At 65.4% G+C, this 57462-nt stretch carries 41 protein-coding genes; 19 read left to right on the top strand and 22 right to left on the bottom strand.

The features are described 5' to 3' along the window. A partial coding sequence (locus K8I61_10790) for a hypothetical protein (protein ID MBZ0272515.1) occupies positions 1 to 228 on the top strand: 228 nt, incomplete at its 5' end. A 33-nt stretch (positions 229 to 261) separates the two neighbouring features. Further along, complete coding sequence (gene treZ, locus K8I61_10785) at positions 262 to 2202, top strand: malto-oligosyltrehalose trehalohydrolase (GenBank protein MBZ0272514.1); 1941 nt, start codon at positions 262 to 264, stop codon at positions 2200 to 2202. 67 nt (positions 2203 to 2269) lie between these two features. Here treZ and K8I61_10780 read toward each other — a convergent pair whose 3' ends face one another. After that, positions 2270 to 3454, bottom strand: coding sequence for a hypothetical protein (locus K8I61_10780; protein ID MBZ0272513.1), 1185 nt, complete (start codon positions 3452 to 3454; stop codon positions 2270 to 2272). Between the two features lie 327 nt (positions 3455 to 3781). On the opposite strand from K8I61_10780, the gene K8I61_10775 reads away from it, so the two are divergent. Further along, positions 3782 to 4621 carry a sterol desaturase family protein gene (locus K8I61_10775; protein MBZ0272512.1) on the top strand — a complete coding sequence of 280 codons (840 nt, stop codon included), beginning with the start codon at positions 3782 to 3784 and terminating at the stop codon, positions 4619 to 4621. A gap of 46 nt (positions 4622 to 4667) precedes the next feature. Here K8I61_10775 and K8I61_10770 read toward each other — a convergent pair whose 3' ends face one another. Next, entirely contained in the window at positions 4668 to 6044 is a 1377-nt protein-coding gene (locus K8I61_10770; GenBank protein ID MBZ0272511.1) for a HAMP domain-containing histidine kinase, read from the bottom strand. Positions 6045 to 6291: 247 nt separating this feature from the next. On the opposite strand from K8I61_10770, the gene pepF reads away from it, so the two are divergent. Next, complete coding sequence (gene pepF, locus K8I61_10765; protein ID MBZ0272510.1) at positions 6292 to 8160, top strand: oligoendopeptidase F; 1869 nt, start codon at positions 6292 to 6294, stop codon at positions 8158 to 8160. Between the two features lie 54 nt (positions 8161 to 8214). Further along, positions 8215 to 9786 carry a hypothetical protein gene (locus tag K8I61_10760; GenBank protein ID MBZ0272509.1) on the top strand — a complete coding sequence of 524 codons (1572 nt, stop codon included), beginning with the start codon at positions 8215 to 8217 and terminating at the stop codon, positions 9784 to 9786. On the opposite strand, the gene K8I61_10755 is transcribed toward K8I61_10760, so the two are convergent. The 5 genes from K8I61_10755 to K8I61_10735 form a co-directional block, all read right to left on the bottom strand. Continuing rightward, a complete protein-coding gene (locus K8I61_10755) occupies positions 9724 to 11217 on the bottom strand; it encodes a hypothetical protein (protein MBZ0272508.1) in 1494 nt (497 codons plus the stop codon). The genes K8I61_10760 and K8I61_10755 overlap by 63 nt on opposite strands. Next, a complete protein-coding gene (locus tag K8I61_10750; protein MBZ0272507.1) occupies positions 11208 to 12800 on the bottom strand; it encodes a hypothetical protein in 1593 nt (530 codons plus the stop codon). The genes K8I61_10755 and K8I61_10750 overlap by 10 nt, the downstream gene beginning before the upstream one ends. Continuing rightward, on the bottom strand, positions 12781 to 13641 hold the full coding sequence (locus tag K8I61_10745; GenBank protein MBZ0272506.1) for a class I SAM-dependent methyltransferase: 861 nt from the start codon (positions 13639 to 13641) through the stop codon (positions 12781 to 12783). Before K8I61_10745 ends, K8I61_10750 begins: the two co-directional genes overlap by 20 nt. Continuing rightward, positions 13638 to 14834 (bottom strand): glycosyltransferase family 9 protein, encoded by a 1197-nt coding sequence (locus K8I61_10740; protein MBZ0272505.1) that lies wholly within the window; start codon positions 14832 to 14834, stop codon positions 13638 to 13640. The genes K8I61_10745 and K8I61_10740 overlap by 4 nt, the downstream gene beginning before the upstream one ends. 125 nt (positions 14835 to 14959) lie before the next feature. Next, entirely contained in the window at positions 14960 to 15895 is a 936-nt protein-coding gene (locus tag K8I61_10735) for a polyhydroxybutyrate depolymerase (protein MBZ0272504.1), read from the bottom strand. Between the two features lie 338 nt (positions 15896 to 16233). Between K8I61_10735 and K8I61_10730 the strand changes: the two genes are divergently transcribed. From K8I61_10730 to K8I61_10720, 3 genes are all read left to right on the top strand, one after another. Then, on the top strand, positions 16234 to 17301 hold the full coding sequence (locus K8I61_10730; protein ID MBZ0272503.1) for a dipeptidase: 1068 nt from the start codon (positions 16234 to 16236) through the stop codon (positions 17299 to 17301). A gap of 110 nt (positions 17302 to 17411) precedes the next feature. Continuing rightward, entirely contained in the window at positions 17412 to 17870 is a 459-nt protein-coding gene (nrfH, locus tag K8I61_10725) for a cytochrome c nitrite reductase small subunit (protein ID MBZ0272502.1), read from the top strand. Positions 17871 to 18160: 290 nt separating this feature from the next. Then, a complete protein-coding gene (locus tag K8I61_10720) occupies positions 18161 to 19618 on the top strand; it encodes an ammonia-forming cytochrome c nitrite reductase subunit c552 (protein MBZ0272501.1) in 1458 nt (485 codons plus the stop codon). A gap of 84 nt (positions 19619 to 19702) precedes the next feature. On the opposite strand, the gene K8I61_10715 is transcribed toward K8I61_10720, so the two are convergent. From K8I61_10715 to K8I61_10690, 6 genes are all read right to left on the bottom strand, one after another. Next, a complete protein-coding gene (locus K8I61_10715; GenBank protein MBZ0272500.1) occupies positions 19703 to 20851 on the bottom strand; it encodes an ABC transporter permease in 1149 nt (382 codons plus the stop codon). After that, positions 20848 to 23241 carry an ABC transporter permease gene (locus K8I61_10710; GenBank protein MBZ0272499.1) on the bottom strand — a complete coding sequence of 798 codons (2394 nt, stop codon included), beginning with the start codon at positions 23239 to 23241 and terminating at the stop codon, positions 20848 to 20850. The genes K8I61_10715 and K8I61_10710 overlap by 4 nt, the downstream gene beginning before the upstream one ends. Next, a complete protein-coding gene (locus K8I61_10705; GenBank protein MBZ0272498.1) occupies positions 23238 to 24101 on the bottom strand; it encodes an ABC transporter ATP-binding protein in 864 nt (287 codons plus the stop codon). Before K8I61_10705 ends, K8I61_10710 begins: the two co-directional genes overlap by 4 nt. A 136-nt stretch (positions 24102 to 24237) precedes the next feature. Further along, positions 24238 to 25098, bottom strand: a complete 861-nt coding sequence (locus tag K8I61_10700; protein MBZ0272497.1) for an efflux RND transporter periplasmic adaptor subunit — start codon at positions 25096 to 25098, stop codon at positions 24238 to 24240. Further along, a complete protein-coding gene (locus K8I61_10695; protein ID MBZ0272496.1) occupies positions 25095 to 26456 on the bottom strand; it encodes a TolC family protein in 1362 nt (453 codons plus the stop codon). The genes K8I61_10700 and K8I61_10695 overlap by 4 nt, the downstream gene beginning before the upstream one ends. Next, entirely contained in the window at positions 26453 to 27142 is a 690-nt protein-coding gene (locus tag K8I61_10690) for a TetR/AcrR family transcriptional regulator (protein MBZ0272495.1), read from the bottom strand. Before K8I61_10690 ends, K8I61_10695 begins: the two co-directional genes overlap by 4 nt. A 137-nt stretch (positions 27143 to 27279) precedes the next feature. Between K8I61_10690 and queF the strand changes: the two genes are divergently transcribed. Then, positions 27280 to 27717 (top strand): preQ(1) synthase, encoded by a 438-nt coding sequence (queF, locus tag K8I61_10685; GenBank protein MBZ0272494.1) that lies wholly within the window; start codon positions 27280 to 27282, stop codon positions 27715 to 27717. Between the two features lie 307 nt (positions 27718 to 28024). Here queF and K8I61_10680 read toward each other — a convergent pair whose 3' ends face one another. Both K8I61_10680 and K8I61_10675 read right to left on the bottom strand, forming a co-directional pair. Further along, positions 28025 to 28789, bottom strand: a complete 765-nt coding sequence (locus K8I61_10680) for a dienelactone hydrolase family protein (GenBank protein MBZ0272493.1) — start codon at positions 28787 to 28789, stop codon at positions 28025 to 28027. 103 nt (positions 28790 to 28892) lie between these two features. Further along, positions 28893 to 30605, bottom strand: a complete 1713-nt coding sequence (locus K8I61_10675) for a M23 family metallopeptidase (protein ID MBZ0272492.1) — start codon at positions 30603 to 30605, stop codon at positions 28893 to 28895. 212 nt (positions 30606 to 30817) lie between these two features. Here K8I61_10675 and K8I61_10670 point away from each other — a divergent pair, with 212 nt between their 5' ends. Together K8I61_10670 and K8I61_10665 are read left to right on the top strand one after the other, a co-directional pair. After that, positions 30818 to 34180, top strand: coding sequence for a response regulator (locus K8I61_10670; protein ID MBZ0272491.1), 3363 nt, complete (start codon positions 30818 to 30820; stop codon positions 34178 to 34180). A 179-nt stretch (positions 34181 to 34359) separates the two neighbouring features. Continuing rightward, positions 34360 to 35247 (top strand): ATP-binding protein, encoded by an 888-nt coding sequence (locus K8I61_10665; protein ID MBZ0272490.1) that lies wholly within the window; start codon positions 34360 to 34362, stop codon positions 35245 to 35247. 114 nt (positions 35248 to 35361) lie between these two features. Here K8I61_10665 and K8I61_10660 read toward each other — a convergent pair whose 3' ends face one another. From K8I61_10660 to K8I61_10645, 4 genes are all read right to left on the bottom strand, one after another. Continuing rightward, the gene (locus K8I61_10660; protein ID MBZ0272489.1) at positions 35362 to 35886 is read right to left on the bottom strand and encodes a gamma carbonic anhydrase family protein; all 525 of its coding nucleotides are present in this window, start codon (positions 35884 to 35886) and stop codon (positions 35362 to 35364) included. Between the two features lie 112 nt (positions 35887 to 35998). Next, positions 35999 to 38959: a S8 family serine peptidase gene (locus tag K8I61_10655; protein MBZ0272488.1), complete on the bottom strand. Its 2961-nt coding sequence runs from the start codon at positions 38957 to 38959 to the stop codon at positions 35999 to 36001. 149 nt (positions 38960 to 39108) lie between these two features. Then, the gene (locus K8I61_10650; GenBank protein ID MBZ0272487.1) at positions 39109 to 40908 is read right to left on the bottom strand and encodes a VCBS repeat-containing protein; all 1800 of its coding nucleotides are present in this window, start codon (positions 40906 to 40908) and stop codon (positions 39109 to 39111) included. A 228-nt stretch (positions 40909 to 41136) separates the two neighbouring features. Beyond that, positions 41137 to 44052 (bottom strand): zinc dependent phospholipase C family protein, encoded by a 2916-nt coding sequence (locus K8I61_10645; protein ID MBZ0272486.1) that lies wholly within the window; start codon positions 44050 to 44052, stop codon positions 41137 to 41139. Between the two features lie 156 nt (positions 44053 to 44208). On the opposite strand from K8I61_10645, the gene K8I61_10640 reads away from it, so the two are divergent. Both K8I61_10640 and K8I61_10635 read left to right on the top strand, forming a co-directional pair. Next, positions 44209 to 45840: a hypothetical protein gene (locus K8I61_10640; GenBank protein ID MBZ0272485.1), complete on the top strand. Its 1632-nt coding sequence runs from the start codon at positions 44209 to 44211 to the stop codon at positions 45838 to 45840. Between the two features lie 41 nt (positions 45841 to 45881). Then, positions 45882 to 47132, top strand: coding sequence for a sulfatase-like hydrolase/transferase (locus tag K8I61_10635; GenBank protein MBZ0272484.1), 1251 nt, complete (start codon positions 45882 to 45884; stop codon positions 47130 to 47132). A gap of 218 nt (positions 47133 to 47350) precedes the next feature. On the opposite strand, the gene K8I61_10630 is transcribed toward K8I61_10635, so the two are convergent. Both K8I61_10630 and K8I61_10625 read right to left on the bottom strand, forming a co-directional pair. Next, positions 47351 to 48376 (bottom strand): 2-oxoacid:ferredoxin oxidoreductase subunit beta, encoded by a 1026-nt coding sequence (locus K8I61_10630; protein ID MBZ0272483.1) that lies wholly within the window; start codon positions 48374 to 48376, stop codon positions 47351 to 47353. Further along, positions 48376 to 50244: a 2-oxoacid:acceptor oxidoreductase subunit alpha gene (locus K8I61_10625; GenBank protein ID MBZ0272482.1), complete on the bottom strand. Its 1869-nt coding sequence runs from the start codon at positions 50242 to 50244 to the stop codon at positions 48376 to 48378. Before K8I61_10625 ends, K8I61_10630 begins: the two co-directional genes overlap by 1 nt. 315 nt (positions 50245 to 50559) lie before the next feature. Between K8I61_10625 and K8I61_10620 the strand changes: the two genes are divergently transcribed. Both K8I61_10620 and K8I61_10615 read left to right on the top strand, forming a co-directional pair. Further along, positions 50560 to 51528 carry a hypothetical protein gene (locus tag K8I61_10620; protein MBZ0272481.1) on the top strand — a complete coding sequence of 323 codons (969 nt, stop codon included), beginning with the start codon at positions 50560 to 50562 and terminating at the stop codon, positions 51526 to 51528. After that, positions 51525 to 52481 (top strand): hypothetical protein, encoded by a 957-nt coding sequence (locus tag K8I61_10615; protein ID MBZ0272480.1) that lies wholly within the window; start codon positions 51525 to 51527, stop codon positions 52479 to 52481. Before K8I61_10620 ends, K8I61_10615 begins: the two co-directional genes overlap by 4 nt. 6 nt (positions 52482 to 52487) lie before the next feature. Here K8I61_10615 and K8I61_10610 read toward each other — a convergent pair whose 3' ends face one another. Next, positions 52488 to 53006, bottom strand: coding sequence for a DUF192 domain-containing protein (locus tag K8I61_10610; GenBank protein MBZ0272479.1), 519 nt, complete (start codon positions 53004 to 53006; stop codon positions 52488 to 52490). Between the two features lie 114 nt (positions 53007 to 53120). Between K8I61_10610 and K8I61_10605 the strand changes: the two genes are divergently transcribed. The 4 genes from K8I61_10605 (at position 53121) to K8I61_10590 (ending at position 57398) form a co-directional block, all read left to right on the top strand. After that, positions 53121 to 54854 (top strand): tetratricopeptide repeat protein, encoded by a 1734-nt coding sequence (locus K8I61_10605; protein MBZ0272478.1) that lies wholly within the window; start codon positions 53121 to 53123, stop codon positions 54852 to 54854. Next, positions 54847 to 55617 carry a hypothetical protein gene (locus K8I61_10600; GenBank protein MBZ0272477.1) on the top strand — a complete coding sequence of 257 codons (771 nt, stop codon included), beginning with the start codon at positions 54847 to 54849 and terminating at the stop codon, positions 55615 to 55617. The genes K8I61_10605 and K8I61_10600 overlap by 8 nt, the downstream gene beginning before the upstream one ends. Positions 55618 to 55657: 40 nt before the next feature. Next, positions 55658 to 56335, top strand: a complete 678-nt coding sequence (locus K8I61_10595; GenBank protein ID MBZ0272476.1) for a hypothetical protein — start codon at positions 55658 to 55660, stop codon at positions 56333 to 56335. Between the two features lie 100 nt (positions 56336 to 56435). Then, on the top strand, positions 56436 to 57398 hold the full coding sequence (locus K8I61_10590; protein MBZ0272475.1) for an ABC transporter ATP-binding protein: 963 nt from the start codon (positions 56436 to 56438) through the stop codon (positions 57396 to 57398). Positions 57399 to 57462: the final 64 nt, after the last annotated feature.

Below are 57462 nucleotides of genomic sequence, written 5' to 3'. Positions count from 1 at the left end.
CCGCGGCCCGATCCGCCGGCCATCGCGTTCGTACGCGCCGGACGCGTCGCGACGATCGTTCCGCGCCTGCCGCACACGCGAAAAGGCGAGTGGGACAAAACCCTTTTGCGCCTGCCGCCCGGCGCGTGGCGTGACGTTTTCGCGAATGGAGAGCTCGCCGGCGAACGCGACGTGTCGCTTGCCGAAATCTGGAGCGAATTTCCCGTCGCGCTTCTGGTGCGATTGTAGGGGCGCGACGCGCCCCTTCCGGAGGACCCCATGATTCGGCGTGTCTCCCTTTGGGCGCCGCACGCGAAAAAGGTCGAGGTCGAAATCGACGGAACGCGCGCGTCGATGGCGCGCATTGCGCGCGGCATGACGGCGCACGGGATCGACGGCTGGTGGGCGTACGAGGACGAGCGCATCCGCGACGGCAGCGAATACGTCGTTTTCGTCGATGGCGACGGCCCAATCGCCGATCCGCGCTCGCGCGACCAGCCGCGCGGTGTGTTCGGTCCCTCGCGCGTGCGCGACATCCCGGCGATCGCGCGCGTCGACGCCGGGTTTCGTCCCGCCGCGCTCGCCGACGCGTTGATATACGAAATGCACATCGGGACCTTCACGCCCGAGGGCACGTTCGACGCCGCCATCGCGCGCCTCGATCACCTTGTCGATCTCGGCGCAACGCACGCCGAGCTCATGCCGGTCAATCAGTTCTCCGGCCCGCGCGGATGGGGATACGACGGCGTGTTTCTTTTCGCGCCGCACGATCGCTACGGCGGCCCGGACGGACTGGCGCGATTCGTCGCCGCCTGCCACGAGCGGAACATCGGCGTCATTCTCGACGTCGTTTACAACCACCTCGGCCCGGAAGGAAACGTGCTCCACCGGGTCGGCCCGTATTTCACGCACAAATACAAATCGCCCTGGGGAGACGGCATCAACTTCGACGGCCCCGGCTCGGACGAAGTGCGCCGGTTTGTCATCGACAACGCGCTGATGTGGCTTGGCGAGTACGGCATCGACGCGCTGCGCATCGACGCGGTGCACGGCATTTTCGATCAATCCGCGACGCACATCCTCGAGCAGCTCGCGATCGAAGTGGACGATCTCGCCGCGCGCTCGGGACGAAGGCTCGACCTCATCTGCGAGTCCGACCTCAACGATCCGCGCCTCGTGCGGCCACGGGAGCAGGGAGGTTTCGGCCTCGCGGCGCAATGGAACGATGACTATCACCACGCGCTGCACGCGGTGCTGACGGGCGAGCGCACGGGCTACTACGCCGACTTCGGCCGCCTCGCCGACATCGCCCGCGCGCTCGAGCGCAATTTCGTCTATGACGGCCGCGCCTCCGCGTTCCGCGAACGGACTTTCGGCCGCGACGCGTCAGACCTGCCCGGCGACCGCTTCGTCGGCTTCATCCAGAACCACGACCAGATCGGCAACCGCGCGCGCGGCGATCGCCTCTCGTCGATCGTCGATGTCGCGCGCGTCAAGATCGGCGCCGCGCTCGTTTTCGCCGCGCCGTTCACGCCGATGGTGTTTCAGGGCGAGGAGTGGGGCGCATCGACGCCGTTCCCGTATTTCACGAGCCATCAGGACAAGCGCCTCGCGCGCGCGGTCAGCAAGGGCCGCCGTAACGAGTTTGCCGCATTCGGCTGGAACGCGGACGATGTGCCCGACCCGCAGGACGAAGCGACGTTCCGCCTCGCGATCCTTGATTGGGACGAGATGTCCCGCGAACCGCATCGCGAGTTATACGCCTGGTACCGCGATCTCGCGCGCCTTCGCCGCGACACGCCCGACCTGCGCGACGTTGCGACGCCAGACATTGCGATGTCAGAGCCGCGACCGCCAGGGAGCGGTCGCGATGTTCACCACGACCGGCGCGACGGTACGGTGCCGAACGTCGCGATGTCGGGGCCGCAAACGCAGTCGCCCCGCTCCGGGCGGGGCGACGAAGTGCGCGGTCGATACCGCCCGGGTGCGAACCGCTCGATCAAAACGCGATTCGACGAAAACGAAAAATGGCTTGCGATCCAACGCGGCACGATCGGCGCCGCCGTCAACTTCGCCGATGAACCCCGCGCCGTCCCGCTTCCCGGCGCTCGCGAGATCCTGCTCGCCTCATTGCCCGGCGTTCGTATCGACGGCGACGCGATTCAGATGCCGCCGACGTCCGTGGCGTTCGTGAGCCTTTTCTCATTCCGCGAACGGAGTTGAAAAAAACGGTACGCCCTGGCGCACCGCTTCAGCACTCAATCCCCGATCCTCGATCCTCGATCCTCCGCTAATACCGCAAAATCGCCGCCATCTTCACATCCGCGGGCAGGTCGTCGCCACGCACCACGTGCACGCGGCCGCCGTAACGCATCGTCTCGGTCGCCGCCAGATTCACCAGATCCGTCGCCGCGTCGCTTGGACCGTCGTCCACGCGCACATCCTCGCCCTCGCCGATCTCGCCCCACAATCGCTCGCCGTGGCGCAGCAGCAGCGCCTCGACGCGCCGGTTCATCGACGCGCGCACGACGTCCTCGGGCTTGCGCGCCGCCCGCGCCGCGCCGTGGCCGTCCAGGCGGACAAAGCGCGCCACGTCCTCGCGCCGTACCTCGTCAAACAGTTCGGCGACCACCGCCAGCGCGCGCGCATGCAGCTCCTCGTCGCGCAGATCGCGCGGATGCGCATCGACGCCGTGCTCCAGAAGATTCTGGTAGCGGCAAATCTCGCGATAGAGGCCGCGATTGGGCTCCGCGGCCAGCAGCACCAGCGGCGGGCTCGTCTCGCCGAGATAGCGGCACACGAACGAATCGATCTGCCGGTACATCTCCCGGGCCTTATCCTTGATGCTCGCTTCGTCTCCCGCGCCCTGGCCGTGGAACATCGCCGCGCGCCCACCCGGTCCGGCGACGCCCGTGCCGGTGTGGAATTGCAGCGATTTCTGCTCCTCGTCAAAGCGCGTCGCGGTCGCCAGATCGACAGGCACGTCCGGAGGAAACGCGATCTCCTCGTAACTTGCCGGCGTGCACGAAAAAAGCCGCGTGCCGTCCTGATCGAGCGCGAGCGCGTAAAAGACGCGCGCGCTCTCCAGCGCGGGGACAAGCGGCGTCAGGAAATAGCGCCGGCCGACGTCGGCCGATTCGGGCACCTCAAACGGAAGCCGCAGGGCCAGAAAATGATCCGCCGAGATAAAAACCGCGAGCCCGTCCGAGCGCGTTTTCCAGAACGCGCCGCGGTCGATCAGCGCGCGCGCGGGCTCGAGCAACTCGCGAGCCTCGGGCGCGCGGCGATCGCGGGCGAGGCGCTCCTCCGCGTGACGCAGCAGATTTTTCAGGCGGATCGGATCCTGCTGCGTTTCGCGCCCGCGGCGATGCGTCGGCATGTAGATCGAAACCGCGACGTCGGTTTCCACCGCGAGAAGATCGCGCATGAGCTCGGGCGTGATGGGATCGGTGTGCTTGTCGGTACGGTGCGGCATGAATCGTCCTCCTGAAGAAGCCTATCGTTGCCGGGGCGCGGCGAGGGCGCCTTTCGGTCGTTCTTTCCTTTTCAAACTAACGCCAATGGGCGAAGGCGGCGATAATTTCCGCGCGACCGCGTCATCGCTTGGTGAGATCGCGCACGCGGCTTCGTCCGCCGGCCTTGCCTGGATTGGGCGCGTTTGGCCAAAGTTCGCCTCCCTTTATAAGTGTCGCTCAAAATCGGAAGCGGCGCGAGAAATATTTTTGACGCGCGTCACGCGGCCGACCGCCGGCGAGCGCGTTTTCGGTCCATAATGCAAAGAGTCATGCCGGATGCCGTCCTTATCGCCGCCGTTTTCAGCGGCTATTTCCTTTCCCTTCTCGCGTTCGAGCGCTTGTTTCCGCTGCGCGAGCGCCGCCGCGCGTTTTTCGCGCGCGCCTTCGTCAACCTCGTCCTGGCCGGCGGGGCTTTTCTGATCGCGCGGGCGATCATCTCGCCGCTGGTCGAGCCGCTCGTGCGCCAAACGGATAAAGACTTCGGTGTCGTCAACTGGCTTGCGTTGCCGCCGCAAGCGGCGTTTGTCGTCGGACTTCTGCTGATGGACGTCACGTTTTATTACTGGCACCGCCTGAATCACGCCGTGCCGTTTTTGTGGCGCTTTCACAACGTCCACCATTTCGATCCGGACCTCGACGTCTCCACCGCGTTCCGTTTCCACTTCGGCGAGATCGCGTTTTCCGCCGCTTTCCGCGTCGTGCAGATTTTTCTTGTCGGCATCTCTCCTGTCGGCTACGTGATCTACGAGGGCGTCTTCCAGGCCGGCACGCTTTTTCATCACTCGAACCTGAAGTTGCCGATCGTGTGGGAGCGCCGCCTGAACCTTCTCATCGTCACGCCGCGCATGCACGGCATCCACCACTCGCAGATCCGCGGCGAGACCAACTCGAACTATTCCGTCGTCTTCTCGTTCTGGGATCGCCTGCACCGCACGATCGTGCTCGGCATCCCGCAAGACCGGATACGCATCGGCGTGCCGGGTTATATGCGCGAGGGCGACAACCGCCTCGCCAACGTCCTTTTCGCGCCCTTCCGCCGCCAGCGCGAATATTGGCGCGCGGACGGCGGCGACGAAACGCACCGCGAGCCAGCGGACGTTCGACCCGGCGGCACGCTCGCGGAGTGAGGAATGCGCGGACAGAGGCTCAGCTTCGTCCGACGGGCTCGACAGGCTATGCCTTCGGCAGCGTAAACCAGAATGTGCTGCCCTGACCGACGACGCTTTCCACGCCGATATCGCCGCGGTGCGCGTCGATGACGAGTTTGCAGAACGCGAGGCCAAGACCCGTCGAGTGTTGCCGCCTTTGCCCGCGCAGCTCCGCCTGGCCGAACTTGCGGAATATACGGTCCTGATCCTCGCGCGGGATGCCGGGGCCCACGTCGCACACGCGCACGCGTACCGACCCGTTCGTCTCGTCGATGCGCACGGCGATCGGCCCGCCGCGCGGCGTGAACTTCACCGCGTTGCCGACGAAATTCGCGATGATGCGCTTGACGAGGTCGGGGTCGCATGTCGCCGGCGCGGCCTCGGGGCTCGCTTCGATGCTGATCTTTCGCCCGTCCGCGAACGCACCGAGCGACGTGACGGCCTCGTGGGCGAGCCGTTCGAGATCCGCGGGCGCCGGGCGAATCACCATCTCGCCGGATTCCAGTCGGTTGATATCGAGAAGGTCGTTGATCATTTCGAGCTGCTGGTTTGCGCCGGCCATGGTGCGTTCGAACCGGTCGGCCAGTGCCGGGTCATCGGGCATCTTTCGCTTCATGGCCTGAAGATTCATTTGCAGACCCACAAGCGGCGAGCGCAGATCGTGCACGATCATGTTCGTCAGGTCGTCCCGCAGCATCTCGGCCGCGCTCAGGCGTTCGTTTGTCGCGGCGAGTTCGCGGTTGATGAAATCCAGCCGCGCGTTCGCCATCTGAAGCTGCCGCGTGTAATTGATCGCCATCGCCAGGATGAACAGGCCATTCCCGACGAACAGGGCCATCGTCATGCCGACGTAGCGACTTTCGAGGAAAATGTCGCGGCTCACCTCGGCCGCCCGCGCGTGCAGAGGAAGGAACCCAAGCCAGCCGACGCGCTCGAACTGCGTCACCAGTCCCCAACCCGCGATACCCAGAAAAAAATACGTCCAGCCGGCACGCGGGCCGACCACCCAGATATTCACAAGAGAGATGGTAACAAACATGACCGGCAGCACCGTCGTCGTGCTGCCGGCAATGTGGATGTGCGCCACGGCAAAGAGCATCAGAAACGTCATGAGGGCGTGGACGCTGATTCGCCAGGTGCGTTCGAAGTCCCAGCCGAGCCGGGGCGCGGCAACGAAGTTGACGACGTAATACGCCGCGACGCACGCCGCGGCGACGAGGTTCAGCGCCACGGAAACGCTTGCGGCGGCGCGGTCGATCACCTCCGGTGTTCCGATCTCGAAAAACGCGTACGCCTGCGCCAGGGAGAACGTCGAAAGGGACGCCATGCCGAGATACGACGCCCACCGCGAACGCTCTCGATAGACCTCAAAACCGGGGTCGGCGCCAAGGGCCGCGGGCATACCGGCCGCTTCCTCCACGAAAAAGCGCATCGAAAGCCCGGACACCCGCGTTCGGACTATCGTTCAGCGTGGAAACACGATGCCGCGCTTTTTCGGTCTATGCCGCGATTTGGTCTGTGGTCATGCTTACGAACCGGCGGCCCGCACGGGGGATTGTCGCCGCCTGCCGCTTCCGGTTAACGTCCGCTCTTTCCGCCTCCGGGCCTTTTTGCGCGGCGCATGGCGCGTCGCGACGTGAGGAGGAACCATGCGTTCCGTGCTCATCGCCGTCGCCCTGGCCGCCGTCGCGCAGGGCGGGCAACTGAAGGAGAGATCGATGGTCGCGCTCGAACACCAATGGGATCTGGCCGCGCTTTACGCGGATGTCGCCGACTTCAACGCCGCCAAGGACGCGTTCGTGAAGGACGCGAAGGACATCGCGAAATGGAAGGGACGGCTTGGCGAGTCCGCGCAAACGCTCAGGGCGTCGCTCGATCACTATTGGGAGCTTGAGGAACGCATCCGCCGGCTGGAATCTTATGCCGGGCGATTGTCCGATCAGGATACTCGCGTGCAGGCCAACAAGGCGCTGCAAAGCGAGGTCAGCCAGGCGCGCTCGCGATTCGCGGAAGCGTCGGCGTACCTCGATCCGGAGCTCGTCGCCATTCCCGAGGCGACGATCGAGGCGTATTTCGCGAGCGAGCCGGGTCTTGCGGTCTACGAGCGGCCGATCCGCGAGACGCTGCGCCGCAAGAAGCACATCCTCTCGCCGGCGGAGGAGCGCATCCTCGCCGCGGCGTCGGACGTGGCGCGCGCGGGGTCGAGCCTGTATTCGATCTTCGAGAACGCGGACCTGCCGCGCGAGACGATCGCGCTCGCGGACGGAACGAACGTGAAGCTGACGGACGCGAATTACGGCAAATATCGCCGCGCGCCTCTGGAGGCCGACCGCGACCGCCTGGCCGAGTCGTTTTTCGCGCAGTTCAAGAAGTTCGAGCAGACGATCGGCGAGATGCTCTACACGCAGCTCAAGGTTCACCGTTTCTACGCGGAGATGCGCGGATACGAAAGCACGCTTGCCGCGTCGCTCGACTACGACGACATCGACCCGGCGATCTACCGCAGCCTCATCGCGGCGGCGAACCAGCATCTGCCGACGTTCCATCGCTACCTGAACCTCAAGCGACGGGCGCTCGGGCTGCCGGTGCTGGAATATCAGGATCTCTATGTGCCGTTTGTCGCCGAATCGAAGATCGAGATGGACTGGGCCGAGGCGGCGCGCGTGCTGCCCGAGTCGCTTTCGCCAATGGGCGAGGAATACGTCGCGCTGATCCGGCGATCGCTCGCCGAGCGGTGGATCGACGTGTATCCGACCGAGGGCAAGCGGTCCGGCGCGTATTCGTCGGGCTGGGCGTATGGCGTGCATCCCTACGTGCTGATGAATTACAACGACGAATATTCGGACGTGCTCACGCTCGCGCATGAGCTCGGCCACGCGCTGCACTCGTGGAACTCCAACGAAACGCAGCCGATCGCGACCGCGGACTATTCGACGTTCGTCGCGGAGGTGGCGTCCACGTTCAACGAGAATCTGTTGAACGACTACATGCTGAAGAAGGTGCAGTCCGACGACGAGCGCGTGTACCTGCTCGGCAACTTCCTCGACGGCACGATCAAGGGCACGTTCTTCCGGCAGATCCAGTTCGCGGAGTACGAATTGCTGGTCCACGAAGCGGTCGAAAAGGGCGAGGCGCTCACCGGCGAGACGCTTTCGAAGATGTACATCGACCTTGTGCGCCGCTACTACGGCGACGCGGACGGCGTGTGCAAGGTGCCGCAGTTCTACGAGTCGGAGTGGTCCTACATTCCGCATTTCTACTACAACTATTACGTGTTCCAGTATTCGACCTCCGTCGCCGCCGCGAGCGCGCTGTCGCAGAAAGTCATCGACGGCGAGCCCGGCGCGCTCGAACGCTACGCGGCGCTGTTGCGTTCGGGCGGATCGAAAGACCCCGTCTCGCTGCTGAAAGACGCGGGCGTGGACATGACCAAACCCGACGCCTACGCCGCGCTGATGGACCGCGCGAATCGCTACATGGACGAGCTGGAGAAGATTCTCGACAAGCAGGGGAAATAAACGGCCGCCCGCGCGCCCATCGAACGCATGATCGAAGACCATGGCACAGCGCCCGTGCCGGCCGTGAGGCGTATCGCGACGGCGCTTTTCGTCGCGGCGCTTGTCTTTCCATTTTGCGTCGCCTTCGTCGCCGCTCCGATTGGGAAACTCTCGCCGGATGCGTGCGTGTATCAGGACATCGCCCGGCACATCGCGGCGGGTGACGGACTTGTCGTCTCCTACAATTCCTACCAGTCGTGGATCGGTCCCACGCGGCCGGCTTGGTTTTACCAGCAGCCGGTTTATCCGCTGGCGCTCGCGGCGATACCGGACGACGCGCGCATCCGGGGAGCGATCGGGCTGAACGGCCTGTGCGCTTCGGCGTTGATCGGCCTCGTTTTTCTTGCCGCTCGCGCGCTTTCCGGGCCACTCGTCGCCGCGGCGGTCGCGGCGGCGGTCGCGGCGTCGCCCGCGATGGCCGGGGTGATCGCGACGCCGCTCGTCGAGCCGATGGGCCTGCTCGCGATTTTCGCGGGCGTCCATCTGATGGTTCGCGAAAAGCCGCGCCCGTTCACGGCGGGCGTCATCCTCGGGGCGAGCGTGCTGGTGCGCGCGGCGAACGCGCTGACCATCCTGCCGTTGCTGGCCGGCGCGTGCCTGGCCGCGCTTACGCCACGCCGATCCGACACCGCGCACGAAACCGACGGCGTGCCGCTTGTCGCCGTGATCAAGACCGCGATCGTGACGCTCGGCGTTTTCGCGCTTGTGCAGATCGCGTCGTTCGCGTCGATCGGCGCGGCGTATCCGGCATACGGCCGGGAGGCGCGCACGTTGCGCCTGACACGCGATTTCGGCGGCGCGGGGTATCGGGCGATCGAGCCGTCGCTCACGTTTGGCGGCGATATCTCGGGCGGCATTCTGGCGCGAATGTTGACGCACCACAGCCTCGATCACCTCGGGTCGATGTTTCGCGTCGTCGGGTTCGCGGTGCTCGTGCTCGCCCTTTTCGGCGCGGGCGTCGCGCGCACGCGGCGGGAACGCGCGATCGTGTGGACGCTCGTCGCCGGCGGCGTCGGATCGGTGCTGCTTTTCGCGCTGACGTTCTATTTCATGCCCGGCATCGAGGCGGAACGCTACGCGCTCGTCTCGTCGGCGCTGTTGTGGCCCGCCGCGGCGTTCGGATTGATTCGCGCGCTGTCGCGTTCCGCGCGCGGAACGCGGTTTGCGCCGACGGTCGCGGCGGGCGTGGCCGTCGCGATCGCAATCGCCGGCGGCACGCTCTCTTTCGAAAGGCTGCGCGACGACCGGTCCGCGATCGGGACCGAGGACGCGCGACGGACGCTGTATGACGATCCGGCCGCGTGGATCGAGCGTGACCTGCCGGCGGGGGAGCCGTTCGCGACGAACTTTATTGTCGCCGCATGCCGGTTCGGACGCCCGGTCATCACGCTTCCGATCGACCATCAGGCCACGCCGCGCGCGGTCGGGCAATTCCTTTCGGTTCACCAGCCGCGCGCCATCCTTCTCGATCGCGTTTTCGACTCGGACGCGCGCTACAACGATCCCGCTGTCCGGAAAGCCGTCCTAGAGGCCGGATTCCGCGCCGCTGGGGAAAACGAACGCTTCACCTGGCTCGTGCGCGGATAGGAAAAACGCCGGCGGGCAAAGGCGGTATCCGTCACCGATCGCCTCGCAAACGCCCGCCGCGTCGCCAACCGCGTCTCGCCGCTCGAGCACGCCGCCAAGATCGATATCGTCGCGCGCGGAGAGGATAGCGACGGCGTCCTTGACGCGCGGGACACGATCGACGACGACGCGCTCCACGCCGAACACCGCATCGTCGAAACCCGGGGCGAGAATCCACCTTTCCGGCGGCAGCGCGCGCCGCGCCTTGCGCATCGCGGCGCGGTCGTGAATCGCGGACGTCGAGGGCGCCTCGGATCGCGCGAGCCGGATCATGATGTTTTGCAGCGCCGCGGTGGTGACGATGTAAAGAAGGGCGATCGCCGCGCCGCCCCGGATCGCGTCGCGCCATCGCGCGTCGCCCGCGGACAACTCATCCGCAAGACGCACGAATCCAAAGGCCGCGACAGGAAGAAAAAACAGATACGCGGGCACGCCAAGCCCGCTCAGTTTCGGCGAGGCCTGCGCAAGCTGAATCGCGGGCACGGCGAAAAAGCTCGCGATGCCGAAGATGAATAACATGCCCACGGCGCCCGGCGCGCCCGAGTGCGCACGCGCACGGTATCCGTGCACGGCGAGGAAGCCGAAGAGATACAGCCAGGGATCCGCGGCGATTTCTTTCCAGTATGCGGGGAAGACATACACGACGCGCCGCGCGCCGATGCCGCCGAGCCCAAGGCGTTCGGCCAGCACGTCGCCGACGCCCGCGAAGGCGACGCCGGCCGCGAGCGCGCCGACAACGAGCGCCGGAATGATGAAAAATGCGCGGTGCAAATCACCTTCGCGGCGCGGCCACGCCGCCGCGATGGCATGTGGCGCAAAGGCGATCGACGCGGTCGCGGCCAGCGCGGCGAGAATCTCCGCGCCGGCCCTGCGGGCACGTCCGCCGCCGCCGGACGCGAATATCGTCGCCGCGATCCAGCAGGCGAGCGCGAGCGCGGACGCGGGCTTTTCCATCAGGTCGTCGCCGATCGCCGGATGCAAGACGGACGCGGTGAAGGCGAAAAACCATGCGACGGGCGCGGCGCGCCACGCGATGAAAACGATCGCCAACAACGCCGCCGAGCCGGCGAGAACGGAAACGAAAGCCGGCGGTATCGCGCGGGAAGCGAATCCCCACGCAAGCGCGGCGGGTCCCGGCTCGACAAGCGGCGAAAGTGTGCGTCGCGCCGCGGCCGGTTCGATCGTTTCCACGACCCCCGCGCCGGAGAGGATATGACCAGCGATGTTGTGCGCGCGCGACGCCCAGAGCGGCGTTTCGCCGGTCTCGATCGTCCGATACAACAAGAGCAGCGGCGTGCAGATGACGGTTACGACGAGGAGCGTCGAGAGCCGCCGCGGGCCGTCGAACAGAAAACGGCCGGCGCGCGCAAGCAGGTCGACGATCACCCGCATCGCCACACCTCGATGATGTCACTTTGCCAATTCTCGTCCGGGCCGCATCCGGCCGCGCGAAGGTGCAATGAATAGTGGTTCTTGTAGTGCCACGCGCGCCCGAGCGACTCGTCACGGAACATGACGAACGCGGGATGGAAGATACGGCGGAAGGCGAGATGATTTTCGCGGGTCGAGCTGCGCGCGTTCGGCAGCGCGACGACGGGGCGATCGAGGTAGAACGACAGCGCGATCTGGTCGCTGTTCGGCTCAACGGCGATCACGTCGGCCGGGCTCGATTGTTCCCGCACGTACGCGAGCGAACGGCGCGTCTCGCGGCGCAGGTTCGACTCCGTCTCGCGCCCTGGCCGCAGCAGGATTCCGGCGTCGGTGAGAATGAGGTGCGTCCCGAGCAGCATCACGGAAAAAACGGCGGCGCTCGCGGCGGCGGTGCGTGTGCGCTCCCGCGCGCGCATCGCGTCATAAGTGGCGACTGCCGCGTCCGCCGCGACGGGGACAAGCAGCGCGGCGGGGAAAACCGCGTAACGGAGGATCTCGATGAAATCGAGCCAATAGTAAATCAGAAGGATGAGCACGATGTTTGCGACAGCCGGCGCGACCAGAAGCAACGCGGCATCCCATCTCCGGCGTTTGAGCGTCGCCGCGGCGGCGACGGGAATCAGGGCCGCGAACAACAGGAAAAGATCGAGCGCCTGGCCGACGTATTGATCGGCTTTTTCTCCGATGAAACGCACGGTCAACGCCAGGCGCATCGGCCATTCCATCGCCTCGCCGCGAATCACGGGAAAGGCGTCGGCGTAGTGGACCGGGCCGAACCGCTCGCTGATGCTCCAGGCCTGCGCGCCGGTGGGGTAATAGGGGTAGAGGTGGCCGGTCGTGGCCGCGCAGGCGAACTGGTAGACGAGGAAAAATCCGAAGAACGCGGCAAGCGGCGCGGCGGCGGGCAGAAAGCGGCGCTCGCGAAACGCGGCAGTCGCCGCGAATCCCGCGAGCAGCATCAGGCTGTTGGCGAGACTCGACACCTGCGTAAGAAATCCGAGAAACAACACGAGCCCCGCGCCGAGCAGGTGCGCGTTTTTCCGGTTTGGCGATACCAATAGCGCGACGGCAGCCAGAAACGACGTCAGCCCCGGCTGTTCCGTCGCGAGAAAGAGCATATTCCGAAGCGTGACGGACATCGTGAGGAAAAGGATCATCGCGATCCACGCCGCGCGGCGGGAAAAAAGGCGCGCGGCGAAGACAAACGTCAAAAGGCCGTTGGCGGCGGCGAACAAGCCATTCGTGAAGACGATGGTCGGCCCGACCGCGCCGAATATCTTCCACCACAGTCCGACCCAGACGCAAAACAGCGGGTTGTAATACGACAGTGCGGGCGATTCGGCGCCTGTCCACAAGGCGGTGAGGTTGATCTTGACGACGAATCGCCCACTACGAAAGAGCTCCCGTCCGATGTCGAGATACGCCGAGCTGTCGGGAAAAACGTCGCCGTAACGCAGCGCCGCCGGAATGTAGAGCGCCGCGCCGATGATCGCCGCGACAAGCGCCGGGCGCGCGGGTGCGAGGCTATTTTCGGTAGACGGCAAAAAACTCGCCGATGTTGAACGGGAAGACGCGCGCGCGAACGCCGGCCGGGATCGCAAAAAGCGTGCGGCTGATGGCACGTCCGCCGAGGATGTGGGCGTGCTCGGTCGCGTGCCGCGCGAGCATTTCGAGATTGATCCACTTCCAGGCGAATCCGCCCTCGATGCGTTTCAGACCCGCCGTGGCGGCGACCGCGTCAAGGCCGGCGAGCGAATAGATCAGCACGTGCTCTTTCATCGTGTGAAACCAGCGCGAGCCGAGCATGCGTGCGGAAAACGATGCCGCGTCCGGCGTGACGACGAGCAAAGATCCGCCCGGCGCGAGCATGCGCGCCAGGTTCCCCAAAAGCGCATGCGCGTCCGGGACGTGCTCGATCATGTCAAAAAGCGCGATCACATCGAAGCGATCGTCGGGTGCATCGTAGTCCGACGCGGAGCCGACCAGGTAAGTCACGCCCGGAAAGCGTTCCCTGGCCGTTGCGATCGCCGACGGCGCGATGTCCATTCCGATCGCCTCGAATCCGAGCGCGGCGGCGGCGGCGGTGGCGTCACCGGTGCCGCAGCCGACCTCGAAATAACGCTTGCCCGCCGCGGGCGCTCCGGCGAGGAGCTTTCGAAGATAGCGCGTGAAGGTTTCGCGTTTGGCGGAGTCGATACCCACACCCGCGCCGCCGTGGCCGCGCGCCGCGTGGTAGTTCCTGTCGTAATATTCGTCCGTGACGGCGCCGTCGCCCGGGGCCTGGATGAGCGATCCGCAACCCGCGCAGCGCAGAAATTTCGCGCCGCGATGCTCAAACGCCGGCGTCAGCGCCGCCGTGCCGCACGCCGGGCACGCCGCCGTCATGCCGCCTCCAGGCGGCGCAACACCGCGTCGCGAACGTCCTCGACCTGGATCGCCGCCATGCACGGAAAGGTCTGGTTGCAGAATTTGCCCGCGTCCGTCGTCGGGATGTACATGCACGGCGAACACGGGAACGCGGAGTACACATGCGTGTGACGCATCTCGTCCCCGCCGAACATCGCCGGATCGCCCGGGCCCCACAGCGAAACCGACGGGGCGTCGGCGAGGATCGCGAAGATCATCGGCCCCGAGTCGCTCGTGATGAAAAGGTCCACGAGCGAAAGGAAAGCGACGAACTCGCGGATCGTCAACACGCCCGCCAGGTTCAGGCAGCGCGAGCGCGCGGGTTCGGGAATCATCTCGCGGCATCGCTCCACGTAGTCGTGCTCGCCCGGCGCGCCCGTCAGGCCGACGCAAAAACCCCGCTCGGCGACCGCGGCGGCGACCCGCGCGAAACGCTCCGGTTCCCAGCGGCGGCCAAGCGCCAGATCGCTCGCGTTGATGTTCAAGCCCACGAGGCGCGCGCCCTCGAGCCATCCGGCCCCCCGCAACTTCCTTTCCGCCGCGGCGACAAGATCCGCCGGCATCGCGATGCGCACGGGTGTCTCGGCCGACGCGGATACGCCGGCCAATTCCGCCGTCATCCCGTAGATGCGCCGTATGTGTTTGGCGGTGTTGAAGTACGCGTGGTCCGTGTAGATGAAGCGCCGCCAGAGGCAGCGCATGTAAAAGCCGATGCGGACGGGCGCGCGCGTGAAGGCGGTGTGCATCGCCGTGTATTTCGAGAAGTATTCGAGGTCGATGCACACGTCGTAGGGGCGCGACAGGTTGGCGAGCATCGTCCGCGCGGTGTCCCACGCGAACGCGATCGCACCCGATCGGCGGATGACGCGGATATCGTCGAACGCTTCGAGAAACGTGGCAAAACCCCGGTTTTCGCCGAAGGTGAGAAGCTCGACGCGAACGCCGGGGAATTCGCGCTTGAGATCGTTCGCAACGACCGTGGAATAACCGATGCTGCCGAGGCCGAAGAACTTGATCACGAGAACGCGGCGCGGCGGGCGCACGGGCTTCGGCTTGCCGAAAACGAGGCGTGCGGCGCCGGCGACAAGAGACAACGCGACGCAGATCGGCAATCCCACATAGTGGTCGATCCGTTTGAAGAGCGTCGTCGAGGCGCGCGAGTGTTTTGGCATGTCTCGTCAATCGCGCCGGTCGCGTCGGCTCCGTCGTACCGGCGATGGGGGACGGCGAATCATCGCGAATTTCTAAAGAAACTCAAGGGTGGGCGGCGCTTTTTGGCGACCCGCCGCGCGGCGTCTCAACGATGGTGACCGGACAGATGCTCCCACATCACCGCGTTTGGGCCGGCGTTTGGGGTGTCGATGAACGACCCCCAGTTCGCGGCGTTCGCGCCCGGCCAGGTGTGGCCGCCGCCCAGGATCTTGTAGCGCGCGACCTCGTGGCCGTCCTGGCAGCTCCAGCGGCTAAGCTCCACGTTCCCGATCGTGCGCGTTTCGGCGGCGCCGTCGCAGCCGTCCGCTTCGCGCCACAGGCTCATCGCCTCGTCGACGGATTCGTTTTCGACGCCCGTGAGGGAGTCGTCGCCCACGCCGCCCCCGTACGGCACATTTTCGTCCGCCGTCCCGTGGAACGCGATGACGGAGACCGGTTCGGAGGGTTGGCAACTTCGCGGGATCGACCCCGCCACAGGCGCGATCGCCGCGACGAGATCCGCCGCGTCACACGCGATCTTGTAGGCCATCATGCCGCCGTTGGAGATGCCCGTGACGTACACGCGCGACTTGTCGATGTTCGCGGCGGATACGAGTTTGCCGGCGATGGTGCGCATCGCGCCGACGTCGTCCACGTTCTCCGAATCCGCGCGCCCGCAGCAAAAACCGGCGTTCCACACGCGCATGTCGCCGGCGACCATCGCCCGGGTGCCTTCGGGATAGGCGACGACGAACCCGGCGAGGTCGGCGAGCGCGTCGAGGTTCGCGTAGCGCTGCATCTGCGCGGCGTTCTGCCCTCCGCCGTGCAGCGCGATCAGGAGCGGCGCGCGGCTCTCCCGAATTGCGGGGACGTGAACGATCATCTCGCGCGTTTGTCCGTCGTGGCGGTAGGACACGCGGTGATTGCCGGCGCCAAGCTCGTCGTCGGAAATCGGCGTGGCGTCGTGCCCCATGCACGCGAATCCGAGTCCGCAAAATGCCGCCGCGAGGAAAACGGCAAATCGTCGGCGAAAAAAATTCATGGCGAAAGCTCCAATAACCGCGGAAATCCGCGAAGCGCGCATCTTGCCACGCCAGGCGCGGCGCAAACAACGGCGCGCCGTTCGCGCCCGACCGGCCGGCATTGATTTGTCCGCGTGTTGCCGGTCAGAATCCGCCACGGCCTTCGACGGCAACAGGCGTCGCCGTTGTTGTGACGATCCCCACGGGCATGACTCCAAAAACGCCCATTTTGACGCCGCCGGACCTTCTGGCGTGTCAAAAAGGCAAGGAATGTCTGTGAGCCGTGCGATATCACCGGGAGCGTACGCCGAAGAAAATGGGAGCCGATGTTTTGTTTTTTTATTAAGGAGTTATTTTTATGGCAACCGCGACCATCATTGACGAAACGAGCCGATTGACGCCCCAGGCGCAGGCCGCTCGCCTGCACAAGTCCGGCGTCGTCGCCGACCTGCACGTCGACACACTGCTTTCGCACGAACTTGTCGGCTATGACATGACGCGCCGCCACCGCAACCGCGTGCCGCGCTCGCCCTTCTTTTTTCAGGCGGACATTCCGCGCGTGAACGATGCGTGCGTCGATATCTGGGGGCTTGGCCTGGTGACGCGCGCCTGGGGCAGCGCCGAGACGCTGTGGAAGCCGATCCGCCGGCAGCTCCTGTATCTGAACCGCGTGTGCGAGGAGTGGGACGATGTCATCTACATCATACGCACGCGCAAGGATCTCGCCGGCGGCATCGCCGGCGGACGCGTCGGTGCTTTTCCCGGCCTCGAGGGCGCGCATGCGATCGGCGAGCGGCTCGACCTCGTGGATGAGGCGTACGCGCTCGGCATGCGCTATTTCACGCTCGCGCATTTTTCATCAAACGCGGCGTGCTCGTGCGCGATGGGCTTGGGCTCGCGCAAGGGTCGCGATCGAGGGCTGACGCCGTTCGGGCAAAAGCTCGTGCAAAAAATCCACGACATGGGCATCGTGCTGGATCTCGCGCATGTCAACAAAAAGGGCTTCATGGACGCCGCCGAGATGAGCCGCGTGCTTCACCGGCCGGTGATGGTGTCGCACACGTGCGTCTCGGGCGTGCACAAACACTGGCGCAACATCGACGACGAGCAGATCGAGGCGGTCGCGAAAACGGGCGGCATCGTCGGCATCATGTTTTCGCCGGGTTTCGCGACGGGAAATCATCTGGCGGGGCTCGATCGCATCGCCGACCACATCCTGCACGTCGTGAAGGTCGCGGGCGCCGACCACGCGGCGTACGGCAGCGACATGGACGGCTGGCTGTGGACGATGCCCAAGGGCCTTGCCGACATATCCGACCTGCCAAACCTGACGCAGGTGCTGCTCGAACGCGGCCTGTCCGCGGACGACGCCGCCAAAATCATTGGCGGCAACGCGAAGCGCGTCATCGACGCGGTGCTGCCCTGAGAAAGCGTGGGGAGACTTACGCGCGCGGTTGATCGGGATCAATCCGGACCGCGTGGTCCCTTATAGAAACGCTGTTATCGTAGGACCGCCGCCGGGGGTTGGGGCGGGGTATGTACGCACGCGCGCTCATCATTGCGTCCGCCGCCGTGGGAATCGCCGCCGGCATCGCCGCCGGGGTCGGCGGTTTCACGTTCGTCTACGCCAAGGGCGCGTCGTACATGTTTGACGATCCCGCCGCGTGCGTGAACTGCCACGTCATGCGGGCGCAATTCGACGCTTGGGCGAAGTCGAGCCACCACGCCGTCGCGACCTGCAACGATTGCCACACGCCGCACAATCTCGCCGGCAAATACACGGTGAAGGCGCTGAACGGCTATCACCACTCGCTGGCGTTCACGACTGGCGAATTCGCGGAGCCGATCCGCATCAAGCCGGGCAATCTCAACGTCACGGAACAAAGTTGCCGCCACTGCCACCAGGCGGTCGTCGAACAGATCGACCACCGCCCGCGCGCGGGCGTCGAACTTTCGTGCGTGCGCTGCCACGCGAACGTGGGCCACGCGGATTAGGTGGGGAAGAGTTGGGAAGTTGGGAAGTTCGGAAGTTCGGAAGTTTGGCAGTTGGGAAGGTCATCGCAAGTGTCGAATGGCGAATTGCGAATGTCGGGTGGGGCGGCGTCCGTGCCGCAAGTCCTGAACGAAGCGAAGGAAGCGAAGCGGAGTGCGCGGTCCATACCGAAGCCGCGATCAGGCGCGTTTTTCCATCGGATCCATTTTGTCCATGACGTCCATCTAGTCCAAAAACCAATTTCGGGATCGGGAACGGGCGAGGGCAAGGAACCTCGCGAAAGGAAGTTCTTATGAAAACGGAACGTCACGACAACGCAAGACCGCGGCCGCGCCGTTCGGTGGCCGTCTTCCTGGCCGCGGCGTTCTTCGCGGCCGCGGCCGCGACGGCGATCTCCATCGCCGTACTTGTCTCCGTCTATGAACACAAGGTCGAGGAGCGCAATCCCTTCTACCGCGTGGTCGATATCGACGACGAGACGACCGACCCGGCGTTGTGGGGCAAGAACTTTCCGATGCAGTACGACGACTATTTGCAGACCGTGGACATGCAACGCACGCGCTTCGGCGGCTCGGAGGCGATTTTGCGCGAGCCGACCTCGACCGACCCGCGCACGGTCGTCGCGCAGTCGAAGATCGAGGAGGACCCGCGCCTGTCGCGGATGTGGGCGGGATACGCGTTCGCCAAGGACTTCCGCGAGGAGCGTGGCCACGCGTACATGCTGGAGGACCAGACGTTCACCGAGCGGCAGATCGTCGCCAAACAGCCGGGCACGTGCCTGCATTGCCACGCGTCGATGTACGTTCCGTACAAGAAGGCGGGCGACGGCGACCTGATGGCAGGCTTCGCGAAGATCAATCCGATGCCGTACGCCGAGGCGCGAAAGCTCGTCGAGCATCCCATCGCGTGCATCGACTGCCACGATCCGGAAACGATGCAGCTCCGCGTGACGCGCCCGGGGTTCCTGGAGGGAATCAAGACGGCGAAGTGGGCGGAAGAGGGCATCGCCGACTATGACCCGAACGCGATGGCGACCCGGCAGGAGATGCGCACGTTCGTGTGCGCGCAATGCCACGTGGAGTATTACTTCAAGGGCGACGAGAAGCGCCTGACCTATCCGTGGCACAAGGGCAAGAAGGCCGATCAGATTCTCGCGTATTACGAGGAAACCGGCTTCAAGGACTGGGTTCACGCGGACACCGGCGGCCTGATGCTGAAAGCGCAGCATCCGGAGTTCGAGATGTGGTCGCAGGGCATCCACGCGCGCGCGGGCGTCTCGTGCGCGGATTGCCACATGCCGTACAAGCGCGAGGGCGCGATGAAGATCAGCGACCACCATGTGCGCAGCCCGCTGCTGAACATTTCGAATTCCTGCCAGACGTGCCACAGGGTACCGGAGACGGAACTGAAATACCGCGCCGAATTGATTCAGGCGCGCATCCTGGATCAACGCGACCAGGCGATGGACGCGCTGATGGCGCTCATCGACGACATCGTCAACGCGAAGACGGCGGGCGCAACCGACGAGCGGCTCGCGGCGGCGCTCGCGATGCAACGCAAATCGACGTTCCTGCTGGATTTCGTGGAGGCGGAAAACTCGATGGGCTTCCACGCGCCGCCGGAGGCGGCGCGCATCCTCGCGCAGGCGCTCGACTATGCCCGCCAAGGGCAGATCGCCGTGCGCGAAGAGGGCTATCAGCCTGTCATCCCGAAAAACGAATTGCAACAGCAGGTGGCGGCGAAGGAGTAGGGCGGCCTTGCAGGAGCGCACTTCCCGCGCGCGATCAAAGCACGCGGGACGCTCGCGCTCCCAGGGCGTGATGGAATCGCAACCCTACGCCATCATTCGTCTAAACCTTGCCGCCGACAGCGTGAAAATCACGACGCCCAGAAGCGCAAGCTTGGCAACCTCGGGGTAGAGGACGTCAAAGCCGAGCCCCTTCAGGAACACGCCGCGGATGATGACGAGGAAGTAGCGCAGCGGGTTGACGTAAGTCAGAAGCTGCACCGCGTCGGGCATATTCTCGATCGGGAACATGAATCCGGAAAGCAGGATCGCAGGCATGAGGAAAATGAAGTTTGCGAACATCGCCTGCTGCTGCGTCTGCGAGATGGTCGAAAAAAACAGGCCGAGGCCGAGCGTCGTGAACAGGAAGACGCCCGACGCGCCGAACAGGAACACGAGGCTGCCGCGGATCGGCACTTCGAAATGCAGCGTCGCGAGCGCGATGATGAGAAGCACGTCCAAAAAGCCCAGGATCGCGAACGGCAACAGTTTGCCGAGGATGAACTGCGTCCCGGTGATGGGGCTGATGACGATCTGCTCGATCGTGCCAAGCTCGCGCTCGCGCGTCACCGCGAGCCCGGCGAGGATCATGGTGATGATCATGAGGATCATGCAGATGACGCCGGGCACCATGTAATACACGCTGCGCAGCTCCGGGTTGTACCAGATGCGCGTCGCCGCCTCGACACGCGGCACGGACGGAGGCGGCACGCCCCGCGCCGCCGCGCGCGCCGACGCGAGCGCGACGATTCCGGCCAGCTCGTCGCGCGCGCGCCGTTCCAGGATGCGCTGTGTGTATCCGGCGGCGACCTGCGCGAAGTTCGAGTCCGTCGCGTCAAGGACGATCTGCAATTTTTCCGCGCGGCCGGCTTTCGCGCGATGAAAGTCGGGGGGAATGACGATCGCCGCGTCGGCCCGGTTTCGTTCGAGCGCGAAACGCAGTTCGTCCTCGCTATCCATCAAGCCCGCGTGCGTGAAGTAGCCGGAGGCGGTGAAGTCCTGGACGAGCCGGCGCGATTCGGACGTGCGCGAGTGATCGAGCACGACGAGGTTGATGTTCTTCACGTCCGTCGTCACGGCGTAGCCGAAGATGAACGACTGCAGCAGCGGAGCCAGAAAGATCATCACCACCATGCGCGGATCGCGGAAGGTCTGGATGAATTCCTTTTTCATGACGTGAAAGACGCGGCCCATCATTCCACCTTCTTGCGGAAACGCCGGATGCTCGCGGTCAGCATCAGCACGGCGAGCGCGGCGAGGAAAGCAAACTGCGGCCAGAGCGCGTGCGCCGGCAGGTCTTTCAGCATGATGCCGCGCAGCATGACGATGAAGTAGCGCGCGGGCACGACATACGTGATCGCCTGCACCCACGCGGGCATGTTCTTGATGGCGAACATGAAGCCGGAGAGCAGGTACGCGGGCAGCATCGTTGCGAGGATGGCCACCTGCATCGCGAGGATCTGGTTCTTCGCCGCGGTGGAGATGAATAGCCCGATGCCAAGGCCCGCGACCGCGAACACCGACGCCGCCGCGAGAAAAAGCGTGATGCTGCCGTCAAACGGCACATCGAACACCGCGACGCCAAGGACCGCGATGATGATCGAGTCGATCATGCCGATCGCGAAGTAGGGCAGCAGTTTCCCGATGATGACCTCGTGCGTGCGGACGGGTGTGGCGATGAGCTGCTCGAGGCTCCCGCGCTCCCGTTCGCGCACGACCGTGAGGCTCGTGAGAAGGGCGGTCATCACCATCATCACGACGGCGATGAGACCGGGGACGATGAAGTTTTCGGACTCCATCTCCGGGTTGTACCAGAAGCGCATGTCCACCTCGACGGGCGGCATCGGCGGGGCTTGCGTCACGCCCGCGCGCGCGAGCGCCGCGCGCGCCGCGTCGAGGTTGAACGACTGCAGGATGCCCTCGACGTAGCCTGCCGCGATGGTGCCGGTGTTCGATTCGGAGCCGTCCAGGATGACGGCGAGCTTCGCCGCATCGCCGCGCCGGATCGAATCGCCGAACCCGCGCGGGATCGACACGGCGACCTGCGCCGTGCCGGCCTCGATCGGCTCGCCGAGGCCCGCGTCGGAGTCCACAACGGCGGCGAGGCGGAAGTAATCCGAGCTTGTGAACCTGTCGATGAGATCGCGCGATTCGGGCGAAAGATCGCCATCGAACACGGCGAGGCGGATGTAGCGGATGTCGAAGGTGATCGCATAGCCGAACAGCAGCAGCATGACGATCGGCGCGCCGATCGCCATCGTCAGCGTGCGCCAGTCGCGCACGATGTGCCGCGTTTCCTTGAGTGCGATGGGGAGGATGCGCGATCGAAGATTGAAGATTGAAGATTGAAGATTGCGGGACGCGTGCGTGGTGTCATGATCCGTGCCCGTGCCCGTGCCCGTGCCCGTGCCCGCGGCCGGGAGCGCAGGCGTCCCGCCTGCTTCGGACGCGCCCGCTCCCTGACGGTCGCGGCTCTGATCGTCGCGTCTCTGATCGTCGCGGCTACGTTCGCCTCCGTTCGTGCCGCGCTCGACGAGCGCGATAAAGGCGTCCTCGAGCGTCGGGCGGATTTCGCGCACGTCGGCGCCGCCGATGTTCGCGCCATCGAGCCGCGCGCGGATGTCGTCCGCGCTGTCCGCCTCGACGTGCAGCTCACGGCCGAACACCTGCACGCTCCCGTGCCCGCCATGCGGCGCCGATGCGGCGAGCGCATTCATCGCGGCGCCGAGATCGCCCGCGTGCACGGCGAATAGCTTGCCGGCGATCGCCTCTTCGCGAAGCTTGCGCGGCGCGCCGGAAGCGATGATGCGCCCGCCCGCGATGAGCGATAGCGCGTCGCAGTGTTCGGCCTCGTCCATGTAGTGCGTCGTGACGAAGACGGTCACGCCGCGCGATTTCATTTCGTGGATCAGATCCCAGAAGCGGCGGCGGCTGATGGGATCGACGCCCGCGGTCGGCTCGTCCAGAAACAGGATGCGCGGCTCGTGCAGGATCGCGCAGCCGAGCGCGAGGCGCTGCTTGAATCCGCCGGAGAGCTCGCCGGTCAGGCGCTTCTCGCGCCCCGCGAGGCCGGAAAGCTCCAGCACCTCGCGGATGCGCGCGCGCCGTGTGTCGCTCTCGACGCGGTAGATGCCGGCGTAGAAATCGAGGTTCTGCGCAACGGTCAGATCGCCGTAGAGGCCGAAGCGCTGCGACATGTAGCCGACGATCTCCTTGATCCTCGGCTGCTCGCGAACGATGTCGAATCCGCCGACATGGCCCGCGCCGCCGGTGGGCGCGAGGATGCCGCACAGCATCTTGATGGTCGTCGTCTTGCCCGCGCCGTTCGGGCCGAGGAAGCCGTAGATCGTGCCGGCGTCAACGGTGAAGTCGATGCGGTCAACCGCGACGAAATCGCGCCCAAAGCGCTTGGTGAGGCCGCGCGCCTCGACGGCGATGTCGCGTTCGGGATGGATTGAGGATTGAGGATTGAGGATTGAGTGTGTCGGATTCGCTGAGCCGGCGGGGTCGGAGGATGCGCGACCCGCTCCCTCACGGTCGCGGTTCCAATGCAGGGGTGGGTGAGGGTTCGCGAAACGGTCGCTCATGCCGTATCCGTGCGGATGCGCGTCATGAAAACGTCCTCGAACGAGGGACGGACGCGCTCGGCACGATACGCGGGGCCGAGCGCGTCGCGCAGGGTGTCGAAGTTGGCGTCCGACGCGGTGACGACGTGCAATGCGTCGCCGAATGGATACACGTCACGCACCGCGCGGCTTTCGGCGAGCGTCGCCTTCGCGGGCGCAAGATCGCGGCCGGTGATCTCGAAGACGGCGAAAGGCCACGCGTCGACGATCGCGCCGGGCGCGTCGAGTGCGAGAAGCGATCCCTCGTGCATCAGCGCGACGCGATGGCAGCGTTCGGCTTCGTCCATGTACGGTGTGCACACGACCATCGCCACGCCCTCGTCGGCGAAGCGGTAGAGGATGTCCCACAGCTCGCGCCGCGAGACGGGATCGACGCCGGTCGTCGGTTCGTCGAGCAAAAGGAGCTTGGGCGTGTGGATCATGCCGCACGACAGGGCAAGTTTTTTTTGCATGCCGCCGGAGAGCTTTTCCGCGGGGCGCTTTCTGAATCGCTCCAGGCGCGAAAATTCGTAGAGGCGCGCGAGGCGGCGCTTGCGTTCGGCTCGCCCGACGAAATGCATGTCGGCGAAAAAGTGCAGGTTCTCCTCGACCGAAAGATCGCCATAGAGCGCGAAGTGTTGCGGCATGTACCCGACGATTTCGCGCACCCGCTCCGCGTCCGCCGCCACGTCGAGGCCGTCCACGGCGACGCTTCCTTCATCCGCGTCCATGACGCCGATCGCCACGCGTAACAGCGTCGTTTTGCCCGCGCCGTCCGGGCCGACGAGACCGAAGATCTCGCCGGGTCCGACGGTGAACGACACGCCCGCGACGGCCCTCACGTCGCCGAAATCCTTGCGGACGCCGTTGACCTCAAGGACGTACCCGCTCCCTGACGGTCGCGGTTCCAACCGGATTTCGTACCCGCTCCCTGACGGTTGCGGTTCCAATACCTTGTTGATCCCGATCATCGCGGTCCTACGGCAGGCGCGCGTCGACCGGCATGCCGATCTTGAGCGCGCCGTCGGGATTGGGCACGGCGATCTTCACGGCGTACACGAGGCGCGTGCGTTCCTCGCGCGTCTGCACGTTTTTCGGCGTGAACTCGGCGCGATCGGAGATCATGACGATGGTGCCGTCGAACGCGCGGTCGGTCCACGAGTCCGCGGTGACCTTGACGGTCTGACCGAGCGTCAGGTGCCCAAGCCGCGTCTCCGGCACGAAGATGCGCACCCACGCATTTTCGATATCCGCAATCGTCACGATCGCCGCGCCGGGCATCGCGGACTCGCCGGCCTCTATGGAACGCGCGACGACGGTGCCGGAAATCGGCGCGACGATCGTTGCGCGGCCGATCTGTTCTTGCGCGAGCCGCGCCGTCGCGTCGGCCTGCTTGATCTGATGCGACGCGGCGTCGCGTTGCGCGGCGAGCCGGTCTTTCTTGCCCCGGAGCATGTCCATCTTTTGCGCGGACATGCTGCCCGCGTTATAGAGATTCTCGCCGCGCTCGATCTCGTCGTTGATCTCGGAAAGTCCCGCGCCGACGGCCTGGTACTGCGCGCGCGCCGCGCCCCGCGCCGCCTCGGCCTGCGCAAGCTGCGCGGCGAAGATCGCGTCGTCGATGCGCGCGATGAACTCGCCCTTCTCGATGCGCGCGCCTTCGTCCACGGCAATCTCCGTGATGCGCCCGGCGACCTCCGCGGACACGGTGACTTCGGTCGCCTCGACGACGCCGGAATACAGATTCTCGTCCTTCTCGTCGCCGCGCGTCGTGTAGATGCCATACGCGGCGGCGGTGAGGATCGCGGCAATCGCGAGGACGCGGATGACGCGGCTCATGGCGTCGCCTCCTTCGTGAGCGGCGCGCCCGACGCGCTGATGAGGCGGACGCGGGCCGTTTGATAATCGAACAGCGCCTTGGCGCGCGCGGTCGCCGCGGCGGTCACCGCAAGCTGCGCGTCGAGCAGTTCCAGGTTTGTGATCGCGCCGAGCTTGTACGAGGCGGCGGCGATCTCGTGGATCTCTTTCGCGCGCGCGAGATTTTCCGCCGTCTCGCGCACGCGGGGCTCGATCTCGGACAGGTCAAGCAGCGCGCGCCGCACTTGAAGGTCGATGCCCTCGCGCGCGGCGGCGCGCTCTTTTTCGAGTTTGCGCATACCGGCGAGCGCCTCTTTTCGTCCGGACCACGCGGCGAATCCGTCGAACACCGGAATCGTCACGCCGACGCCGACGGTCCACACCGTTTTCCAGTCCTCCTCGAAGTACCACGGCTTCTGGTAGCCGTAGCTGCCCAGGGCGACGACCTTCGGCAACATGCCCGCGGTGCGCGCCCAGGCCTCGTGATCGCGCGCGTCGATGCCGGCGGAAAGCGCCGCGAGCTCCGGGCGATGCGACGTGGCCGTCGCAAACGCCTCCGGATACGCCGGCACGGGCGCGAGATCGCCGAGGTCGCCGTCGATCGCGATCGGCGCGTCGAGGTCGTAGCCGATCAACGACTTGAACCCGGTCGTCGCGATGGCGAGCGCGTTTTGCGCCTCGCGCACCTCGGGGCGGCGATTGGAGGCGTCCAACTCCGACTGCAAAAGCTCGAGCCGCGTCGCCGCGCCGAACGACAGCCGCGTACGCACGTCGGCCAGATGCGCCTCGGACGTCGAAAGCGCCTCCTGGCGCGCAACGAGCACCTCGCGCGCGAGAAGGACGTTGTAGAACGCGAGCGCCACGTCGCGCGCGATTTCGTTTTCGTCCGCCGCCACCTGCTCGCGTGCCGCCCGCGTCGCCGCCTTGGCCGCGCGCATGCCGGCAAGCGCCTGGCCGGAGCCGAACAGAAGCTGCCGCGCCTTCACTTCCGCGCGATAATTGTCCTCGTCGCCCATCTTCTTGTGTTCCTCGAACGGCGGGATTTCCGGAGCGCCGGGAAACGCGGACAGGGCGGACAGGTCCAGGCCTTCGATGTCGATCGTCGGCACGTCGGAGATGTGCGTGTAGCCGGCCTCGATATCGACGCGCGGATAAATCGGCGCCCACGCGCCGGAAAGCCGCGCCTCGGCCGCCTCGATTTCCTCTCGTGCGGCGGCAAGGCGCTTGTTGTTCTCGAGCGCGTGCGCGATCGCGTCATCGAGCGTGAAGCTCTGCGCGAAAGCGTTGGCGGGAAGGGCCAGCGCGAACGCCGCCGCGAGGATGAAGACGCGCGGCTTCATCGCTTGCGCCCCTGTTTCGCGGCGGGCGGCGTTTTCTTGCGTGTCACGGCGCGTTTTGGCTCCGGCGTGTAGATGCCGTAACGCAGAACCTTGGTCATCGTCTCGACCGCATCCTCCAGACGCAGTCCGTGTTCGGCGAGCGTGCGCGGATCGACCACGCGCGTCACGAACACGGCGAGAAGACGCGAGAGGCGCTCCGGGTCGATGTCGTCGCGGCACACGCCCGCGCGCTGGCCCTCCTCGATCATCCCGATGACGCGCCGCGCCTGCGAAAGGCGAAAGGAGTTAATCGCCTCCCACACGTCGGGCATCAGTGTTTGCAAGTCGGCCAGGAACGCGACGGAAAAGTGCTTGGCGACCGTGCCGAGCAGAAAATCGACCACGGCGTCGATGCGTTCGCGCGGGGGCAGGTCGCTCGCGGTGATCTCGGCGATGCGCGGCGCGATGATCGAGAAGTTGCGCGCCACGATGGCGAGCACCAGATCGTCGCGGTCGGCAAAGTACTTGTAGAACGTCTTTTTCGAGACGTGCAGGTCGTGGCACAGGCGGCCGATCGTCTCGCGCGCGAAGCCGTGTTCGACGAAACGCTGCTTCGCGGCGGTGACGATGCGGTCGCGCGTTTTGTCCGGCTCCGTGGCCAGATGCGGCCCCAGAAGTTCGATCAGGCGGTTGACGGCGGTGTCCACGAATTCTCCGAAGGAAACGATAAAACCAACAATCGTTTCCTTAGATACCACCGCCGCACGCGCGCGTCAAGCGGAATTTTCGCGCTCGCGCCTTGGCTCGCAGTTGCGCTAAGTTGCCTGAAAATCGGAGGGGATCGATGCCGAAAACCGGATCAAGGAATAAAACCCGTACCGCATCTCGCGGCGCCTACAAACCGAAAGTCCTCGGCAAATCCGTCACCGGGCCGCTAAAGCGCGTGGACCTTGTGCCGTGGGGCGCGGGCGAGGTGCTGGTGCGGCTTGATTGCCGCGAGTTCACGACGATCTGCCCGGTCACCGGGCAGCCGGACTTCGGCCGGCTCGAGATCGAATACGTCCCCGGCGCGCACCTCATCGAGACGAAATCGCTGAAGCTCTATTTGCAGGGCTATCGCGACCGGAAGGGCTTCAACGAGGAGATCGTCGCGACGCTCACCGAAGAGCTGTTCCGGCAGGCAAAGCCGAAGAGCCTGCGCGTCACCGGGCACTACAACGCGCGCGGCGGTATCGCCGTGACGTGCGTCGCCGAGCGGGGCGCGATCGAAGACGAGGATTGAGGATCGAGGATTGAGGATCGAGTGACGCGGCCGGCGTCAATACGACGGCCGCGCGTCGTTGTTGTCTCCCTGAGCGAAGCGAAGGGTCTCGGCGGTTGGCCACGGAGATCCTTCGCTTCGCTCAGGATGACAATGCCGAGATGACCTTCCAGTAGTCTTCCAGCCTTCCAGCCTTCCAGTCTTCCAGCCTTCCAGTCTTCCAATCTTCCAGTCTTCCAGCCTTCCAGTCTTTCAGACTATTCGTTCCGGGCACGGGCTCGCGCTCGGGCGCATCCGCAATCTTCAATCTTCAATCTTCAATCTTCAATCACTTCAGCGTCTCGCCAAAAAACACCTTCATCGCTTCCCACGCACGGTGCGCGGCGCGTTCGTCGTATTTCGCGCCTTTCAGGTCGCCCTTGGCGTCCGGATCGGTGAACGCATGCTGCGCGCCGGAGATGACGATCGCCTGCCAGTCCGCGCTTGCCGCGTTTAGCTCGTCCATCAGCCAGTCGAGCTCCTCCATGTTTGTGAACGGATCGTCCGCGCCGTGGACAACGAGCAACGCGGGTTTGATCTCGCCTTTTTTCGCCGGTAGCGACGTCTTGTACGATCCGTGGAAGCTCACGCCCGCGTTGAACACCGCGCCCGAGCGCGCCAGTTCCAGCACCGCCGCGCCGCCGAAGCAGTAGCCGATCGCGCCGATGTTGTTGTCCTGCGACAGCGTGTGCTTGCGCAGCGCGTCGAGCGCCAGATTCGCGCGACGGCGGAACAGCTCCGGACTTTCCTTGTATTTGCCGGACGTCGCGCCCGCCTCCTGCACGGTCGCCGGGCGCACGCCTTTGCCGTAGATATCCGCGGCGAACGCGACGTATCCCATCTCGGCAAGCTGCCGCGCGCGCATGCGTTCGTAGTCGGAAAGCCCGCGCCACTGGTGGAACACGAGCACACCCGGCCTCTCGCCCTTGATGGCGTCATCCCACGCGAGGTAGCCCTCGAGGATCGTCGCGCCGTCCTTGTATTCGAACGTTTCGTATTTCACCTCGGCGAACGCCGGCGTCACCACGACAAGCGCCAGCAGGATCGCCGCCACGACCGCGCCCCAGAATGCGTAACCCGAAAGCGTCCAAACGCTGTCCCGTCCCACATCACACCTCCTTTTGAAAATAAAAAAGACATCCGTGCCCAAAGCGGGGTCATTTTATGACAAGGACGGCCTGACGGTTCGTGACGTTGCCCACGCGATCAGTGGCGGCGATCGAAATCGTCCGCTCGCCCCGCGGCCTTGCGCCGATGGCGAACACCTCGCCGCGCCCGGTCGACGCGGAATAGCGCACCAGCGCTGGCTTGCCGTCGATTTGCGCGCGCACCCCGTCGTTGGCCAGGCCCGCGATGTCATCGGTCGCGACAAACTTAGCCACGGCCGGCGCGCGCGCCGCGCGAATGCCGTCGACCGCAGGTGGCGCCGCGTCGCGAAGCAGGCAGTACGTGCCAAAGTCGAACGCCTGCCCCGACACGCGACGGCCGACGGGCGGGCGGTCCGCGCCCAGAAAACCCGCCTTGCCGCCATCGATGGCGTACACCGCAAGCTGCTCGATGGATTCGGCGTCCTCGCCGTACGCGAATGATACGCCAAACGCCTGGCGCCTCGCCGGGCCGCCGGGATTCGGCACCGACACGCACGCGGTCTCGGCCGCGGGATGCGCGAAGCCCGCGTCGTTGATATCGATCAGAAGCGGCGCGAAAAAGCTCTTCTCGCCGCCCGCGATCTCAAATGATCCGTCCGGCGTCGCCGCGCGCGCGCCGTTGAAAAGCCGATACATACTCGCGCCGTAAGGCCAGGGGCGGGATGCGCTTCCGGCGCCCTCCACGGTCACGCGAAGCACGGCGCGGTCCGCGTTCCCGGCCGGATCGGCAACGATGATCTCAACCTCGTGATCGCCGGGCGCGAGGTCGTCGAACGTACCCGCGTCAGGTTTGGAGTAAAACGGAACTTCGACCGGCCACGGATTGTACGCACGCAGGTATCGCGCGCCCTTCGCGTCGCGGTCGTATTGAGACATCTCGATGCGCTGATCGATGTAGCCCCATTGGTCAAAGCGCGTCTCGAAATACGGCGCGCCGTCGACGCGCACCTCGATGCGATACGGCGAAAAACGGCGACCCTTCGCCGCGTGGCGATCCGCCGCGTCAACGGAAAGTCCCACGCGCCCGCGCAAGCGGACATGTTCGCCGCCCGCGCCGCGAAGGCGCCTTGGCGACCGCCCGCCGTCGATCGCGGAGGCGGCATCGATCGGCGAAAGCAGCAGGCCGCCGATGTTCGGCGCGACGTCGTCCTTGACGGCAAATCCGCTCGTCAACGGATTCAGGTTCACCACATCGTCGTCGCGGATCTCGAAGTGCAGATGCGCCGTGCTCGTACCCGACTTGCCACCCATGCCGATTGTCTCGCCGCGCGCGATCGGCACTGTCATCTCCCAGGGCTCGTAGTAGTAATCCAGGTCGTATTGCCCGGTCTTTTCGCGAAGCTCGGCGGCGACGCGTTCGAGCCTTGGCGAAAAGCGATCCAAATGCGCGTAAACGGCCACCTTTTTGCCCGGCATGCGGACGTAAACGGCGTTGCCGTAACCGTATCGCGAGGTGCGAAGGCGCATCAACACGCCTTCGTCCACGGAAACGATCGGGATCGTCCCCACCTTGCCGAACAGCGAGATATCGAGCCCGCCGTGCGGGTGCCCGTTGCGCGCGTCGCAGAACACGCCCGTCACGACCGGCGTCGCCTTCACCGGCCATAAGTAGCCCGGCGCGCCCGCCGCCGAATCCGGGGATTCGGCGCCCGCCGTGGCCAGGAAAACCGATGCTGCGACGAGCGCGGCAAACGCGGGCCCGACCCATCGGATAGCCGCCAAGCGAACGACGCTCCGCCCGTATAATTTCAGTAAGAAAAGCATGGTCTTACGCACGATCCTCGCGAGGCGCCGCCCGTCTCGCCGACAGGCCGCGAAAAACGGTGAACGGTCCCTGATAAAAGGTCAAGGATCGACATCGGCAATTCGATACGTTTCGTATGGGTCTCTTGCGTCGTTGCGCCCGTTTTCCGCGAAGCCTGACCGGGCGACTCTTGTTCGTCATTACCATTCTTTTGGCGGCGCGAACGGTGTTTTTTCTCGCGCACATGCGCCTGGAATGGCGCGAAAGCCTGGAAGAAGGCGAACGCGCCCGCATCCGAACGGTCGCCGGCACGCTGGCGCTTTCCATCGACGGGGACCGGCACGAGGCCGCCGCCAATGCGCTCGCGAAATCGACCGGCTCCTCCCCCGAGCCCGCCACGTGGAGCGACGCCCCCGAGGAAATCCGCCGCCTGCGCGAATACCTGATACGCGCGGGCCAGGTCACCGATCGCACGACGCCGATTTATACGCTGCGCCCGCGCCCGGAGCGGCTCGAGGCGATCCGCGCCGAACCGGGCCGCGTCCACAAGGGCGCCATGCAGTTTGTCGCTTCGAGCGCCATCGCGCCGTACTGGGATCATTATTACGACTATCGGCCGGAGATGGCGCCCGCCCTGTTCAACGGCGAGATCGTTGATACGGGAATCTACAGCGATCCTCACGGCGCGTGGCTGTCCGCATTCGCGCCGATTCGCGGCGCCGGGGACGGGATCGTCGCGGTCCTGGAGGTCGATTTTTCGGAGGACGCGCTTCTCGATGCGCTGCTCGTCAAATCGCGTGAGCACCTGCTCGAGGCCGGGCTGGACTTCGCCGTCATCGTCGTGACGCTCGCGCTGGTGCTGGCGTATCTCATGCGTCCGCTCTCGCGGTTGCGCGCCGCGGCGCACGGCTTCGGCGCCGGCGATTACAAGACCGCCATGCCGACCCGGGGTGTTGCGGAGGTGGCGGAACTCGGCGGCGTGCTCGACGACGCCAGGCGGCGGATCCTGGCCGACATCGACCGGCACAAGCGCGAACAGGAGCGGGAACTGCGCGACGTCAAGGAACGAACCCGCGCGATCCTCGAAAACGTCGTCGACGGCGTCGTGATCGTGGACGAGAACGGGCTCATCGAGTCGTTCAATCCCGCCGCGGGGCGGCTTTTCGGCGTTTACGATTATCACATCGTCACCGGTCGGCCGTTCGACATGTTCGTCCCCCGGATTCGGCCGGTCTTGAACAAGCACTTCCTGCATCCGCGCGAAGCCGACGACGTGACGAAGATTCGCGGATTCAAGGGCGAACTGACCGGCGAGCGCGAGAACGGAACGAAGATCCCCCTTGAGGTCTCCGTCGCCGAAATGCGTCACGCGAACCAGCGCCTGTTCATCGCGGTGCTGCGCGACATGACCGAGCGAAAAAAATCCGAGCAACTCATCCGCACGCAGCGCGATGACCTGGCCGCCCGGCTCGTCGAGATCGTCTCGCTGCACGAAATCGCCGAGCGCCGCGCGCAGGAACTGGACGAGGCGAATCTCAAGCTGACGCACGCCATCGAGGCCGCCCAGCGCGCCAGCCGCGCCAAGGGCGAGTTCCTCGCGAATATGTCGCACGAGATTCGCACGCCGATGAACGCAATCATCGGATTTTCCGACCTGCTGCTTGCCGAGACGCTGCCGGACGATTCGCACGAGCACGTGCGTATCATTCACGAGGCGGGCGACGCGCTGCTTGCCATCATCGACGACATCCTCGATTTCTCGAAGGTCGAGGCGGGCCGGATCGAGGTCGAACAGGTGCCGTTCGATCTCGCGCGGCTGGCCTCGGACGCCTGCGCGCTGGTCGGCCCACGCGTTCGCGACAAGAAGGTCGAGATCGTGTGCGACATCGCCGGCGACGTGGAGCCGTTTGTCGGCGGCGATCCAGGTCTTCTGCGTCAGATCCTTCTGAACCTGCTCGGCAACGCCGCGAAGTTCACCGCGAAGGGCGAAGTGCGCCTTTCGATCCGCCGCGCCGGCGAAAGCGACGCGCGCGTGCGCCTGGCGTTTTCCGTTCGCGACACCGGCATCGGCATTCCCGATCACATGCAAACGCGCATCTTCGAGGCCTTCACGCAGGTGGACGGCTCCATCCGCCGCCGTCACGGCGGAACGGGCCTCGGGCTTGCGATCACCAAAAGGCTCGTGGAATCGCTCGGCGGAAATCTTTCGGTCGAAAGCCGCGAGGGCCAAGGCAGCGATTTCTCGTTCACCCTCGAATTCGAGCGCCGGGCGGACGGCGACGATCTTCGCCTCGTGCCGCTGGCGGAGCTAGCGGAAAAGCGCCTTCTTATCATCGACGACAACGCCGGCAACCGCCGCGTGGCCGCGGGTTACGCGAAACTTTTCGATATCGACGCGGACGCGGCCTCGAGCGTCGACGAGGGACTTGCGTTCGTCGCCAGACAGCGCGAGGCCGGCCGCGCCTACGACGTGGTGGTCGTGGACGACATCATGCCGAACGCGTCCGGGTTCGAATTCCTGCGCGCGGCGCGGGAAGCGGATTTGCTCGGCGGCACGCACGTCGTCCTCTGGAGCTCGCGTTCGGATTCGGGCCTCTCGATGCAGGCGGCCAACGCGGGATTTTCCGCGTTACTGTTCAAGCCGATCGTCGGCGCGTACCTCGTCGCGACGATACGCGCGCTGCTGGCGCGCACCGGGCCCGGCCCGATGCTGACGCCGCACGTCATCCGCCAGGAACATCTGGACGAGTGCGACCGGACCGACGAGGCCGACCTGTCCGGCGTGAGCGTGCTTGTCGCCGAGGACGTCGAGCCGAATTTCCGGCTGGTTCAAAAGTCGCTCGAACGCATGGGGATCACGCGCGTGTTCTGGGCCCGGGACGGGCGCGAGGCCGTGCATCTGGCGACCACGTGCGCGCCGGATATCGTGCTCATGGACGTGCAGATGCCGGAGTTCGACGGCTACGAGGCCACCGGGCGCATCCGCGCGGCGGGCGGACGCATGCCGATCGTCGCCCTGACCGCCCACGCGATGAACGATCACGAGAACGCGGCGATCGAGGCCGGCTGCGACGATTATCTGCGCAAGCCGATCAAGCATATCACGCTGCGTTCGACGATCGCGCGCTTTTGCGCCGAACGCCGCGAAGGCGCCGGGGCGATCCGCGAGCCGGAACGGGATCCCGCGCCGGCCGGCGCGTCGGCTCGCGAGGCGTCCGTTCCCGGCGCGGCCGTCCCGGGGCTCGATTTCGCGGTCACAAGCAACGCCTATCAGGACGACGCGGAGATCATGGAGCTTGTCGGCGAGATCGTGCGCGAGTTTCCCGCGCGCGCCGAGCGGCTGATGCGCGCGCTCGACGAGGAAAACATGGACGAGGTTTCGCGCTGGGCGCACTCGCTCAAGGGCTTGGCCGCAAATTTTCATCTCGATGCGCTATGCAATCTTGCCCGCGCGATGGAGGCCAAGTGCCGTCGCGCGGGCGCCCGCGCGTCGGATTTCGACGCCGAGCGCCGCGCCGTCGAGGATCTGGCCGCGCGCTCGAGGGCCGCGTAATCGCTTCTCCAATTTCTTTTGTTTCGCAAGCCGTCCTGTGCTAAATTTTCGCGACGACGAGAAAAACACGGGTTTCCGGCGCCGCGCGGCGGGCGTCGTCGTGACAAATAACAGCCTTCGCAAACGTTGAAATAACACCGCGGTGTTGTTCGGCGTAACGAGAAGGGCGTTACACCGAAATGTCGAACGTCATTCTGGTGGATGGAGGCGGCGCGGCGGCGCACCTATCCGCCATCGTCCGCGCGGCTCTCTCCGGCGCCGGCGCGATGCCGGGCGGCGCCCGCGGCGAAACCGCGATTCCCGAGCCGCTTCGCCACCTCGAATGGCCCGACGGCCTCGACTGGAACTCGATGCCGGCCGCGGAGCGCCTGAAGCGCTGCCGCGAGCAGGCGCCCGAGACGCTGCTTCTGATCCGCGTGCTCGACGGCGATCGCGAGTTGCGCCTGGCCGTCGCGGGCGCGTTCCATGACGAAAAACCCGCCGAACCCGCGCCGGATCCGGGAGATGCCGCCGGCCGCGCGCTCCCGTTCCTGGAAGACGCCGGCGCGCGACGCCGCGCCGCCGCCGCGCTCCACGAACTCGACCTTCGCCTGTGGCTTGTCGCCGATCCGCGCGCGGTGACGATGGCGGGCGCGCTTCTCGTCGACGCGGTCGCGCCGCTGTTCCCGCCGGAAGAGATCGACTCGATAAGGGTCGGCCTGTTCGAAACCGTGCAAAACGGCGTCGAGCACGGAAGCCTTGAAATCTCCTACGACGAGAAAACGCGCGCGATGGAGGAAGACATGCTCGCGATGCTCCACCAGGACCGCCGCGACGATCCGGAATTCCGCGACCGCATCGTGGATATCGACCTGACGTTCACGGACGACGCGTGCGCGTTCCGCATCGCCGACGAGGGGCCGGGATTCGACTGGCGCAAGTGGGTCGCGGACATCGACCCGGTCGCCGCCCTGGAGACGCACGGGCGCGGCATCCTCATGACGAAGTTCTACTTCGACGAAATCGCCTACAACGAGGCGGGCAACGTCATCACGGTGACGAAGAGGTTCATCGCAAACGAGAACTAAAAGACTGTTCCCGTGCCCGTGCCCGTGCCCGTGCCAAGAATTTCGATGGACACAATGGACGGAATGGACATTGTGGACAGTTGATGAGCGCGATATACGCGGTGACCTTCGGGCCTACTTGCGATACAACTCCCCATGCTCCGCCGCGTGTCTCCGATAATTCTCCGCCGTCTCTTGCGCGGGGTGGCGGTCGCCGTCCTTCGTGTCGCGGACCTTCGCGGGGATGCCGACGACAAGCGAACCCGGCGGGACGATCGTGTTTTCCAGGACCACCGCGCCCGCCGCGACGATCGAGCCCGCGCCGATGACCGCGTTGTCGAGGATGATCGCGCCCATGCCGATGAGCGCGCGATCCTCGATGGCGCACCCGTGCAGGATCACGCGATGCCCCACCGTGACGTCGTCGCCGACGACGCAGTTCGATTTGCCCGTTGACATGTGCAGCATGCACAGGTCCTGGATGTTGGTGCGTTTGCCGATGCGGACGTGCCCCACGTCGCCGCGCAGGACCGAGCCGTACCACACGCTCGATCCCGCACCGATCGTCACGTCGCCGATGACGACCGCGCCCGGCGCGACGAAAACGTCAGGGGCGAGGTCGGGGGTTTTGCCATTGAGTTCGCGAATGATGTTGTTCATGAGGGAAAAATAGTCCGGAAGGCTGGAAGTCTGAGAGTCTGAAAGGTCATCGCAAGCGCGGCCGGCCCCTTCGAGCCGGCCGCGCCAATCTTCAATCTTCATTCTTCAATCTTCAATTTCCGCATCCGCCGCCGCAACCTCCGTCATCGTCGTCATCGTCGTCATCCGACACGTCGTCGTCCGAGGTGTCGTCGTCATCGCCGGTGTCATCGTCCGCGTCGTCATCGTCCGCATCGTCATCATCGGCGTCATCGTCGGACATGTCGTCGTCGCCGGTGTCATCGTCCGCGTCATCGTCGTCGCCCGTATCGTCGTCGCCCGTGTCGTCGTCGCCCGTATCGTCGTCCGCGGTGTCGTCATCCGTCGCGTCGTCGTCGTCACCGGGGATCGTTGTCGTCGTCGTGCCCGGCGCGGTCGTGGTTGTCGCCGGCGTGGTCGTCGTTGTGGTGGTGGTGGTGGTCGTTGTCGTTGTCGTTGTCGTTGTCGTAGTTGTTGTCGTCGTGGTTGTTGTCGTCGTGGTCGTGGTTGTCGTGGTCGGGATCGGCCAGCCAAAGACGCGGATGTTGTCCACCCCCCACCACCACTCGTAATACGCGTTGTAGTAATGGAAGCGGATCTGCATCGTCTCAAACGTCTCGGACGACAGGTCGACGGTCGCGATTTCCGTCACGTCCCCGCCCGAGAAGCGCGCGACGTTCTCCCACGTGCCGCCGTCCAGGCGAACGTCCACGTCGCCGACCTCCGTCGAATACGAATTGAAGTCGTGCACGAACGTGAAGTAGATGCCCTCGTTGCCTTCCACGTCGATGATCTCACTCGTCAGCGTTTCGTCCAGGTTCGAGGTGTCGTAATAATCCGAGTCCACGATCATGACGACGCCGAGGCTCCCGGGGATATTGCGCCCGCCGGGGTTTTGATCGGTCCACGTGCCCGGGCCCGTTCCGCCGTCCGTGATGTCCCACGGGTGGTCCCAGACGGTCGCGTTCGAGTCCCACGTCTCGGCCCACAACGCCGTCGGCGAAACGTACGCGGCCGATCGCTCCACGGTGTTGGCGTCCTCCTGGCCGAGGCTGTCCTCGGCGCGCACAACGTAGAAATACGTCACGTCCGGCGTCACCGCCGCGTCGACGTACGTTGTGTTCGCCGTTGTCGCGAGCGGCGAATTGAAGTTCTGCCCGTTCGAGGAGAGCGCGCGGTAGATGTTGTACGTGACGCCGTTCGCGTCGGTGCCCGCGCTCCAGTTCAGGCGGATCGAGCCGTCGATCGCCGGGATCGCCGTCGTCAGGCCCGCGAAGACGGGCGGCGCGCAATCCGCGAGCGCCGTATCGGTCTTGACCACGTTCGTGCCGCCGTCGCCGTCGTCCGCGTCGAGATAGGCCGCGCCGATGACGTCGCCGTCGGACACGGAGAGCACGCCGTTGGCCGCCGGCGCGCCGCTTGTGGTGTTGATCGAGCCCTCGTATTCGCCGTCGTTCAACGTCGCCGACAGCGTGACGAACTCGCCCGCCGGCTCCGTCGTGCTCACGACCTTCACCTGGATCGTCGGCGCGGCCAGATCGCTGTCGCGCACGGCGATGTCGATCGTGTCCGAGCAGGTGAAGATATCATCGATGGAGATCGTGCCGTCGGAATTGATGCCCCAGATCGGCAGCATGTACTGATACGCCGCAACGACATCGACGCGGCCGCGGCCGTAGGTGTTGTCCTCGCCGGCCGTGCCGAGATCGACGGCCGTCATGTACAGCGCTTCCTTGAACGCCTCGGGCGGCGCGTCGGGGAACGCCTGCTTGAGAAGCAGCACCGTGCCCGCGACGTGCGGCGTCGCCATGGAGGTGCCGCTGATCGTCGCGTAGCTGTTGTTCGGATACGACGAACGCACGTCAACGCCGATCGCCGAAACCTCCGGCTTGATCGACACGTTGTCGCAATCCGACGGCCCGCGGCTCGAGAAGCCGGCGATCGTGGTGGCGTCCTGATTCAGCGCGCCGACCGCGAAAACCGAAAGCGACGACAGTTGCGAGCTTGCCGGCGAACGCAGGGTTTTCGCGCCGCTTCCCTCGTTGCCCGCCGCGAAGATCACCGCCACGCCCGCGGCCTCGGCCGCCGTGATCGAGGCGTTGAAGTCCGTGCGGCACGGCCCGTAATACCAGGGCGCGAGGCCCCAGGAGTTGCTGCTTACCGCGGGGACGTCGTCCATCGTCGCGGGGTTGCCGTCCGGGTCCGCCGCCCACTGAAATCCGCCGACCGCGTCGGAGAAGATGTCGCCGCCGGTGTCGATCGTCTTGGCGCCGATCCACTTCGCGCCCGGCGCGACTCCGATTTCGTTGGCGCCGGTCTTGCCGAGGATCGTGCCGAGCGTGTGCGTTCCGTGCGTGCTGGAGTCGGTCGGAAAGGTTTGATTGTGCAGCGGATCGAACCATGCGTGCGATGGCTGCACGCCGGGGTCAAGGCCGCGCCAGCGCGCCGCGAACGCGGGGTGGTTGCCGTCGGCGCCGGTGTCCTGATCGCAGGCGAGCGTCCCGGTGCCGTCGATGCCAAGGGCCCACAGGGTCGGCGCGCCGGTCTGGACGACGCCGTTTTCGATGGCGGCGACAAGCGGCGGTGCGTCGTCCTTGGTGACCTCCACCGGCTCCACGAGCTGGATCGGATAGTCGAGATAGATCGAGCGGATGTCGCCGCGCCTGGCCAATTCGTCGAGCGCCCCCGGCATCGCCGTAACCGCGATGGCATTCGTGATCCAGAACGGCTTGATGCGCGTGATCGCGCCGGTCATTGCGCCGATCTCGAGCGCGGAGCGCAGATCGTCCTGCGTCTCCGCCGCCTTTTCCTGAAGGCGCGTGATGACCTCGTAATGCCGGCGGGCCAGGTCGCCGCCTTCGGCCTTCACCTCGGCGATCACGGCGTCCAGATCGACTTGATCGTCAAGCACGAGGATGGCGTCCACCACGCCGGCGGCCCCGGCCAGCGACATCTCGTCGGTGAGATTCGGATCGATCCAGGCCCCCGCGAGCGCGGCGGCCGGTAGAAGGGCGACGCACACGAACGCGATGAGCGTCCGGGAAAACGCGCGCATGTCCCACTCCTTAGGAAATTGGACTCGTTCCCGCCGCACCCTCAAGCGGCGCGCGAATCGAATCGGCTCAAACGGTCAGGGTCGAAAAATCGCGACAAATGCGGGGAAAATCTTACACCGACCAGCCGGAAAAGTCCAAAGCGGCGGCATCACAGGTACGGCCCGCCGAACTCAAGGTACGTGTTCGCGCTTTCCCCGTCGATGTGGAGCGGCGATTCGCAGCCCGTCGAATCGCAAGGATAAATCAGCCAGCGCGTCTGGCCGCTCACGTCTCCAACGATGGCCGGATCGGGCGCGTGATCGCCTGTGAAATCGTATTCCATCGTCATCCACGGCGTATAGTCGAACGCGGTGGGAATGTCCGCATCGTACACTTCGTCCATGGATTCGCCGTTGTAGAGATAAATACGCCATTCATAGACCCATTCGGCGCCGTCCCACACGGATTCTTCGGCGAGGACGAAGACGTCCACGATCCCGTCGCCGCCCAGGTCCGCCGCGCCCGCGTTCGAACGCCCGCCTTCTCCAAGCGGAATCGTCGCGAGCGCCGTGGTTTCCGACCCGTCCAACATCGACAGAAGCGAAAGCTGCCCCGTCCGCGCCCCGCCGTCCGAGTGTTCCGTAATGACGGCGATCGAGGGATCGAGCCCGCCCGCGGGGATATAGCCGACCTGCGTGCCTCCCCGCCGGCGGCCGAAGGCGAACTCGGTGGCGTAGCCCGGCGGCGTCGTGAACGTGAAGCGCTCCGAGTAGCTGCCGGGACCGTCCAGCACGAGCCAGCTTTCAGTGCCGCCCGACTCGCTGATGTTCAGGAACGGATCGAGCACGCCGTCGAGGTCGACGTCGACCGCACCCCAGAGTATGTACGCGTACGAGTTGCTCTCGGGTGTCGGAGCGTATTCCTTGACGAAGACCCCGCCTTCATAGCCGTAAATCGTGTGCGTCGCCTCGCGCGAGGGAATGGCGTCATCGGCCCACGTGAGGGCGTGGATGAATTCCGTCATCCCGTCGCCGTCGAGGTCGCCGGCGAGCGCGCTCGACCAGCCATTGCCGTCCTGCGCCTCGATCGGATCGGTCGAAACGACCGGATCGCCGGTCAGGCTGTCGTACGCGTAAAATTGAGCATATTCGGTCCCGGCGTCGTCCCACTCGCGATAGGTTGCGAAATGCACGGCGCCGGACTCGCCGGTCACATTCGACCCGGTGGGGAACAGGCGTCCCGGCACAAAGTCGGGCAGCCAATTCGTATACCCGACTCCCTCGTCGGCGATCAGATCGCCGGGCGTGATTTCGCCGGCCTCGTTGTGGAAGATCAGGTAGCCGTTGTCTCCGCCGCAATCCGAACAGTAGGTGACGAAGTCGGCGAAGCCGTCGTTGCGTTCGTCGAGGATGGCGAACGCGTACAGATTCGCGGCGACGGGATCGGATTCGTAATACGGCGTCTCGAAATCGCCGCCGGCGTATACGAGAAACGTCGTTTCCAGCGTGCCGGCGTCGAAAGCGGCGATCAGCACGTCCCAGATGCCGTCCTGATTGAAATCCGCGACCGCAAAGCGCGTGCCGCCCTCGCCGATTGCGACGTTCTCCAGAGTAAGCACCGGCGTGGGCGCCAGCGTTCCCGGCTCGACGAGGTTCAGAACGAATCGGTCCTCGTCCCCGTTCATGACGGCCATGGCGAGTTCCTCGTCGCCGTCGCCGTCGTAGTCCGCAGGCACGATACAGCCGGTCTCGGGACCGAGATCGTCGTCGTCCCCGGTGTCGTCGTCGCCCGTGTCATCGTCGCCGGCGTCATCGTCGCCCGACGTGTCATCGTCCGTCACGTCGTCATCGGAATCGTCATTCGCCGCGTCGCCGCCGCCCGAATCGTCGTCATCGTCGCCGCAACTGCAACCGGCGCATACGAAGGTCAATAGAAAACACAGCGAACCGACCCGCCATAGGTTTCGCATCACGCCACCTCCCGAACCAAAGGCAATCAATCCACCATCAAAGGGCAAGCGTAACGAATTTAACGGTAAAAGAGCAATCGCCGATCAAAACGCGGAAGGCGGGCCGGGATTTCACGCTGCGGTTTTTTCGCCGTCGATAAGCGCGCGACGTTCCTGGCTTCCCGGTTTCACAGTCGTATCCCATCGTATTTCGCCGCGTCTAAACAGGCATTCGGCGTTCCCCGCCTGTCAGCACCCGCACCCGCCGCCGTCGTCGTCGTCATCATCATCATCATCGTCGTCATCATCGTCATCCGCCGCGTCGTCGTCGTCGTCGCCAACATCGTCGTCATCGGCATCGTCGTCGTCGCCGCCAGAATCGTCGTCGTCGCCCGTGTCGTCGTCGGTATCATCGTCTGCCGCGTCGTCGTCCGCGGTATCGTCATCGTCGTCCGGGGGCGGTTCGTCGCCGACCGTGAACGCGCTGAACATCTCGTCCTTGCCGTATGCCGTCGTGACGCGCAGATGACGCACGCCGGTGTCGGCGTCCGTCGCGTAGGTGACGTCGATACGCAGCTCATCCGGCGAGACGAACGTGAGATCCGTGGGCGATACCGATGTGTCGTCGAAGCCGAAGCCGATTTCGACAAGCGGCGCCGCGTCCTCGAACAGGCGCTTGCCGGCAACGACGAGCGTCGTCGTTTCGCCCCGATACGCGACATCGGGCGTCACGGATACCAGGCGCGGCGTCGGCCACGCGGCGATGACGACCTTGCCCGACAGGCGGCCCGCGTCCGAAGCGCGCGGCGCGCCGAAGGCCACGTCATTCACGCCGTCGCCGTCGAAATCCGCGATCGCGATCGACGCGCCAAACAGCGACTGCTCGTCCGTTTCTGCAAAACGCCAGAAGGGCGTCGTGGTGAGGTCGAACGCGGCCGTCGCCGGGAAATGCGACGCGCGCCACAGGAACGCGGCGCCCGCGCGCGCGGGATCGGTCGACGGGTGCGATTCGCGGAACGGCCGCGTCAGCCACAGGTCTTGTTTGCCGTCGCCGTCCGAGTCGGCGATGGCGATTTTCCAGCCTAGGCGGCCGTAGGTGGTGTCGCCCTCGACGAGGAACTTTTCGGTCACGTCGTTTAGGTCGTGCTCGCCAATGATCGCGCCGAGCACCACCGAACGCACCTCGCCCGCCTGCACCATGCCGTCGATCTCGCGCGTGGCGGATGCGACGAGAAGCTGCGGCGTGCCCGTGCCGCCGGGATCGCCGCCCGCGAGCGCCGCGCCGAGCTTTCCGTAGGGCGCCGTGCCGTTGACGACAAACTCCGGCGTCGTGTCGCGATCCGTCTCGAAGAATGAATAGCCGTACACGCGTCCCGCGATCGGCTCGCCGCCCGCGCCCGGGCGGCCGGGCTGCCCGACGACGAGATATTTCTGCCCGAACTCAAATTCGACGACCGCGACGGCGTATCCGAACCATCCGTAGTTGACGGAGTCGGACGCGACCCAGTCCGCGTCATCGACATCGGCGCTCGCCGGCGGAAGGCCGGTCGTGGATAAAAAGACGGCGACGCGCCCGCGCTGCCGGCCCGCGCCGCGGTGATACGGCGTCGCGACCACGAGGTCGGCGTATCCGTCGCCGTCGAGATCGCCGCCCGCGAGCGTGTGGCCGAGATTTTCGTACGGCGCGTCCGACGCGATGACGACATCCGGCGTCGCCGAAATTCCGCCGCCGGGCTGGCCGAGGAAGATTTCGACCTTACCGTGGTAGCCCGGATCGCCGAGCGCGGTGCCGACGGTGGGCGAGGAGACGGCCAGGTCGTCGCGGCCGTCCGCGTTCAGGTCGATCGTCTCCACCTGCCAGCCGAAGCGGCCGTATTCCGCGTCGCCCGTAAGGATCACGTCCGCGTCGGCGAGGAGGTTGAAATCGACATCGCCCTCGGCGAAGGCGCCGCCGTACACGATGTAGACGGCGCCGGTCTGTCCTTCGCCGGGCTCGCCCGTTCCGGGCGCGCCGATGGCAAGGTCGGGCGCGCCGTCGTCATTGTAGTCGCCGGCGGCGAGGTCCGTGCCGACGTAGTCGTTCGCGCCACCCGTGACCCAGGTGGAGATGCGATCCGCGTGCGCGGGGATGGCGAGGCCGTCCGCGGCGGCGGTTTTGGCGATGGGTCGTAATGCGTCGCGCGCGCCTTCGACGGCGACCGCGTCCGTGGCCTCGAAGTACACGCCGCGCTCGGTGCGCGTCTCGGTGATCGTGATGCCAAGGTGCGCGAGGTTCGCGACGGCGTTGAAATGCAACTCCTCGATGTAATCGTGCATGACGGAAAGATTCACACCCGGAGGCGGGGCGAGCGGGCCGGCAGGCGGCGGGCCGTTTTCGAGCCAGTCGATCGTCTGCGTCCAGTACCACGTCGTCCACGCGGCCATGTCGTCGATGCCGCCGACGAAGTAATCGTGCATGTGTTCGACGAGAAACGGCGAGTCGTTCGCGTAGAGGAAATAGAGCAGGAACCCGCCGATCTTCTCGGCGAGCGCGCCGATGTATTGTACGCGCATCTGGTTTTCGATGTCCGCCGCCGTGACGGTGTCGTAACCGAGCTCGTGATACACGGCCTCCATATCCTGCGACGGGATGTACCACGGCGAAAGCCAATCGACGCCCTGATCAAAGGAGTAAACGAGGTCGCCGCCGGTGTCCGCGGCGGTGTGCGCGGCCTGCCAGTCGTTGTCGAACTCCATTGCGCTCATCACGTCGATGAGCGCCTCGGCGATCGGCAGGCCGTGCCAGTTGATGTCGGCGATGCCGTGGCACGCGAAGCCGAAAACGAACGCGATGAGCTTTTCGGTCGCGGTGTCCCACGGCTTGGGATAGGCCTCGCGGATGTACTCGACGACCGCGATGCGCCACGGGTCCCAGTGCGCGTATTCCGCCTCGTCGTGAAACGCCTGGCCGACGAATCCCCAATCGGGGAACACCGAACCGGGTTGCAGCGCATCCTGGTGATCGAGGACGAATTGCTCGTAATCCGGATGCGCCGGCGACGCGAAATCCAGCACCGCGCGCTGCGCCACCTCGTTGTGCACGGTGATGCCCGCGGCGTTGGCCGCGCCGGCGGCGAGAAGGACAACGGCGGCCGCGACAACGACCGCGCGAAGATTCGGTTTCATGCGCACCTCGTGACGGCGGAAACGCGAATCGCGCCGCCTGCCGTCGAATCGAAACAAGCGCCGAATCTACCAAAACACGGGGCGGCAAACCAATGCGTTCGACGTTACGGACGCGCGCGCCTTGCCTCGTCCCGCGAATCGTGTGAGATACGAGCGATGCTTCGATCCCCGACGTCTTCTCGCGCGGCCCTGGTCGCGGTCGCGTTTGCCGCGATGGCGCTTGCGCTTTTCGGCGCGTGCACCGAAATCGAGGACCCGCCCGACAACATCATCCCGACCGAATTCGCGCCGCGCGAGGAACCGATCTCGATCGTCGTCGAGGCCGGTAACGCCGACGGCACGCTGCACGATCCGTACCTCGGCGTGACGATCGACACGGCGGAGTTCGTCAATTCGCGCACCGAGCCGGACGACCCGGGTTTTTACGAGGGCATCCGCCGTCCGGATCTGTCGAACCCGCGCCTGCGGGCGCTCGTGCGCCAGCTCATGCCGGGCATCCTGCGCATCGGCGGCACCGTCGCTGACGGCACGTATTTCTGCGAGGGCGAAGGCGACTGCGACCTGCCGGAGAGCTACCAGATCTCCTATCGCGACGCCGAGACGTTTCAGCCGGGCTACTGGACGCGCGACGATATCCGCGAGATCGCCGATTTCGCCGAGGCGACCGACGCGCGCGTTTCGTTCTGCCTGAACTTCGGCCCCGGCCCGCGCGACGCCGACACCGGCGCTTGGACCGACGCCGACGCGCGCCGCCTCATCCGCTTCGCGCGCGGGCTCGACAACGGAGACCGCTTCGACATCTGGGAGGCGGGCAACGAGGTCAACGGCTTCTTCTTCAACTTCAAGATGCCGGGCGGCTTCGGGCCGGACCAATACGCGGACGACCTTCGCGTGTTGCGGGATCTGATCGACGAGGAAGATCCGGGCGGCCGGCTTCTCGCGCTCGGCTCGTACTACTACCCGGTCTACTTCGTCGGCGATGTGTTCCGCTTCTCGGCGCGTACACTCGCCCTGGCGCGCGATGTCGTCGATATCGCCTCTTGGCACCTCTACCCCACGCAGTCCGATGGCTGCGGCGAAAGCCCGCTTTGGCAGACGTTTCCCGCGACAGCGGAAAATCTGTTCGACGAGAACATCGTGGAAACGTCCCGCGCGTACGCAAGCGATTTCAAGACAGCCGCGAAGGACGTGCCGGTGTTTCTGGGTGAAAGCGCGTCGGCGCAATGCGGCGGGCAGGACGGCGTGTCCAATCGCCTGGCCGACGCGCTGTGGTGGGCCGACTGGATCGGCGTGCTCGCCTCGGAGGGGACGGGCACGTTCGTGCGGCAGTCGCTCGCAGGACTGCGTTACGGGATCGTCGAACACGACACGTGGGAGCCGTACCCGACCTGGTACACGATCTGGCTTTACAAAAACTTCGTCGCGAAGGCGCACCTGAAAACGACCACGCTTCGACACACGCTCAAGGCGCACGGCTTCTGCGGTACCGAGAGCGGGCGCGTCACGATCGTGATCGCGAATCCCCAGGCGAAGGCGCGCGAGGCGATTGTCGAGCTTTCCGGCGCCGCGATCGAAAGCGCCGTGCGTTTCGATCTGACATCACCCGGCGGTCTTGCGGGCCGCCTTGCGTTTATCAATGGGGTCGCGGTGGACGAGGCCGGCAACATGGCGATGCCCGAAGGTGAGCCGGTTGATGTCACGGACGGCGTCGCGACGCTGGCGATTGCAGGCGAGTCGCTCACGTTCGTTTCGGCCGTTGTCGTGGGCGAAGCCGAGGCGTGCCAGTAGGATTGCGGCGACGAATCCACGTGCTAAGTTGTCCACCGGTCATGTTGAAGCGTCTTTGCACCGCCGCCGTCATCGTTGCCGCCGCCGCCCTTGCGAGCGGTTGCGAAATCGTCCGCGATCTTTTCGGTCCCAAACCGAACCTCGTATTCATCGTCATCGACACCTTGCGCGCCGATCACCTTGGCGTCTACGGCTATGCCCGCCCGACCTCGCGGAACATCGACCGCTTCGCCGCCCAGGCGACGGTCTTTGAGCGGATGTATAGCCCGAGCCCCTGGACGATGCCCGCAACGGCGTCGATGTTCACGTCGCTTCCGCCCCGGGACCACGGCATCGCGGAATGGAAACATCCGCTCGAAGGTCGCCTCCTGACGCTCGCGGAAGTCTTGAACGAAGAAGGCTACGACACGGAGGCGGTCGTCAGCCACGTCATCTTCCGGCCGAAATACGGCTTCAACCAGGGCTTTGATCGATTCGATACGTCGGTTCTCAAGTTGGGCGAGTCGAAATCGATTGCGTCGTCGAAAGAGGTCACCGACCTGGCGATCGAGGCGGTGGACCGCCTCGACGCAGGCCCGTTTTTTCTGTGGGTCCACTATTTCGATCCGCACAACGACTATCTGCGTCATGAGGAATTCGATTTCGGCCGCCGCGCCGTCGACCGGTACGACAGCGAGATCGCCTACACGGACCGGCATCTGGGGCGCCTGCTCGATCATCTGAAGGCGGCGGGCCGGTTTGACGACAGCGTCATCGCTATCGTCGCGGATCACGGCGAGGAGTTCGGCGATCACGGCGGCACGCGGCATTCAAAGACGTTATACGAGGAGGTGCTGCGCGTTCCGTTTATTCTGCACGCCCCGGGCTTCGCCCCTGGGCGCGTGGACACCGTGTTATGGCATGTGGATGTGGCGCCGACGTTCCTTGCGCTGCTCGAAATCGACGCGCCGGAATCGTTTCAGGGCCGGCCGATCGAGTCGGCGGGCGATCGATTCGTGAAGGGGAAGGACCGCACCATTTTCGCGGAGACGCTGCGTTTTGCCGACAAGCGCGGCGTGCTCGATCAGGACTGGAAATACATCCACGACCGCGAGGCGCAGGCGGTCGAGCTGTTTGACCTGAAGGCCGACCCGCGCGAGAAGCGCGATCTCTACAAAGCGTCGCTCGGGCGCGCCGCCGGCATGCAGCAGATGCTCGACGCGCACAATGCCAGGGAGCGCGCGAAGGTGAGCGAAAACGAAATCCCGGATGACCTTGCCGACGAGCTGAAAAGCCTGGGGTATTTGCAGTAGGGGGGAAGAGGGAAGAGGAAACAGGAAAGAGGAAACAGGAAATAGGAACGAGCGACACGCCGCGAGCCGGTGGTATTTACAAAAATGTTCGCGTCAACTTTGTTAACCTGAGTTTCGCGCAGCGGCGTTGGGTCGGCGCGGCGGTATTGTCACCGTGAGCGCGGATGACAAACCTCGCGCCCGCGATGACCTTCCAGCCATCCAGCCTTCCAGCCTTACTAAACCGCGTCGCCTTCGTTCACGGTCCAGATCTCGCCGGAGTAGATCAGCTTTTTCAGATCGCCGGGTCCGCGCTTTTCGATGGCCGAATCAATCTGCGCGCGAACGCTCGCGTCGTAGGTCGGCCGTTCGACCTCGCGCAGCACGCCGATCGGCGTGGGGAAGGCGGGCGGCAGCATCTGCGCGAGCATGAACGCATAGCCTGGATCGGGCGCGTGCTCGTCGTGCACCACGAGATCGGCTTCGGTCACGCCGTTTTCGCCGATGGTGACGACCTCGGGTAAAAGGCCGTTCAGGCGGATGCCTTTATTCCCGTCCGCGCCGAAGACGAGCGGCTTGCCGTGTTCGAGATACACGGCGCTATCCGCGCGCGTCGCGCGGTTCTCCACATCGTCGAAGGCCTTGTCGTTGAAGACCAGGCAGTTTTGATAAATCTCCACGAGCGAGGTGCCCTTGTACGCGGCGGCGCGCTTGACGATCTGACCCAGGTGCTTGATGTCCACGTCGATCGCGCGCGCCACGAAGCTCGCGCCCGCGCCGATGGCGACGGACAGGGGATTGAACGGCGCGTCCACGCTGCCGAACGGGGAGGATTTTGACTTCGTGCCCGGCAGGCTCGTCGGCGAATATTGTCCCTTGGTCAGGCCGTAGATGCGGTTGTTGAAAAGCAGGACGTTCAGATCGACGTTGCGGCGCAAGGCGTGGATGAAGTGGTTGCCGCCGATGGAAAGCGCGTCGCCGTCACCGGTCACCACCCACACGGACAGATCCGGCCGCGCGAGCTTCAGGCCCGTCGCGATACCCGGCGCCCGCCCATGGATGCCGTGAAAGCCGTATGTGTTCATGTAATACGGAAAGCGGCCGGAACAACCGATGCCGGAGACGAACACGACGTTGTGCGGCGCAAGTCCAAGCTCCGGCAACGCCTTTTGCACGGTCGCGAGGATCGCGTAGTCGCCACAGCCGGGGCACCAGCGGACCTCCTGGTCGGAGGCGAAGTCTTTTTTTGTGAGCGTCTGTTGCATCAGTTGGTCTCCTTGACGATCGCGAGCGCGCGCTCGACAAGCTCGACGACGCGAAACGGGCGCCCCTGCACCTTCGGGAATCCGGCGAAATTACCTTCGTATTTCGCGCGCAGGAGCATGAGAAGCTGCCCGCTGTTGAGTTCGGGGATGAGCACCGTGCGATAGCGGCGCACGACTTCGCCCAGATTTTTCGGGAGCGGATTCAGGTGACGCAGGTGCGCGGTCGCCACGGACACGCCCTGCCGCGCCAGTCTTTCGCGCATGGTGCGGATGCCGCCGGCCGTCGAACCCCATCCGATCACGAGCAGGTCGCCCGAATCCGGGCCGGTCACCTCAAGGTCCGGCACGCCGTTCGCGACCGCGTCCATTTTGTCGGCGCGCATCCGCATCATCGCCTCGTGGTTTTCCGGGTCGTAGCTGACGTTGCCCGTGTGCAAGTCCTTCTCGAGCCCGCCGATGCGATAGGTCATTCCCGGCGTGCCGGGCACCACCCACGGCCGGCCCAGCGTCGCGAGGTCGCGATCGAAGTGCGCCACGCCGTTCGCGCCATCCGGCTTGCGCACGGCAAACCGCGGCAGGGCGTCGAGATCCGGCAGAAGCCAGGGCTCCGAGCTGTTGGCGACGAAGCCGTCGGACAACACCATCACGGGCGTCATGTGCGTCACCGCGATACGCGCCGCCTCGATCATCACGTCGAAGCAATCCGCGGGCGTCGCCGGCGCGAGGATCGGCATCGGGCACTCTCCGTGCCGCCCGAACATCGCCAGAAGCAGGTCGGACTGTTCCGGCTTGGTCGGCATGCCGGTCGACGGACCCGCCCGCTGAACGTTGATGACAATGAGCGGAAGCTCCGCGACGACGGCCAGGCCAAGCGCCTCGGCCTTCAGGTCGATGCCCGGGCCGCTCGACGCGGTCGCCGCCAGTGTTCCACCGTAGGACGCGCCGATCGCCGAGCAAACCGCGGCGATCTCATCCTCGGCCTGGAACGTCGATACGTCGTAGTGCGTGTAGTGCGAAAGCTCGTGGAGAATCTCGGAAGCCGGCGTGATGGGATAGCTGCCGAAAAACAGCGGCGTCCCCGCGAGCCTGGCGGCCGTCACGAGGCCCATCGCGGTCGCCGAGTTGCCGGTCACGTGCCGGTAGGTTCCCGGATCGAGCGACGCGCGCCTGACGCGGTAGCTCGTCGAGAAGATCTCCGTCATCTCGCCGAAGTTGTACCCCGCCTTCAGCACCTTCAGGTTCGCGGCAACGATGTCGGGGCTCGCGGCGAATTTTTTGGTGATCCACGCGCGCGTGTTGTCGAGCGGCCGGTTGTAAAGCCAATACAGGAGACCGAGCGCGAAAAAGTTCTTGCAGCGGCCTTTTTCCTTGTTCGACAGGGGCGATTCGGCCAGTGTCTCCTGCGTCAGGCGCGTGATGTCGAGCGAGTGAACGCGGTGCGACGAGAGCGATCCGTCCTCGAGCGGATTCGACTCGTATCCCGCCTTGCGTAAATTGTCGGACCCAAATCCGGAGGTGTTCGCGATGATGATGCCGCCCATCACGAGATCGTCGATATTCGCCTTCAGCGCCGCGGCGTTCATCGCCACGAGAATGTCCGGCGTATCGCCGGGCGTGTGGACGGGCTCCGACGAGAACTGGAGCTGGAATCCCGAGACGCCGGCAAGCGTGCCCGCGGGCGCGCGGATTTCCGCCGGATAATCCGGAAGCGTGGAGAGGTCATTGCCGACCGCGAAGCTCGTCGCCGTGAACTGCGTCCCGGTGAGTTGCATCCCGTCGCCGGAGTCGCCCGCAAGGCGGATGACGACCGAAGGAACCTCTTCGACCGGGCGCGCGGGATTCCGGCTGATGGCGGTGGTTTCAGGCATATTTACGAATCCGTTGTTGATGATGAAGCCGGCAGCGCTCGCAAAACGATGTCGCGGCGAACCGGTGAGCGTCGGAGGCGCTGTATCTGGGAAGGACCATTCAATTCAGGTTTGCGGTGCGGACAACCACCGGCGACGATCACGGCCATCGCGTCGTCGCGTCCCGGCGTTCGCGGCGCGAGCCGCCGGATTTTGTTGCGGTTTTGATCTATGATCCCTTCGCGGCCGCATGTCAACAAAGTGTTGGCCTCGGCGCGCCGGTTTGGCGCGAGCTTGTTCCGCCGGCGGTGCGCGAAATGTTATGAGTCTAACAAAATGAACCGACCGTCCACGCTCCGCCGGATGAAGCGCCGTCCCTGGTATAAGACGCTGGGCTTTTTTCTCGCGGCCCAGATTCTGCTGCTTCTCGCCACGGCGATTGTCACGGAGATCGGAATGTCGATTTGGTCCGCGCGGTTGCGCGGACAGACGGCGATTCGATTCACGAACGTGCCAGACGGAAAGATCAATTTTTCCGATGCGAATCTGCACATTGTCGCGACGGGCGATTCGCACACCTTCGGCATCGGCGCGGGGACAACCGGAAGCTACCCCGCGCAGCTCGCGCGTTTGATCCACCACAAACGCCCGGACCTCCGCCCGGCGGTCATCAATGTCGCGTTTCCCGGCTACAACTCGTCGCAGGCTCTGCGCTCGTTGACGGACTACTTTTTGACCGGGCGCCGCGCGGACGTCGCGCTGTTGTCCGCGGGCACGAATAACGGTCACAACCTGGAGGAAGCAACGTTTCTGCGGGCGGACATCGCCAGGGCGCCGGTTCCCGTTCAACTGGCGCACCTGCTCGAACACAGCCGCGCTTACAAGCTGTCGCGCATTACCACCGCGCGCATCGAGCAATTGCTTGGCGACGGCGTGGATGACACGGACTGGGTGGGATGCGTTCTGTGCAAGAAAGACGAGCCGATGCTCATCGAGTGGCTCGCCGCGGATTTTCGCGAGATGGTCCGGATCGCGCGATCAAAAGGCGCCAAACCGGTGCTCGTCGGGTACTGGATGCACCGCAAATTCATCCACGAAGCGATGTCGACCGTGTCCCGGGAGACGGGCACCCCGTATGTCATAAACGAACACTTCAATCTCGCCGCCCGGCACAAGGAGAAGGATTTTCTCGTGCCCGACAATCACCCGAACGCCGAGGGATACGAGCGAATCGCCAACGCGGTGTATCTGACCTTGCTCGACGAAGGTTTGTTGCCGCCGCGACCCCCGGAGCCGGCGCCGTGAGATCGCCCGGCATTCGCCTTTCCCGGCGCCGGCGCCCCTGGTACAAGACGCTTGTCTTCCTCGCCGTCGCGCAGGTGGTGATCGCAATACCGCTCGCCTGGCTTGCCATCGAGATCGGCATGGCGTTGTGGTCGGCGCGTCTGCGCACCGAGGCGAACGCGCGATTTACCCGCCCGCCGGTCGGGCGCATCAATTTCGCGGACGCGAATTTTCGCATCGTGGCGACCGGCGATTCGCACACCTTCGGCATCGGCGCGCCGCCGGGAAAAAGCTACCCGGAACATCTGGCCAGGCTGATCCATCAGGAGCGGCCGGATCTGCGGACGTCCGTGATCAACGTTGGGCGCCCCGGCTACAATTCCTCGCAGGCGCTGAACGCGCTGAAGGACTATTTTCTCGCCCGTTGGCCTACGGACCTGGTGCTCGTTGGCGGCGGCGGCAACAACGAGCAGAACCTCTCCGACGCGACGATTCTCGACGGCGACATCGCCCGCGCACCCGATCGCGCGAAACTCGCGCACCTGCTTTCCCACAGCCGCGCTTACAAATTGAGCTGGATCGCGCGCACGCGAATCAGGCAGCTCCTTCGCGACGGCGTGGAGGACATCACGACGCTCGACTGCGTCCTGTGCGGGGGCGACCAGGGGATTCTCGCGGACTGGCTGAAAGACGATCTGCGCGCGATGGTGAACCTTGCGCGCGAACAGGGCGCCCGGCCGGTCATCGTCGGCTACTGGCACCGCAGCCTCTATGTCCATCGCGCGATGACGTCGGTCTCCCGGGACATGGGCGTGCCGTTTGTCCGAAACTACGACTTCAACCTGCCGAGCCGAGGGGACGTCGAACACTTCCTTGCGCCCGACCTTCACCCCAACAGCGAAGGTTACATGCGCATGGCCAGCGCCGTTTATCTGAGCCTCGTGGACGAAAATCTTTTGCCGCCCGCGCCGTAGCCGGGCTCAGCTCGCGCCGGCGTTTCCGACCATCGCGGCCAAGGGCAAAACGTCGCCTTCGCCGACGCCCGCTTCGCGGAAATAGCCCCGGTTCACCTCGAGCACATAGGTCACGGCGTCTTTTTCCGGCCCCCAATGCGAAAGCGACAGCGGGGTCATGTCGGCGATCATCAATACGCGCCCGGTCGCGTCGCAGAACGCGGCGGAAAGCGGGATGCGCGTGTTTTTCATCCAGAAACGCACCGGTCGCGCCTTGGGAAACACGAACAGCATGCCGCGATCGGGCGGCAGCGTATCGCGGTTCATGAGGCCGATGCGGCGCGCGTCGGGCGTGGCGGCGATCTCCACCGTCAGCCGTTTCGTGCCGACGACGATCGCCGCCTCCGGCAGGCCGCGGTTGACCTCCATCGCGTCGTCCGCGTGCGCCAAGGGCCGTCGCGCGGCGCCCGCGAAAACCGCCAGCGCCAACACCGCGACGGTGAAAAGGCCGAATCGAACGGCCGGCGTATCCAGGCGAAAGTCCATGATCTTTCCCCAACTTCGGGAGCATGGTAGGAAGGCGTGCGCGCGCAGGCAACGGTCGCGCGTTTCGGGCCGGAAAAACGTTTCGCGGCCCGCCCCCGGGAGATCCTCGTTTCCGTGAACCCATATATACGATTTCCTGCCGTCGCCGCCGCCCTGGTCGCGGCGGTCTTCGTTTCCGCTTGCGCGGCGCGCGGGCGCCCGGTCACCGGCGAATTGCGCGCACAGGCCGCGGAAATCGAGGCCGGCAAGAAGATCGACGACAAGTCGAACCTGTATTACCTCGCGATCGTGGCGGAAAACGCGCGCATTTCCGGCGACATCGAGGGCGCCCGCCAGGCGCTCGATGCGATGGCGAGGATCGAGGACAACGCCGATATCGAGCGGCTGCTCGCGCGCATCGCGGTGCAGACGGGCGACCTGGATCAGGCGCTCAAGTACGGCCGCCGCGCGTACGAATTGGCGCCGGGCGATGTCGAGAACGCGGCGCTTCTGGCGGGGATCCACTCCGTCATGGGCAACATCGACGACGCGATCGAGGTCTACGAGCAGACGCTCAAGCGCCTGCCGGACGAGCCGGAAATCCCGATCCTTCTGGCGCGGCTGTACATGCTCAAGAAGGATGAGCGCAAGGCGCACCGGCTCCTGACCGAACACGTCCGCCGGCATCCGGAATCCGCCGAGGGACACTTCGAACTGGCGCGCATGGCGCTTGCCGAAAACGACTGCGCGACCGCCGTGCCGCACGCGAAAAAGTCGATCGAGGCGGAACCGCGATTCGCGCGCGCGTACATCGCCCTTGGCCTTTGCGCCGAACTCGTGGGCGAGGACGAGGAGGCCATCGCGGCCTACGAGCGCGCGCTCGAACTCGAACCCGACAACTCCAACGTGCGCTCGCACCTTGTTCGCATGCACCTTCGCGACCAACGCCTGGACGAGGCCGAACGCGAGAACGAAAAACTGCGCCTGTTCCAGTACGAGGACGAGGTCGGCGTGCAGATCACGCGCGGGCTCATCCTTTATCAGCGCGGGCGCTTCGAGGAAGCCTCCGAGGAATTCAAGCTCATCCTCTCCGCGGAGCCGCAAAACGGCGAGGCGCGCTACCTGCTCGGCATGTCGCGGATGCGTCTGTCCGATCTCCACGGCGCCCTCGAAACCCTGGCGCGCATCCCGCAGGATCACGACCGGTACTACGACGGCATTCGCGTGCGCGCGCATATCCTTCGCCGTTTGCGCCGCCCGGCCGAGGCCGCGCAAGTCCTGCGCCAGGCGCTGCAAATGAACCCCGAGGACGCCGCCACCATGAGCGAGCTGGCCTTCGTGCTCGCGGACATGGGCGAGGTCGATCGCGCCATCGAGCTGATGAACGAGGCGGTGAAGATCGCACCCGACCGCGGCCGGATGATGTATTCCTACGCGAACCTGCTCGAGCGCGTCGGCCGCTGGCGCGAGGGCGTCGAGCTGATGGAGACGGTGCTCGAGCAAGATCCCGACGACGCCGACGCGATGAACTACATCGGCTACACGCTCGTCGAACACGACACCGACATCGAGCGCGCCGAGATCCTGCTGCGCCGCGCGATCGAGATGCGCCCGAACGACGGGCCGATCATCGATAGTTACGGCTGGCTTCTCTACAAGCAGGGCAAGTATCAGGAAGCGCAAACGTGGCTCGCCCGCGCGCACGAACTTTTGCCCGACGAGCCGGTGATCGCCGAGCACCTGGGCGACTGCTACGTCGCGCTCAACCTGCCCGACAAGGCGCGCGAGGTTTATCGCGAAGCCCTCGAACGCAATCCGGAGCCGGATCAGCAGCGCCGCCTCGAACAGAAGCTGCAGGGACTTGAATAGCGCGCGCGCCGTCATCTTTTTCGCGGCGGTCGCTCTTGTCGCCGCGGCTTGCGCGCCGCGCCCGCGGGCGCCGTCGATCGGAATCGACACCGAGGATCTCGCCGAGGCGCTCAAGGCCCGTGCCGTGCCGTTTTCCGCATTCGGTACGATGCGCTCCGGCGGCCTGGCCATCGGCTACGCCGAGGCGAAATTGCTTGTCGATCCCGTCCGCGGGATACGCATCGACGCCTTCACGCCGTTCATGACGCCGATGGGCTCCATCGTATTGCTCCCCCGGTACGGCCAGTATCTCAACCGCGTCGAGCGCGTGCTCATCCAGGGCGAGCCGGCGAAAATCCTTGCGACGCTCTTTGCGCTTCCCGTCGATCCGGCGCCATTGCCCGCGATCCTGGCAGGCGGCCTGCCCGCCGCGCACGACGGCTGGGATCTCGTGCGCCCGTGGCCCATCGACCCGCCGGGCGCGATCATGCTCGCGGGGCGCGACGCGGGCGGCCGGTGGCTGCGCGCCGCGATCGAGGGGGGAAATCGACGCTTGACAAGCTTTGCAAGTTTTCGAGAGGATGATCCCACGGATCTTTTGGCGCAGATTACGTGTTCCGACCATCGGGACGGGCCGGTGCCCATTCCGCAAAAGGTCGTGATCCGCGCGCCGGAAAGCGGCGAGACGCTCACCCTGCGGCTGACGCAGATCGAAATCGGCAAGGGACCGACGGATGCCGATTTGCGAATTGCCGAGGACGGCGTCAAGGTCATCGACCTGTAGCCGCGTCCGGCAAGCGCGACGGCGCCCGGAGGGGAACATCGTGGAAATCAGCACCCACAGGCGTCTTGGCGACATGCTCGTCGATCGAGGCGCGCTTGCGCCGCACCAGCTCGAAGCGGCGCTCAACGATCAACGCTCCTTCGGCGGCCGGATCGGCTCGCACCTTCTGCGCATGGGTTTCGTCAACGAGAACAAGCTGGTCGACGCGCTCGCCGAGCAGCTTCGCGTCGTCAGGATCAATCTGCGGCGCAGCCGCATCCGCATCGACGCGCTCGCGTACGCCAAGAAGGATTTCTGCGCGCGTCACGGGCTCATCCCCGTCGCGCGGCGCGCGGGCGGCGGCCGGCCGAAGCTACTGGTCGCGATGACGGACCCCGCGGACCTGGACGCGCAGCGCACGATCGAGTTCGCGGGCGGCTGCCAGGTCATCGCGGCCATCGCGCCGGAGTCCGACATTCGCCTCGCGATCGACTATTGTTATGCCGACGGCAAGCTGCGCGAAGCCAACGGCGAGGAAGACTTCCAGCAGCGGATCAACATCGACGGCGCACCGGAGGACTCCGAGGATTTCATCATCCTTTCCTCCGACAGCGAGGAGACGCCGATGCGCCCGGCATTCGAAGCGCGCCTGGAGGCGCTCGAACGCCTGCTCATCCGCAAGGGCCTCATCGCCGAAAACGAACTCCCGCCGCGCAACCGGAAACCGACCGCGCATTAATATTTCACCGCGAAGACGCGAAGAAACGCGAAGAACGCAACGAGAAAAAATCTTCGCGTTCTTTGCATTTTTCTTTGCGTCTTTGCGGTAAAACAATTTCGTGTCTCTGCTTTCCATCGACAACCTGCGCGTTTCCTTCGACACGCCCGCCGGCGTTTCAAGGCCCGTGGACGGCGTCTGTCTGTCCATCGCGCGCGGCGAGCGCGTGGGAATCGTCGGCGAATCCGGCAGCGGAAAGTCGCTGACGATGCGCGGCGCGTGCCGCCTCGCGCCGCGCGGCGCGTCGGTCGCGGGTAGCGCGACGCTCGACGGCGCGGGCGATCTGCTCGCCATGACGGACGGCGCGCTTGGCCGGGTGCGCGGGCGGCGGATCGGGTTTGTCTTTCAGGATCCGATGACGTTCCTGAACCCGGTGATGACCGTCGGCGCGCAGATCGGCGAGGTCCTCACAACGCACTTGCGCATGACCCGCAAACAGGCCGCGGCGCGCGCGGTGGAATTGCTTGCTGATGTGCGTTTGCCGCAGCCGGACCGCGCGGCGAAGTCGTATCCGTTTCAGCTATCCGGCGGCATGCGCCAGCGCGCGCTTATCGCCATGGCGCTCGCGGGCGAGCCGGACCTGGTGATCGCCGACGAGCCGACGACCGCGCTCGACGTCACGGTGCAGACGCGCGTGCTCGACATCCTGCGCGAGCGCTGCGAAGCGGGTCATCGCGCGCTTGTCCTCATCAGCCACGATTTCGGCGTTGTGAGCCAGGTGTGCGACCGCATCGCCGTGATGTACGCGGGGAAGATCGTGGAAGAGGGCACGCGCGACGCGGTGCTCGGCGCGCCCGCGCATCCCTACACGCGCGCGCTGCTTTCGGTCGTGCACGCGCTCGACGAGGGAAGAATCGCCGCGCCGATCCCCGGCCAGGTACCGGACCCCGCGCACCGCCTGCCCGGATGCGCCTTTGCGCCGCGCTGCCCGGTGGTCATCGACGCCTGCCGCCACGACGAGATTCCGGAAATCGAGATCACGCCGGGCCATCGGGCCCGGTGCGTGCGGATAAGCGGCGCGTAACAGAGCCGCGACCGTCAGGGAGCGGGTGATATCGAAGCAGGCGAGACGCCTGCGCTCCCGGAAA

The organism is bacterium (genome assembly GCA_019912885.1).
In the GTDB taxonomy this organism is placed as follows: domain Bacteria; phylum Lernaellota; class Lernaellaia; order JACKCT01; family JACKCT01; genus JAIOHV01.
The sequence above is the reverse complement of the archived record's forward strand: the minus strand, read 5'-3'. Positions and strand labels throughout refer to the sequence as shown.

What these genes read in the sequence shown, in the direction of transcription:
- K8I61_10780 (MBZ0272513.1), bottom strand. Translation starts at nt 3,454, where the DNA reads ATGCCGCACCGTACCGACAAGCACACCGATCCCATCACGCCCGAGCTC.
- K8I61_10770 (MBZ0272511.1), bottom strand. Translation starts at nt 6,044, where the DNA reads ATGCCCGCGGCCCTTGGCGCCGACCCCGGTTTTGAGGTCTATCGAGAG.
- pepF (MBZ0272510.1), top strand. Translation starts at nt 6,292, where the DNA reads ATGCGTTCCGTGCTCATCGCCGTCGCCCTGGCCGCCGTCGCGCAGGGC.
- K8I61_10755 (MBZ0272508.1), bottom strand. Translation starts at nt 11,217, where the DNA reads ATGCGGGTGATCGTCGACCTGCTTGCGCGCGCCGGCCGTTTTCTGTTC.
- K8I61_10745 (MBZ0272506.1), bottom strand. Translation starts at nt 13,641, where the DNA reads ATGACGGCGGCGTGCCCGGCGTGCGGCACGGCGGCGCTGACGCCGGCG.
- K8I61_10740 (MBZ0272505.1), bottom strand. Translation starts at nt 14,834, where the DNA reads ATGCCAAAACACTCGCGCGCCTCGACGACGCTCTTCAAACGGATCGAC.
- K8I61_10735 (MBZ0272504.1), bottom strand. Translation starts at nt 15,895, where the DNA reads ATGAATTTTTTTCGCCGACGATTTGCCGTTTTCCTCGCGGCGGCATTT.
- K8I61_10730 (MBZ0272503.1), top strand. Translation starts at nt 16,234, where the DNA reads ATGGCAACCGCGACCATCATTGACGAAACGAGCCGATTGACGCCCCAG.
- nrfH (MBZ0272502.1), top strand. Translation starts at nt 17,412, where the DNA reads ATGTACGCACGCGCGCTCATCATTGCGTCCGCCGCCGTGGGAATCGCC.
- K8I61_10720 (MBZ0272501.1), top strand. Translation starts at nt 18,161, where the DNA reads ATGAAAACGGAACGTCACGACAACGCAAGACCGCGGCCGCGCCGTTCG.
- K8I61_10715 (MBZ0272500.1), bottom strand. Translation starts at nt 20,851, where the DNA reads ATGATGGGCCGCGTCTTTCACGTCATGAAAAAGGAATTCATCCAGACC.
- K8I61_10710 (MBZ0272499.1), bottom strand. Translation starts at nt 23,241, where the DNA reads ATGAGCGACCGTTTCGCGAACCCTCACCCACCCCTGCATTGGAACCGC.
- K8I61_10700 (MBZ0272497.1), bottom strand. Translation starts at nt 25,098, where the DNA reads ATGAGCCGCGTCATCCGCGTCCTCGCGATTGCCGCGATCCTCACCGCC.
- K8I61_10695 (MBZ0272496.1), bottom strand. Translation starts at nt 26,456, where the DNA reads ATGAAGCCGCGCGTCTTCATCCTCGCGGCGGCGTTCGCGCTGGCCCTT.
- queF (MBZ0272494.1), top strand. Translation starts at nt 27,280, where the DNA reads ATGCCGAAAACCGGATCAAGGAATAAAACCCGTACCGCATCTCGCGGC.
- K8I61_10665 (MBZ0272490.1), top strand. Translation starts at nt 34,360, where the DNA reads ATGTCGAACGTCATTCTGGTGGATGGAGGCGGCGCGGCGGCGCACCTA.
- K8I61_10660 (MBZ0272489.1), bottom strand. Translation starts at nt 35,886, where the DNA reads ATGAACAACATCATTCGCGAACTCAATGGCAAAACCCCCGACCTCGCC.
- K8I61_10655 (MBZ0272488.1), bottom strand. Translation starts at nt 38,959, where the DNA reads ATGCGCGCGTTTTCCCGGACGCTCATCGCGTTCGTGTGCGTCGCCCTT.
- K8I61_10650 (MBZ0272487.1), bottom strand. Translation starts at nt 40,908, where the DNA reads ATGCGAAACCTATGGCGGGTCGGTTCGCTGTGTTTTCTATTGACCTTC.
- K8I61_10645 (MBZ0272486.1), bottom strand. Translation starts at nt 44,052, where the DNA reads ATGAAACCGAATCTTCGCGCGGTCGTTGTCGCGGCCGCCGTTGTCCTT.
- K8I61_10640 (MBZ0272485.1), top strand. Translation starts at nt 44,209, where the DNA reads ATGCTTCGATCCCCGACGTCTTCTCGCGCGGCCCTGGTCGCGGTCGCG.
- K8I61_10635 (MBZ0272484.1), top strand. Translation starts at nt 45,882, where the DNA reads ATGTTGAAGCGTCTTTGCACCGCCGCCGTCATCGTTGCCGCCGCCGCC.
- K8I61_10630 (MBZ0272483.1), bottom strand. Translation starts at nt 48,376, where the DNA reads ATGCAACAGACGCTCACAAAAAAAGACTTCGCCTCCGACCAGGAGGTC.
- K8I61_10625 (MBZ0272482.1), bottom strand. Translation starts at nt 50,244, where the DNA reads ATGCCTGAAACCACCGCCATCAGCCGGAATCCCGCGCGCCCGGTCGAA.
- K8I61_10620 (MBZ0272481.1), top strand. Translation starts at nt 50,560, where the DNA reads ATGAACCGACCGTCCACGCTCCGCCGGATGAAGCGCCGTCCCTGGTAT.
- K8I61_10610 (MBZ0272479.1), bottom strand. Translation starts at nt 53,006, where the DNA reads ATGGACTTTCGCCTGGATACGCCGGCCGTTCGATTCGGCCTTTTCACC.